We start from the raw sequence: 54914 nt of genomic DNA, 5'->3' as shown, positions 1-54914 counted from the left end.
GCCTTCACGCTCTTCCTCACTCCGGTGTTCCTGAGGCTGTTCCGCAAGTGGGGCTGGGGCCAGGTCATCCGAACCCCCGAGAACGTCCACAACCCCAGCCACCAGGCAAAGCGGGGCACGCCGACGATGGGCGGGACGATCTTCATCGCCGGCACGATCGTCGGCTATCTCGTCGGCGCGTACACCGGCAACAATCCGCCCACCATCTCGGGCTGGCTCGTGCTGTGGATGATGGTCGGACTGGGCGCGGTCGGCTTCATCGACGACTACATGAAGGTGCGCAGCCAGCGCAGCCTCGGCCTCAGCGGCTGGCGCAAGATCGTCGGGCAGATCCTCGTGCTGGTGCCGTTCGGCATCGTCTCGCTCAACTTCCCGAACCAGTGGGGGCAGACTCCGGCGTCACCCTTCATCTCGGTGTTCCGCGACGTTCCGGCGCTGTCGTTCATGGCGCTCGGACTGATCGCCGGCTGGATCCTCTACCTGATCTGGGTCTCGATCATCGGCGTCGCGACGTCGAACTCGGTCAATCTCGGCGACGGGCTCGACGGACTCGCCGCGGGCTCGGGCATCTTCGTCACCGGCGCCTACAGCCTGATCGCGTTCTGGCAGTTCAACCAGGCCTGTTGGGGCGGCGAGGCGCTGTCGGCGTCCGCCCAGGCCGCCTGCTATCCCACGCGCGATCCGTTCGACTTGGCGATCGTCTCGGCGTCGTTCGTGGGCGCGCTCATCGGGTTCCTATGGTGGAACGCGCCCAAGGCGAAGGTGTTCATGGGTGATGTCGGCTCGATGGCGATCGGCGGCGTCATCGCCGCGATGGCGATCCTGACACGCACCGAGCTGCTGCTGATCCTCGTGGCGGGCGTCTACGTCATCGCGTCGGGATCGGTGATCCTGCAGCGTCTGTACTTCAAGATCACGCGCGGCAAGCGGCTGTTCCTCATGAGCCCGCTTCACCACCACCTCGAGATGCGCGGCTGGTCCGAGATCACCATCGTCGTGCGCATGTGGATCATCGCGGGCCTGCTCGCCGTATCGGGCATCGGATTCTTCTACGTCGAATGGCTCTCGCAGACATGACCTCAGACCGACTCGCCGGGCTCACGAGCTGGAACGCCGACTGGAGGGGCCTGCGCGTCGCGGTGCTGGGGCTGTCGGTCACCGGGTTCTCGGTCGCCGACACGCTCGCCGAACTGGGCGCGGATGTCTTCGTCTTCACCGAGCGGGCGGACGAGGAGTACGCGCGGCTGCTGCCCGTCATCGGCGCCCGGCTGTCGACCGGCCCGCTCGACGCGGTTCCCGCCGAGCTCGCCGAGTTCGCCCCCGAGGTCGTCGTGGCATCACCCGGGTTCGCGCCGCGGCATCCCGTCATCGCGTGGGCCCGTGAGTCGGGCATCGCGCTGTGGGGCGACATCGAGCTGGCGTGGCGCGTCCGCGACAAGGTCCTGCGCGCCGACGGGACTCCCGCCGACTGGATCCTGATCACCGGCACCAACGGCAAGACCACCACGACGCGGCTGACCGCGACGATGCTCGTCGCAGGCGGGCTGCGTGCCGCGCCCGTCGGAAACATCGGCACTCCCGTGCTCGACGCCGTGCGGGACCCCGCGGGTTTCGATGCGCTCGTGGTCGAGCTGTCGAGCCACCAGCTGTGGTACCTGGGGCTGCAGGACAGCCCCGATCCGGTCTCGCCGCACGCCGCCGTCTGCCTCAACCTCGCCGACGACCACCTCGAGTGGCACGGCTCGTTCGAGGAGTATCGCGACGCCAAGGCGCACGTGTACGACAACACACGCGTGGCGTGCGTCTACAACAAGGCGGATGCCGCCACCCGGCGCATGGTCGAGGACGCCGACGTCGTCGAGGGCGCACGTGCGATCGGCTTCGACCTCGGCGTGCCCGGTCCGAGCGATCTCGGCGTCGTCGACGGCATCCTCGTGGACCGTGCGTTCCTCGAGGATCGCCGCACGAGTGCTCTCGAGCTGACGACGGTCGCCGACCTGGCCGAGCGTGGCCTGGGCGCGCCGCACATCGCCGCCAACATCCTCGCCGCCGCCGCCCTCGCGCGGTCGCTCGACGTCGCGCCGTCCGCGATCCGCGAGGCGTTGCGCAGCTTCCGCCTCGACCCGCATCGCATCGAGGTCATCGCACGGCACGCGGGCATCACGTGGGTGGACGACTCGAAGGCGACCAACCCGCACGCTGCGGCGTCGTCGCTCGCCGCCTACCCCGGCGCCGTGTGGGTCGTCGGCGGACTGCTCAAGGGCGTCGACATCTCGGGCCTCGTCGCCGAGCGCGGATCGTCGGTGAAGGCGGCGGTCGTCATCGGTGCGGAGCGCGGCGCGGTGCTGGCAGCGTTCTCACGACACGCGCCCGCGGTACCGGTGTTCGAGGTCGAGGCCGATGAGACTGAAGGGGTCATGACGCGGGTCGTCGAACTGGCGGCGGGGGTGGCGCGTGACGGGGACGTGGTTCTGCTCGCTCCCGCCGCGGCATCCTTCGATCAGTTCGCGTCGTATGCGGATCGCGGCAAGAAGTTCGCGGCAGCGGTGAGGGAACGGATCGGGACGGGGGCTGAGGATGACGACGACGCAGACCCGACCGGCCCCGGCGACCGCGGCTGAGCCGTCCGCCAAGCGGGGCCTCGCGGCCCGCGTCTCGCTGGGGCGGGTCTTCGCCCCGGTGCCGAGCGAGTTCCTGCTGATCGCATCGACCACCCTGCTGCTGACGGTCTTCGGGCTCGTCATGGTGCTGTCGGCGACCTCCGCGACGGCCACCGCCCGCGGCGAGGCGCCGTGGGAGATCGTGCTCAAGCAGGGCCTCTTCGCGATCATCGGCATCCCGCTCATGCTGATCGCCAGCCGCTTTCCGCTGTCGTTCTGGAAGAAGATGGCGTGGCCGGCGCTCATCGGGGCTGTGGCCTTCCAGATGCTGGTGTTCACTCCGCTCGGGCACTCGAACGACGGAAACCGCAACTGGATCACCATCGCGGGATTCCAGGCGCAGCCGTCGGAGTTCCTCAAGATCGCACTCGCCCTGTGGGTGGCGTACGTGCTGTTCCGTAAGCAGACGCTGCTGCGCAAGTGGCAGCACGTGTTCATCCCGCTCGTGCCGGTCTCGATCCTCGCGATCGCGACGGTCCTCGCCGGTGACGACCTGGGCACGGCCATGATCCTCGGGCTGATCGTGCTCGGCGCGCTGTTCTTCTCGGGCGTGCGATTGCGGATCTTCATCCTCCCGGCGCTCGCTGCCGCCGCCGCGGTGGCATACCTGGCCGTCGCGAGCCCCGACCGCATGCGCCGGTTCATGAGCTTTCTGAACCCCAACTGCCTCGACGACTACTTCAACGACTGCTACCAGCCGCTGCACGGTATCTGGGGACTCGCGAGCGGCGGCATCTTCGGGCTGGGGCTGGGTAACTCGCGTGAGAAGTACGACTGGCTCCCGGCCGCCGCGAACGACTACATCTTCGCGATCGTGGGCGAGGAGCTCGGACTGATCGGCTGCGCCGTGGTGCTCGCCCTGTTCGCCCTGTTCGCGGTCGGCGCGTTCCACGTGATCCGCAAGACCGACGACCCGTTCGTGCGGATCGCCGCCGGCGGCATCACGGTATGGATCGTGGGCCAGGCTCTGATCAACATCGGCGTCGTCCTGCGCGTGTTCCCCGTGCTCGGTGTGCCCTTGCCGTTCATGTCGCAGGGCGGAACGTCGCTGCTGTCGGTGCTGCTCGCGTGCGGTGTGCTGCTCTCATTCGCCCGCACGCTGCCCGCATCTGTCGCGCGCCGCGAGGCCGCGATCGCGCAGGCCCGCGCCCGCCGCACACGCGCAGCCGGTTCGCGCGGCTGAGTCCCGGGATCCGGCTGAGTCCCGGCATCCGGCAGGGGCCGCGGCATCCGTCCCCTCCGGCACGGCGAGTGGACGTGCCCGTGGGAGAATCGTGCGGATGACGACCTACCTTCTGGCCGGCGGCGGCACCGCCGGGCACGTCAACCCGCTGCTGGCCGTCGCCGACGCCCTCCGCGCGCGGGAGCCCGACGCCGAAGTGCTCGTGCTCGGCACCCGGGAGGGACTCGAGTCGCGGCTCGTGCCCGAGCGCGGCTACGAACTGCTCTTCGTCGACAAGCTTCCGTTTCCGAGACGGCCGAACCGCGCGGCAGTCGCGTTCCCGGCGCGGTTCCGGCGGGCCGTCGCGCAGGTGCGCGAGTACATCGCCACCCGGCGGGTCGACGTCGTCGTCGGCTTCGGCGGCTATGCCTCCGCCCCCGCCTACGTCGCGGCGCGGCGCGCCCGCGTGCCGTTCGTCGTGCACGAGGCCAACGCCCGTCCAGGTCTTGCCAACGTGCTCGGTGCGCGCTGGGCGGCCGGTGCCGGCGTCGCGTTCGAGGGGACGCCGCTCAAGGGGTCCCGCGTCGTCGGCATGCCGCTCCGGCGCGAGATCGTCGACCTCGACCGTGGTGCTCTACGCCGCCAGGCCGCCGCCCATTTCGGCCTCGACGCGGCACGACCCGTGCTGCTCGTCTTCGGCGGATCGCTTGGTGCCCAGCGCCTGAATGAGGCGTTCGGCGACGGGTACGGCGGAGGGTGGCGGGACGTCATCGACGCCGGCTGGCAGCTGCTCCACGTCACGGGGGAGCGGTCCGATCTCGCCGACCCCGGCCACGACGGATACGCGGTGGTCCGGTACGTCGACCGGATGGATCTCGCGTTCGCCCTCGCGGACTTCATCGTCTCGCGTGCGGGCTCGGCGACCGTCAGCGAGATCAGCGCCCTCGGCATCCCCGCGATCTATGTCCCATACGCCGTCGGCAACGGCGAGCAGGCCCTCAACGCCGCGTCCGCCGTGCGTGCCGGGGCGGCGGTGCTGATCCCGGATGCCGGGTTCACAGGCGACCGCGTGCGGTCCGAAGTGGTGCCGCTGCTGGCCGATGAGACCCGGCGTGCCGCGATGGCCGCAGCCGCGGCATCCGTCGGCACCCGCAACGGCACCGAGAACGTCGTCGCGATGATCGACGAGGCGCTGGCGCCGTAGCGTCAGGCCGGCGCCGTGCCGCTGGTGCGCAGCGCCGCCGCCACGAGGGCGAGGGCTTCGTCGGTGTCGAGCCGCAGTGCGCGCACCTGCTCGGCGAACGCCGCCGCCGCGCGCTGGGCCTGCTGGTGGGCGGGGTCGCCGTGGAACGATACGAAGGTGCCGTTGCGTCCGCGGGTCTCGATGATCCCGGATGCCTCGAGCTCGCGATACGCACGGGCGACCGTGCCGGGCGCGACGCCGAGGTCTTCGGCCAGCCGCCGCACCGTGGGCAGCCGCTCGCCCGCGGCCAGTGCGCCCGAGGCGACCTCGTCCACCACCTGGGCACGCAGCTGCTCGAACGGGGGAACGTGGGACGAGGGATCGATGACCATCACACCTCATCCTCTCGACCCGACCTCAATGTGTCAATACAAACTGTCGCGCATCGTGCACCCAGCGCGCCGGGGGCCGAGGGGCCGGAGGCCAACTTAGGATTGGACGGTCATGATCAGACCCGACCTGAGCCTTCCCATCCCCGAGAACATCGAGGCCGCCCACTTCATCGGAATCGGCGGCTCCGGCATGTCGGGGCTGGCTCGCATGTTCCTCGAGCGCGGCATCCGCGTCTCGGGCTCCGACCGAGCCGACAGTCCCGGCCTGCGCGAGCTCGAGGCACTCGGCGCGACCGTGTACGTCGGCCATGACGCCGCGAATCTCGCCGACGACGTCGACACCGTCGTGCACACCGGCGCCATCTGGCCCGAGAATCCGGAGTTCCTGCTCGCGAAGGAGCGCGGGCTCCACGTGATCCACCGGTCGCAGGCCCTGTATTGGCTGATCGGCGGGCGGCGGCTCGTCTCGGTCGCGGGCGCCCACGGCAAGACCACGTCCACCGGCATGATCGTCACGGCCCTGCGCGACCTGGGCGCGGACCCGACCTTCGTCAACGGCGGTGTCATCTCCCAGCTCGGCGTCTCGAGTGCGAGCGGATCGGACGACCTGGTCGTCATCGAGGCCGACGAGTCCGACGGCACCTTCCTGCTCTACGACACGTCGATCGCTCTCGTCACGAACGTCGACCCCGACCATCTCGACCACTGGGGCTCCGCCGACGCGTTCTACGCGGCGTTCGCCCGCTTCGCGAACGAGGGGCGCGAGGCTGTCGTGATCTCGTCCGACGACCCGGGCGCGAAGATCGTCGCCTCGCAGCTGACCCACCCGCGCGTCATCACCTTCGGCGAGTCCGAGGACGCGACCGTGCGCGTGACCGACATCGTCACCGACGGTCCGGTCTCGTTCCGCCTCAGCTATGACGGCGCCACCGTCGAGGCTCGGCTGCCGGTTCCGGGAGCGCACAACGCGATCAACGCCGCCGGTGCCGTCGCCGTCCTGCTGACGCTCGGGCACGGGCTCGAACCTGCCGTGCGCGCCGTCGAGGGCTTCGCCGGCACGGTCCGCCGCTTCGAACTGCACGGGGTCGAGCGCGGCGTCGCCGTCTACGACGACTACGCGCATCACCCCACTGAGGTCGCCGCCGCCCTCGCCGCGGCGCGGACGGTGGTCGGCGACGGACGCATCATCGCCATCCAGCAGCCGCACACCTACTCGCGCACGCAGGAGATGTACCGCGAGTTCGCCCACGTGCTGGAGCAGTACGCGGATCACACGGTCATGCTCGACGTGTACGGGGCCCGTGAGGATCCAGTGCCTGGTGTCACCGGCGAGCTCGTCAGCGCCGCCTTCGCGGATCCGTCACACGTCCGCTTCGTCCCGGACTGGCAGCAGGCCGCCGACTACACCGCGACCGTCGCCCGCGAGGGGGACTACGTCATCACGCTCGGCTGCGGCAACGTCAACCTGATCATCCCGCAGGTGCTTCAGGCCCTCGGCCGCACGGCGCCGCCCACGAGCTCGGCAACGGGGGAGTAGCGCCGCATGCGCCGTCCGTCACCGCTGCCGCAACCGCCCGCGCGTGAGGAAGAGCAGACGGATGCCCCGACTCGCGGCCGTCGGGACGCCCGGCCTTCGCGCGACGAGTCGACGGCGGATGCTGCCGCCCCTGCGCATGCCTCCGACCCGGTCGCCGACCCTGCACGCCGCCCGGGCTCGGCTCCGCTCGGCGACGCCGGCGACGGCGAGACCGCACCCGTCATCCCGCTCGGGGGGCCTCTGCCGCTGCCCGGCGCCGAGCGCGAGCCCGTGGACGGCACCGCGGACGCACCCGCGAGCTACGTCGGATTCCGTGACGTCTGGCGCGCTTCGCGCGCACGACGGAAGGCGCTGCGCGCAGAGGTCCGTCGCTTCACCGTGCGCCAGCGGCGTCGCCGTGCGCTGTGGCTCGGCGCCGCGGCATCCGTCGTGATCCTTGCTTTGGCGACGATCGGCGCGGCCTACAGCCCGCTGTTCGCGGTGGAGCGCGTGGTCGTGGTCGGTGCCGAGCAGCTCGATGCTGCCGAGATCTCCGAGGCGCTCGTGGGTCAGGTCGGCACGCCGCTGCCCCTCGTGGACGAGAGCGCCGTGAAGGCGGAGCTCGTCGCGTTCCCTCTCGTGGAGTCGTACACGCTCGAGGCGCGCCCCCCGCATGACCTCGTGGTGCGAATCGTCGAGCGTACGCCGATCGGCCTGGTCGAGACGCGCGCCGGATACACCCTCGTCGACGCGGCCGGTGTCGCGCTCTCCACCTTGGCCCAGCCCAGTCCCGGCACGCCCGTGCTGTCGATCACCGGCGGCGTGGACTCCGACGCGTTCGCGGCCGCGGGCCAGGTGATGAGGTCGCTGCCAGAGGAGCTGCGTGTGCAGGTGACCGCGGTGTCGGCGACGACGCCCGACGACGTCACGCTCTCGCTCGGCGAGTCCAACGCACAGGTGGTGTGGGGGAGCGCCGAGGAATCGGCGACGAAGGCGCTCGTCCTGGCTCGGGCGATGATCTCGCGCCCGCCGGCGGGCGTCATCAGCTACGACGTCTCGTCACCTGACGCCATCGTCATCCGATGACCTCCGACGGTCCGGCAAGGTGCTGTTGACACCGGGTTGGCGCGACACGCCGTCCGGGTCCGGCCGCATGCGCGGCATCCGCATACTTTCGTCACAACAGGAATTGCATACCGGGCAATTCTTTCTACCTCTACTAGAGGTTGAAGGTTAGACAGGTCCAGGGCTACGGAGGCCGGCATGAGCCAGAACCAGAACTACCTCGCCGTCATCAAGGTGGTCGGTGTCGGCGGGGGCGGCGTGAACGCCGTCAACCGCATGATCGAGCTCGGCCTGCGCGGTGTCGAGTTCATCGCGATCAACACCGACGCCCAGGCGCTGCTGATGAGCGACGCCGACGTCAAGCTCGACGTCGGCCGCGAGCTGACGCGCGGACTTGGCGCAGGAGCCGATCCCGAAGTCGGCCGCCGCGCGGCCGAAGACCACGCGGAAGAGATCGAAGAGGCGCTGCGAGGTGCCGACATGGTCTTCGTCACCGCGGGCGAGGGCGGTGGAACCGGCACGGGCGGCGCGCCCGTCGTCGCGAAGATCGCGAAGTCGATCGGAGCACTCACGATCGGTGTCGTGACCAAGCCCTTCTCGTTCGAGGGCCGTCGGCGGCAGCAGCAGGCCGAGACCGGTGTGGGTCGACTGAAGGAAGAAGTCGACACCCTCATCGTCGTCCCGAACGACCGTCTGCTCGAGATCAGCGACCGTGGCATCTCGATGATCGAGGCGTTCGCCACGGCCGACCAGGTGCTCCTCGCCGGTGTGCAGGGCATCACCGACCTCATCACGACCCCGGGTCTGATCAACCTCGACTTCGCCGACGTCAAGTCGGTCATGCAAGGTGCGGGATCCGCGCTCATGGGGATCGGATCCGCGCGCGGCGCGGATCGTGCGATCAAAGCCGCCGAGCTCGCCGTGGAATCGCCCCTGCTGGAGGCGTCCATCGAAGGTGCGCACGGCGTGCTGCTGTCCATCCAGGGCGGGTCGAACCTCGGCATCTTCGAGATCAACGATGCCGCGCAGCTGGTCAAGGAAGCGGCGCACCCCGAGGCGAACATCATCTTCGGAACGGTCATCGACGACACCCTCGGCGATGAGGTGCGGGTGACGGTGATCGCCGCCGGCTTCGACGGCGGAGAGCCCCAGCAGCGCATCGAGCCGATCACGGCCTCGCGCGTGCAGACCGCGCCCGCTCTGCCGTCGACGACGGCCGACGACGCCGCGAAAGACCGCGAGGTCGAGCCGGTCGCTCCGGCCGTGCCGGTGTCGGTGGGCGCCATGTCCGAGACGTCGTACGACTCGGCGTTCGGTGACGACGACCTCGACATCCCCGACTTCCTGAAGTAAGCACGTCAGCCACATGGCCGATCTCGCCGCCCGCCTCGCCGAGGTCGACGAACGGATCGCGGATGCCGCACACGCGGCCGGTCGCGACCCGTCCGAGCTGACGCGCATCGTGGTGACGAAGTTCCACCCCGTCGCGCTCGTCGAGCAGCTGTACCGGCTCGGCGTGCGCGACATGGGGGAGAACCGCCAGCAGGAGCTCAGTCGCAAGTCGGCGGAGGCCGCGGCGCTGGACGGCCTGCGCTGGCACTTCATCGGGCAGGCGCAGACCAACAAGGCTCGCGCCATCCGGGCCGCGGCATCCGTCGTCCATTCCGTCGACCGGTCGCGGCTCGCCGACGCCCTGCACGCCGCCGCCGAGCCGGGCGAACCGGTGTTGGACGTGCTGCTGCAGGTGAATCTCACCGACGACGTGGGACGAGGCGGAGTGGCGCCGGGTGACCTCGAGCCACTCGCCGCGCACGTGGCCGCGCTCCCATCGTTGCGCGTGCGCGGAGTCATGGCGGTGGCGCCGCTCGACGAGCCGCCTGCGCCGGCGTTCGAGCGGCTGCGGGGCTGTGCTGAAACGGTGCGCCGGGTCGTTCCGGACGCCGACTGGATCTCAGCCGGAATGACCGCCGACTTCGCCGAGGCGATCGCGGCAGGCGCGACACACCTGCGGATCGGGTCGGCAATCACGGGCCCGCGGCCGGATCACGGTTAACCTCGGAACAGATGAGCACTACGGAGGATGCGATGTCGAACCCGCTCAAGAAGACCATGGTGTACCTGGGCCTCGCCGACGAGGAAGAGGTCTACGAGGAGCCCGCTCCCCAACCGCGCGGCCGCAAGCCGGAGCAGGTCGTCGACAAGCCCGCTGCCCCGGTGACGCCCATCCACCGGCCCACCGTGGTGCGTCAGCCCGCACCGCAGACGGTGAGTGAGATCCTCACGGTGCACCCGAAGCAGTATCGCGACGCACAGGTGATCGCCGAGAACTTCCGCGAGGGCATCCCCGTCATCATCAACCTCTCGCAGATGAGCGACGCAGATGCGCGCCGCCTGATCGACTTCGCCAGCGGGCTGTCGCTCGGACTCTACGGCCGCATCGAGCGCGTCACGAGCAAGGTGTTCCTGCTCTCGCCCGAGAACGTCGCAGTTTCGGGCGACGGAGGCGTCGCGCACGCCGATCCGGAATCCGTGCCCTTCGCGCAGCCGTAACCTGGCTACGTGGCTGTCGTCCAACTCATCGCATCGATTCTCAACCTCGCGCTGCTCCTGTATGTCTTCGTACTGCTCGCGCGGCTGATCCTCGACTGGATCCCGTTCTTCAACCGCGAGTGGCGCCCACGTGGCGCGGGGCTCGTCGCTGCCGAGATCATCTACACGCTCACCGACCCGCCGATCAAGCTCTTCCGGCGCTTCATACCGCCGCTGCGGGTCGGCGCCATCGCGATCGACTTCGGTTTCGCGCTGACGATGCTGCTGTGCTTCATCCTGCTCAGCGTCACGCGGGCCATCGCGGCCTGATCGGTCCGTCGTCGAGCTCTGCTCCTTCGACACTCTCTAACGCCACGACTATGCTTGCCTGATACCGCCGGCCGCCAGCCGGCGGCCCCGACATCGGCCAGCGACCAGACGCTCGAAAGAGGAATCACCATGGCATTGACCCCCGATGACGTCGTCACCAAGCAATTTCAGCACGTGCGTTTCAAGGAGGGCTTCGACCCGGACGAGGTCGACGACTTCCTCGACGAGATCGTGGTCGAATGGCGCAAGACGATCGCCGAGAACGAGGAGCTGAAGGCCAAGCTGGCGGCGTATGAGTCGGGTGCGACTCCCGCGCCGGCCGCCGAGCCTGCTCCGGCTCCGGTCATCGCCGAGGCGCCGGCGCCGGCGCCGGCTGCCACGACGGGTGCCACCGCTCCCGCCGCGAGCGCGGGCATCATCGAGCTGGCCCAGCGCCTGCACGACGAGCACGTGGCCGAGGGCATCGCCCAGCGCGACCAGCTGATCGCCGATGCCAAGGCCCAGGCCGCCTCGATCGTGTCCGAGGCCGAGACCCGTGGCCGCGAAGAGCTCTCGAAGCTCGAGCGTGAGCGCACGTCGCTCGAAGGCCGCATCTCCGAGCTGCGCAACTTCGAGCGTGACTACCGCGCACAGCTGCGCAGCTACATCGAGGGCAAGCTGCGCGACCTCGAGACGACCGCGACGACGTCCGGCCAGCAGCCGGTGTCGGCCATCGGCCTCTAGGCCTTGACAGGCCGACCTCCCCTTCGTCAGGCGGCGGCCGGCACCATCATCGCGATCCTCGCGGTGCTGGTGCTGGCCGCCGACCAGTTCGCGAAGCATCTCGCACTCCAGAACCTGCCCTATCAGGAACCGGTCCCGGTCCTGGGCGACTTCTTGAGCTTCTACCTCACCCGCAATCCCGGCGCCGCCTTCTCGCTCGGCGAGGGTGTCACGTGGATCTTCACGATCGCCTTGGCCGCCGTCGCCGGAGTGATCGTCTGGCTCGCCGCCACCCGGGTGAAGTCCCGTCTGTGGGCCGTGGCCCTCGGTCTGCTGCTGGGCGGCGTGCTGGGCAATCTCACCGATCGCCTGCTGCGCGAGCCCGGCTTCGCGGTCGGCCATGTCATCGACTTCATCAACACGCCGTGGATGTGGTTCTTCCCGGGCATGTCGCCGGCGATCTACAACATCGCCGACATCTTCATCGTCTCGATGATGATCGGGGTGGCGCTCCTGGTGCTCGTGGGTCTTCATCTCGACGGCACGCGGGAACGCCGCGCCGGCGCCGGCGACGGACCGACGCAGGCCACGGCCGACGACGCGACCGGGGCCGAGGCATCCGGTGCCGTCGCCGCGGAGCCTGCCTCACCGCCGTCCGATGCGGACGGCGGGACGACCGACGCGCCGAAGGCCTGACATGGAGTCGCGCAGCCTGCCCGTCCCCGACGGCCTCGACGGCGCGCGGGTCGACGCCGCGCTGGCGAAGATGCTGGGATTCTCACGCACCTTCGCGGCCGACGTCGCCGAGGCGGGCGGCGTGGTGATGGACGGGCGCACGCTGGCCAAGTCCGACAAGCTGCGCGGCGGCGCGTGGCTCGACGTCTCTTGGGCTCCGAAGGAGGAGCCGCGGATCGTGCCGGTCGCGGTACCGGATCTGGGCATCGTGTACGACGACGACGACATCGTCGTGGTCGACAAGCCCTCAGGGGTCGCGTCGCACCCGTCGCTCGGCTGGGAGGGCCCCACGGTGCTCGGAGCCCTCGCCGCCGCCGGCTATCGCATCGCGACGACGGGCGCTGCCGAGCGACAGGGCGTGGTGCACCGCCTCGACGTCGGAACGAGCGGGCTCATGGTGGTCGCCAAGTCGGAGCGCGCGTACACCGCACTCAAGCGGGCCTTCAAGGAGCGCGAAGTCGACAAGGTCTACCACACGGTCGTGCAGGGGCATCCGGATCCGCTGGCCGGCACCATCGACGCCCCCATCGGCCGCCATCCGAACCATTCCTGGAAGTTCGCCGTCGTCCCCGACGGCAAGGACTCGATCACGCACTACGAGACGCTCGAGGCGTTTCCCGGGGCATCGCTGCTCGAGATCCATCTCGAGACGGGCCGCACGCACCAGATCCGGGTGCACATGGCCGCGCACCGGCATCCGTGCGTCGGCGATCCGCTTTACGGGGCCGATCCGACCCTTTCGGCCAAGCTCGGGCTCACGCGTCAGTGGCTCCACGCGCACGAGCTGTCGTTCTCGCACCCGGCGACGGGGGAGTGGGTGACGTTCATCTCGCCCTACCCGGCCGACCTGGCGCACGCTCTCGAGGTGCTGCGGGGCGAGTGACCCACAGCGTCCGCGGGCGGCGCTCAGCGGCCGCCTTCGAACCGCGCGACGCCCTCCGGCGCCAGCGCGAACTCGATGCGACGGCGCATGTCTGGCAGTTCGAGATGCGGCAGAGCGCCGACGTCGTACCAGCCCACCTCGGTCATCTCACCGTCCGCGGGATGCGGCTCGCCCGACACCCACCCGCAGCGGAACACCAGGTCGAGGTAGTCGACCTGGTCGCCGTGCGGATAGACGACCCGGGGGAGCTGGTGCACCCATGCCAGCCGCTCCACGCGGCACACGACCCCCGCCTCCTCGAGCGTCTCTCGCGCCGCGGCGTCGGCCGGCTCCTCACCGGGGTCGACGATGCCCGTGATGGGAGTGACTGCGCCGTTGTCGCTGCGCCGCCCCAGGAGCACGCGATTCTCGTGCAAGACGATGGCCGTGACCCCGACCAGGGGGAGCGGGGCGGTGCCGATCTCACGGCGCAACTCGAGCACGAAATCCGGGGTCGGCATGCCCTCACCCTACGATGCTGGACGATGTCGGATGCCGCGGCCACACTGGGCGCATGGCGATCGAAGTGAGGCCGGCGACCGTGTTCGACGATGTCGCCACCGTGATCGGCCCCAAGAATCCCGAGTCGAGCGTCTGCTTCTGCCTGAGTTACCGCATCCCGTCGAAAGAGGCCAATGCGCTGCGGGGGCCTGAACGCGCTGACCGGGTGCGCCGGCTCATGGCGGAGGAGGAGCACCCGATCGGCGTGCTCGCCTACGACGGCGACGAGGTCGTCGGGTGGGCGGCTGTGGCGCCGCGCGCGCGAACGCACTTCGCGACGTTCCGCAAGATCCCATACATCGACGGTGCCGACGTGTGGTCGCTGTGGTGCTTCCGGGTACGGCCCGGGCATCGCAAGAAGGGGGTGATGCACTCGCTCATCGACGGCGCGGTCGCGTTCGCGCGCGACAACGGCGCCCCTGCGATCGAGGGCTACCCGGTCGACAACGGCGGTGCGAAGGTCGATCTCACGATGGCTTACGTCGGCACGCGCCGGCTGTTCGAGACGGCGGGTTTCGAAAAGGCGGCCGACACCACGTCGGTGCTGTCGGGCTTCCCGCGCGTGCTCATGCGGCGCAAGCTGCGGTGAGCGCCCTACCCTGAGACCGTGAACCAGCTGCTGCGCCGCCGCCTCGAGCTCGCCAACACGCTCTACCTCGACTTCGTCGGCACGGTGACGTCCGGGAACTTGGGATCTCACCTCGGCGATCTGCCCTCCGACACCGTGGGACATCAGCTGTGGTGCGTGCTGGGTGCTCGCGAGAGCTTTCCCCGCGCCGCACGTGCCGGCGACTGGCAGGGTTTCACCAGTCCCGTGACGAAAGAGCAGACGACGGATGCTGCAGCCCTGCGCGCCGCTTTCGTCCAGACCGCGGCCGATGTCGACGAATGGGTGACGGGCATCGCCGCGGACGACGACGACTCCTTGCGCTACGTCCTGGCACTCCTCGAGCACGAAACACAGCACCACGGGCAGCTCATCCGATACCTGTACGGCCTCGGCATCGAGCGCCCGCAGTCATGGCAGCGGCAGTACGCGCTCGACGAGGACTTCTGATCCGCGTGAACCGGCTGCGCGGCATCCGGCAATACTCGTTGTGAGTACAGACAGCGAGATCATCCGCCGGTCCGTCGATGTCCCCGCTGTCTTCGCGGAGCTCTTCGAACGGCACGCACGAGTGATCGGGGCGTTCGCTGCGCGGCGCGTGGGATCGGATGCGGCCGAGGATGTGCTGAGGGAGACGATGCTCGTCGCGTTTCGGCGTCGTCGCGACTTCGACGAGACGTGGGACTCGGCCAAGCCGTGGCTGCTCGGCATCGCGTCTCGCGTGATCAAGAAGCACCGCGCGGACGAGGCTCGACAGTGGCGTTCGTTCGAGGAATCCGCTTCTCGCGGCGACCATGTGCATGACGGTGAGATCGACGCGGCGGGCGATCGGGCGGATGCTTCGGCCGCCGTCCGCGGGCTGGCTCCGCGGATAGCCGCCCTGTCGACGCGCGACCGCGAGACTCTGCTGCTCTACGCGTGGGGCGACCTGACGTACGAGCAGATCGCAGTGGCGCTCGGTGTGCCCGTCGGCACGGTGCGGTCCCGGCTGAACCGCGTGCGGCGAAAGCTCGCACCACCGGGTTCGCACGCGTCTGTCCGGCTCACGTGGATCGCGAAGGAGGAGACCGATGGAGCTTATGGAACGAGTGCGTGAGATCGGGACGGGGGCGGCCCTCGACGAGGGCCGGCTCGACGCCGCACGCCACGCGCTGCTGCGTGAGATCGCGCGGGAGGAACGTCGGGATGTCGCTCCCGCGCGTCGACGGACCGCCCACTGGATCGGAGGATCGGCACTGGCCGGCGGACTCGCGGCCGGCGCGATGGTGATCGGCCTCGTCGCCGTGCCGGCCACCGCGCCGACCGCCGCCGCGGAGGTGCTGGAGAGGGCGGCCCTCGCCAGCATCCGGGCTGCCGAGACCGACGTGCCCGCCGGAAGCTACGTCCGGATCGGCACGGCCTTCACATGGGCGACCACCTATGACGAGCAGATGCCGGAGGGCGCCAGGTTCAACAACGCGTTCCGCGCGGACGCCGAGGCCGTCCTGCTGATCGAAGACGAGTCGACCATCTACGTGCCGGCCGATCCCGAGGGCGAGTGGATCCGCGAGCGGGTCCCGTATCGGATCGCGGAGGCGGTCGGGCCGGAAGCGGTTCAGGCGTCGGAGGTCTGGGTCCGCGAAATGGGACCGGCGACGGCCGGGCTGGCGGGTATCTCGCGCTACCCCGCAGGCATCGTCGAAGGCGGCCGTGACGGCGATGTCGTGACGTATCATCTGGACGGCCGCGAGACGTTCGCCGATATGCCGATCGAGGCTGAAGCGGTCGTGGCGTGGTTCGAGGAGCGCTACGGCGCCGAAGGCGAGGCCGACGGGATGGCGCACTTCTTCATCGAGACCATGGGCGACTTGATGTCGTTCAATCTCGCGCCGGCGCACGCTCGCGCCGGCATGCTGCGGGCATTCGCGTCCCTCCCCGGCGTCGAGGTCGTGGCGCGGGAGGGGGAGCAGACGACCTTGGCGTACGAGCAGGACTTCGACGCCGGCCCCGCCCGGGTCGAGTTCGTCCTCGATACCGACCGCGGCTACATCCTCCAGTCGACGCACTGGGGGATGGGCGAGTACGACGTGCCCGTCGCGTTCGCCGGCGTTCCGGACTGGCAGAGCCGCACCGTCTCCACCGTCTCGATCGTCGACGCGGCTCCCTGATCGCCGACGAGATCCGGATGCGACGGCGCTCGGTGGAGGCATCCGCTCGGCGCTGTCTGCACTCGCCGACACGGAATCGGATCCGCTGGGGCGGAGGCGGGAGGCCACCCGCCGTGAGCATCGAGCCGTGAGCGTCGATCTGTGCGGGCGTGTTGCGCTCGCCGTCCCCTCCTGCGGATCCGAGCGTGAGATTCGGATTGCACCATCACCTTCGACTGGAGAGTGAACCTCGACACTCACCTTCCACTCGAGGGTGAGGCGAGCTTCGCAGGCGGTCGCGGCGACACCCGTCCAGCCCGGCTGCGATGTCCTGGGCCTTACCTAGACTCGATCCGTGGCATCCGACTCCTTCGTTCACCTGCACGTGCACAGCGAGTACTCGATGCTCGACGGGGCGGCCCGCATCGGCCCGATGGTGCAAGAGGCGGTGCGCCTCGGGATGCCGGCGATCGCGGTCACCGACCACGGCAATACGTTCGCGGCCTACGAGTTCTACCGGACTGCGAAGGATGCCGGCATCAAGCCGATCATCGGCATCGAGGCCTACGTCACGCCCGGCACGCATCGATCCGACAAGGCGCGTGTTCGCTGGGGAACACCCGAGCAATCCGACGACGACGTGTCGGGTTCGGGCGCGTACACCCACATGACGCTCCTCTCCGAGACGACGGAGGGCATGCACAACCTCTTCCGGCTGTCGTCCAAGGCGAGCATCGAGGGGTACTACTTCAAGCCCCGTATGGACCGCGAGCTGCTGCAGAAGTACAGCAAGGGACTGATCGCCACGACGGGATGCCCCTCCGGTGAAGTGCAGACGCGGCTGCGACTCGGTCAGTACGACGCGGCGCGTGCCGCAGCGGCGGAGTTCCAGGACATCTTCGGCAAAGAGAACTACTTCGCCGAGATCATGGATCACGGCCTCTCGATCGAGCGCCGGGTCATGAGCGACCTGCTGCGGATCGCGAAGGACCTCGACATCCCCCTGGTCGGCACGAACGACCTCCACTACACGCACCAACACGACGCGAACAGCCATGCGGCGCTGCTCTGCGTTCAGTCGGGATCGACGCTGGACGATCCCAAGCGCTTCAAGTTCGACGGCGACGGCTACTACGTGAAGTCGCCGGCCGAGATGCGGCAGGTCTTCCGCGACCACCCCGAGGCGTGCGACAGCACCCTGCTGATCGCCGAGCGCTGCGAGGTCGAGTTCGACACGAGCGCCAACTACATGCCGCGCTTCCCGGTACCCGAGGGCGAGACCGAAGAGTCCTGGTTCATCAAGGAGGTCGAGAACGGGCTCAACGAGCGCTACCCGAACGGCATCTCCGACGAGGTGCGCAAGCAGGCGGAGTACGAGACCGGCGTCATCACGCAGATGGGGTTCCCCGGTTACTTCCTCGTGGTCGCCGACTTCATCAACTGGGCCAAGCGCAACGGCATCCGCGTCGGACCGGGCCGTGGTTCGGGCGCCGGCTCGATGGCCGCGTACGCGATGAAGATCACCGACCTCGACCCGCTGCAGCACGGTCTCATCTTCGAGCGATTCCTCAACCCCGATCGCGTCTCGATGCCCGACTTCGACGTCGACTTCGACGACCGCCGCCGCGGCGAGGTGATCCAGTACGTCACCGAGAAGTACGGCGACGAGCGCGTCGCGCAGATCGTGACCTACGGCACGATCAAGGCCAAGCAGGCACTCAAGGACGCCGGCCGCGTCCTCGGCTTCCCGTTCAGCATGGGGGAGCGGCTCACCAAGGCGATGCCGCCGGCCGTGATGGGCAAGGACATGCCGCTGGAGGGCATGTTCGACCCCCAGCATCCGCGCTTCAAAGAGGCATCCGAGTTCCGCACGCTGATCGAGACGGATGCCGAGGCCAAGACCGTCTTCGACACCGCGGTCGGCCTGGAGAACCTCAAGCGCCAGTGGGGCGTCCACGCCGCCGGCGTGATCATGTCCAGCGAACCGCTGATCGACATCATCCCGATCATGAAGCGGGAGCAGGACGGCCAGATCGTCACGCAGTTCGACTATCCGGCCTGCGAGTCCCTGGGCCTGATCAAGATGGACTTCCTGGGGCTTCGCAACCTCACGATCATCAACGACGCCCTCGACAACATCGAGGCAAACCGCGGCCACCCCCTCGTGCTCGAGGACCTCGCCCTCGACGACCAGGCCTCGTACGACCTGCTGACGCGCGGTGACACGCTCGGTGTGTTCCAGCTGGACGGCGGGCCGATGCGTTCGTTGCTGCGTCTGATGAAGCCCGACAACTTCGAAGACATCTCGGCCGTCATCGCGCTGTACCGCCCGGGCCCGATGGGTGCGAACTCGCACATCAACTACGCGCTGCGCAAGAACGGCCAACAGGAGATCACGCCCATCCACCCCGAGCTCGAGGAGCCGCTGAAGGACATCCTCGACACCAGCTACGGCCTGATCATCTATCAGGAGCAGGTCATGGCGATCGCCCAGCGAGTCGCCGGATTCAGCCTCGGCCAAGCAGACATCCTGCGTCGTGCGATGGGCAAGAAGAAGAAGTCCGAGCTCGACAAGCAGTACGAGGGCTTCCACCAGGGCATGGTCGACCGAGGCTTCGGCGAGGGCGCGATCACGGCGCTGTGGGACATCCTGCTCCCCTTCTCGGATTACGCCTTCAACAAGGCGCACTCGGCGGCGTACGGACTGGTCTCGTACTGGACGGCGTACCTGAAGGCCCACTACCCGGCCGAGTACATGGCCGCCCTGCTCACGAGCGTGGGCGACTCCAAAGACAAGATGGCGGTCTACCTCAACGAGTGCCGCCGCATGGGCATCAAGGTGCTGCCGCCCGACGTCGGCCAGTCGATCCGCTACTTCGCCGCCGTCGGCGAAGACATCCGCTTCGGCCTGGGCGCGGTGCGCAACGTCGGCACGAACGTCGTCGACGGGATCGTGGCCGCGCGCTCCGACGACGGGTTCACGAGCTTCCACGACTTCCTAGCAAAGGTGCCCGTCCATGTGGCCAACAAACGCACCGTCGAGTCGCTGATCAAGGCCGGCGCGTTCGACTCGCTCGGGTCGACGCGGCGCGCATTGATGGAGATACACGAGGACGCCACCGAGGCAGCGGTCCTCGACAAGCGGCGCGAGGCCAACGGCGAGGTCGGCTTCGACTTCGACTCGCTGTGGGCCGACGACGAGCCGCAGCAGGCGGCCAAGGTCCCCGAACGGCCCGAGTGGAACAAGAAGGACAAGCTCGCGTTCGAGCGCGAGATGCTGGGGCTGTACGTCTCCGACCACCCGCTCGCGGGCCTCGAGATCCCGCTGGCCAAGCATGCCTCGACGAGCATCCACGACCTGCTCGCGTCGGACGACGTCGGCGACGGTGACCAGGTCACGATCGCAGGCCTCGTCACGAGCGTCCAGCATCGCGTCGCCAAGCAGAGCGGCAACCCCTACGGAATGATCACGGTCGAGGACTTCGACGGCGAGATCACCGTCATGTTCATGGGCAAGACCTACACCGAGTTCGCCCCCATGCTCGTCGCCGATTCGATCCTCGTGGTGCGGGGGCGCGTGTCACGTCGCGACGACGGCATGAACCTCCACGCGCAGTCCGCCTTCAGCCCGGATCTCGGCACGATGGACGAGTCCGGCAGTCTGGTGCTCGTGATGCCGGAGCGTCGTGCCAGCGAGGCCGTGATCGGCGAGCTGCTGCAGATGCTGGAGCGGCATAAAGGTCAGACCGAGGTGACGATGAAGCTCCACAGCGGCTCCGTCGCCAAGGTGTTCGAAGTGCCGCATCCGGTGCGCATCACGCCCGATCTGTATGGCGAGCTGAAGGGCCTGCTCGGGCCGCAGTGTCTCGGCTGAGTCGACTTCGTGGAGCGATCCGGATACGCCGGAACGCACGTGGCGTCTCATCGCCGTCTCATACGGCGTGGGTAGGATCAGGACGACGCGGGCCTCGGAAGCCCGCCGGAAGGGATGATCGTGACTGAGGACCAGAGGGAACCGAACATCGAGACCGCGGATGCCGAGGAGGCGCCGCAGTACGGACTGGGGCCGTTCTCGATCCGCGAGGTCGCCCTGATGGGCACGTGGCTCGTCGCCTTCGTCGTCTCGTTCTTCCCGATCTACGGCGAGATCGGCCGCGGACCGTCGGTGTGGAGCAACGGCATCGACTGGGTGCTCACGATCGGCGTTCCCACAGCCGCCGTCTTCCTCATCGTGCTTCGGCGCCTCTCACCGCAGGGAATTCGGCGGGTGGGTTCGCTGGGCATCGACCAGTTCGCCTCCGTCGCGTTCTCGGTGTCGACGGTGCTGTGGCTCACGATGATCTGGAACTCGTTCATCACACTTGCCAACCAGCGCTTCTTCGCCGCGACGTGGGTCGTGTGGGTGGAGTTCTTCCTCATGCTCGCCGGCGTTCTGCTGACCGTCTTCGCACCCTTCATCGCGCCGTTCGCGCAGGACTTCAGCGGACGCCCCGAGGTCATCGCGCACCGCAGCGCGCGCCCCGTCCGCCCGGTGACGCCTCGCCCGGTTGCGCAGCCTCGTGCGGAAGCGGCGTCCGAGGGTGCGGCATACGGCGCCTACCCCGACTACGCACCGCCCGCGGCGCCCGCCGCTCCGGCTCCGTACGAAGCCGCCGCCGGTGACATCGACGCCGCGGCTCCCGCGGCGAGCGAGCCGCTGCGCGAAGAGTCCGTCGGGGCGGAGGCGACGCATGCGGACGCCACCGACTCAGCGCCCGCGGCAAGGTCGGCGACGGCCGAGACGACCGCCATCGATACCGAGGCCTGGGAGTCGGCGCAGGCGCCGACGTCAGCGACCGACGCGGACGCCGCTCCGGCCGCGCAGCCGCGTCACCAGGCCTTCTGGGCTCTCGTTCCCGAGGAGCGAGACGTCGTCGACGAGATCGGCATCCCGGTGTTCCGCATCGGACCGACCGCGTGGGCACTGGTCATCGAGGATCGCGGCGACGCCTTCGTCGTTCGTCACGAAGACGGCCGTATCGGCTATCTTCACGACGTCTCCGGGGTCACCCGCGGCTGAACGGCTGTCTTCCCGATCCGATGGCATCGCCGGCCGCGATACCGTAGACGGATGCTCCGGACGATCGATCTGCGTGGGCGCGAGCTGACGCACGCCGAACTGCTCGCGACTCTGCCGCGCGCCACCGCCGCGCGCGAAGAGGCCCTCGCCACTGCGGCGCGCATCGTCGATGACGTCGCCGCACGCGGGACCGAGGCACTGCGTGAGCAGGCCGAGCGCTTCGACGGCGTCACGGGTCACGATGTCCGGGTCCCCGCGGCCCACCTCGACGAGGCCCTCGATTCGCTGGATCCGGCCGTGAGGTCGGCGCTCGAGCAGGCGATCGAGCGGGTGCGCGAGGCCTCCGCGGCGCAGGTGCCCGCCCCTGCCGTGACCGAGCTCGGTCCCGGCGCCCGCGTGAGCCAGCGCTGGCAGCCGGTCCGTCGTGTTGGGCTCTACGTGCCTGGAGGCAAGGCTGTCTACCCATCGAGCGTCGTGATGAACGTGGTGCCCGCGCAGGTCGCGGGCGTCTCGGAGATCGCCCTCGCCTCGCCGCCGCAGCGCGAGTTCGGCGGACGCGTGCACCCGGTCATCCTCGGTGCCGCCCGCCTCCTCGGGGTCACTGAGGTGTACGCGATGGGAGGAGCGGGCGCCATCGGTGCCCTCGCCCACGGCGTCGCAGACCTGGACCTGGATCCCGTCGATGTCGTGACCGGTCCCGGCAACAACTTCGTCGCCGCCGCGAAGCGGGCGGTGGCAGGGCTGGTGGGGACGGACGCCGAAGCCGGCGCCACCGAGATCCTCATCGTCGCCGACGACAGCGCCGACGCCCGCCTCGTCGCGGCCGACCTGATCAGTCAGGCCGAGCATGACGAGCAGGCCTCGGCGGTGCTCGTCACCACTTCGGAGCGGCTCGCGGCAGCCGTGCTCGCCGAGATCGCTCCCCGGGCCGCAGCGACCCGCCACGCCGCGCGTGTGTCGGCGGCGCTCACGGGTCCGCAGTCCGCGATCGTGCTCGTCGACGATCTCGCAGCGGCCACGGACTTCAGCAACGCGTACGCTCCCGAGCACCTCGAGCTGCACCTCGAGAACCCGCGCCCGGACGACTTCGTGCACGCCGGCGCGATCTTCGTCGGCGACGCGACACCCGTGAGCCTCGGCGACTACCTCGCCGGCAGCAACCATGTCCTTCCGACCGGCGGGCAGGCGCGGTATTCGGCCGGCCTGTCGGCAGCGACGTTCCTGCGGCCGCAGCAGGTCATCGAGTACGACCGCGCCGCCCTCGCCGTCGTGCGCGATGCGATCGTGACCCTCGCCGAAGCCGAGGCGCTTCCCGCCCACGGCGAGGCCATCACGGCGCGGTTCGACGCGCCCGCCTCCGCCGCGGGCCAGACCGGGGGTCAGGCCGGCGCCACGGCGTAGGCTGTCTCTGCCATGCACTGTCCGTTCTGCCGCCACGCCGATTCGCGCGTGATCGATTCCCGCACCAGTGACGACGGCCTCAGCATCCGTCGCCGAAGGCAGTGCCCGCAGTGCGGCGGTCGCTTCACCACCGTCGAGACCGCGAGCCTGAACGTCATCAAGCGCTCCGGCGTGATCGAGCCGTTCAGCCGTGAGAAGGTCATGTCGGGCGTGCGCAAGGCCTGTCAGGGCCGTCCGGTCACCGAGGCCGATCTCGCCGTGCTCGCGCAGACCGTCGAGGAGAGCATCCGGCAGACGGGCGCGTCCCAGCTGGACGCGAACGAGATCGGACTGGCGATCCTCGGCCCGCTGCGCGACCTCGATGAAGTGGCGTACCTGCGGTTCGCCAGTGTCTACCAGGCATTCGACTCTCTCGAGGACTTCGAGGCGGCGATCGAGCAGCTGCGGGTCGACCACAGCCGGGCCCGAGTCGCCGATACCGCAGACGACACGGCCACGGTGGACTGACACACAGCAGGCGCACACGACCCAGCCGCCGCCGCATCCTGACGGTGCTGTGCGACCGGATAGCCTGGACGGGATGTATCCGCTCCTCTTCCGCACCGTGCTCTCGCGCATGGATCCCGAGTCGGCTCACCACGCGGCGATGGCGGTGATCCGGGTGCTGGGCGTCCCACCGTTCTCGTGGGCGGCGCGCGTACTCACCCGGCCGGCGCCCGAACTGGCGACATCGGTGCTGGGGCTTCGCTTCGAGTCGCCCTTCGGTGTGGCAGCCGGCTTCGACAAGGACGTGAAGGGCGCGGCCGGTCTCTTCGCGCTCGGCTTCGGCCACGTCGAGGTGGGCACCCTCACGGCGATCCCGCAGCCGGGCAACCCGCGGCCGCGCCTCTTCCGGCTGATCCCCGACCGCGCGGTGATCAATCGCATGGGCTTCAACAATCACGGAGCCGAGGCAGCTGCCGCGCGGCTGCGCCGGCTCCGGCGTCGTTCGCGTCGCGCGGTGCTCGGCGTCAACATCGGCAAGAGCCGCGTCGTCGACGTCGCAGAGGCGACCGCCGACTACGTGCGCAGCGCCTCGCTGCTCGCGCCGCTGGCCGACTACCTCGTGGTCAACGTCTCGTCGCCCAACACGCCGGGACTGCGAGGCTTGCAGGCAGTCGAGACTCTTCGCCCGCTGCTGCAAGCGGTGCGCGACGCCGCAGGCGCAACCCCGCTCCTGGTGAAGATCGCGCCCGACCTGGCGGACGACGAGGTCGAGGCGGTCGCACAGCTCGCCGTCGAACTCGGCCTCGCCGGCCTCATCGCGACCAACACGACGATCTCGCGCGAAGGTCTCGCGACCGATCCGGCGACCGTCGTGGCCGCCGGCGTGGGCGGACTGTCAGGAGCGCCGCTCAGGGCGCGCTCACTCGAGGTGCTCCGTCTCGTGCGTGCGGCGGTGCCCGCGGACTTCTGCGTCGTCTCGGTGGGCGGCGTCGAGACCGCCGCCGACGTGCAGGAGCGATTGGATGCGGGCGCCACCCTGGTGCAGGGGTACACCGCGTTCCTCTACCGCGGGCCGCTCTGGGCGCGTCAGATAAACCGAGGGCTCGCGAAGCGGAGCTGAGGCGCGGCCTCTGGCCGGCGGAGACCGGTCAGGCGGGCTTCTGGCCCCGCTTGACCTGCGGCTTCGGCAGGCGCAGGAACCGCATCTGCACCGTACGCATCGCCGCGTACCAGCCGAGGCCCTTCTCCAGCTTGCCCTCGCCGAACTTGCGCTTGACGGCGCGCTTGACGGCGATCGAGGTGATCACCATGTCGCCGATCACGAACAGGATGAAGATCCACAGCCCGATGAAGGCGTAGTACTGCACGGCGGGTGCCGGGATGAACGTCGCGAGGATGACCAGCACCATCGCGGGCATCACGGCCTCGCCGAGGTGCCAGCCGGCGTCGACCCAGTCGCGCACGAACTTGCGCTGTGCACCCTGGTCGCGCGCTGGGAGGTAACGCGGGTCGCCGGCGGCCATGCCGAGGCGGGCCTTCTCGCGCTGCGCGGCCAGATCGGCGCGGGCGCGGGCCTTGGCCTCCTTGGTGTCGGCGACGAGAGGGCGCTTGCGGGCGGCCTCCTGCTCCGAGCGCTTGGGGGTGGGTCGACCCTTCGTCGTGGCGCCGCCGACGGGTGCGCCGTTGAGAACGGTTCCCTCGGAGGGGGCCTCGTTCGGGGCGGATGCTGCGGGTGTCTTGGCCACGGGTGTTCCTTGGAGTCAGGAAATGGGGTGGCCTTAAGATTACCCGCATGACCTCTGAGCTCTCCCGACAGGATGCTGTGCGCGAAGCCGCGGCATCCGGCATCCCCTCCGCCATCGCCGATCTGGGCCGACTGGTGCGGATTCCGTCCGTCGCCTTCCCGGGCTTCGACCCGGCCGAGGTGCAGCGCAGCGCGGAGGCGGTCGCGGCTCTCGTGCGTGAGACCGGGCTCTTCGAGAGCGTCGAGATCCGCACGGCGGGGATCCCGGGCACGGGGGAGCAGGGCAACCCGGCAGTGCTGGCCACGCGGGCGGCGCGCAACGGGCGCCCGACGATCCTGCTCTACGCGCACCACGACGTGCAGCCCGTCGGCGACGAGGCGGTGTGGGAGTCGCCTCCCTTCGAGCCCACGGTGCGCGGCGGTCGCCTCTACGGGCGGGGCGCCGCAGATGACAAGGCCGGCATCATGGCGCACGTCGCCGCCCTGCGCGCCCTCAAGGAGGCCGTGGGCGACGACTTCGATCTGGGCGTCGCACTGTACTTCGAGGGTGAGGAGGAAGCGGGATCGCGCTCGTTCGCGCAGTTCCTCACCGACAACGCCGACGCGCTGCGCGCCGACGTGATCGTCGTGGCGGACTCGGGTAACTGGGACGACAAGACGCCGGCCCTCACCGTCTCGCTGCGCGGCAACACGCGGTTCACGATGCGCGTGAAGACGCTGGAGCACGCGTCGCACTCCGGCATGTTCGGGGGAGCGGTGCCTGACGCGATGATGGCGACGGTGAAGCTTCTGTCGACCCTGTGGGACGAAGACGGCGCGGTCGCCGTCGCGGGACTGACGGAGCGGGATGCCGAGACCCCGCCGTACAGCGAAGAGACCCTGCGTGATGAGGCCGGTCTTCCCGATGGCGTGTCGCCGGTCGGCCGAGGCACGATCCTCAGCCGCATCTGGAACAAGCCGTCGATCACGGTCACCGGGATCGACGCGCCGAGCGTCGTCAACGCCTCCAACACCCTCAGCCCCGAGATCTCCGTCGTGATCAGCGCGCGGATCGCGCCCGGCCAGACGGCCCGCGATGCGTACGCCGCCATCGAGGAGCATCTGCGCGCCCACGCGCCGTTCGGTGCTCAGCTGGAGTTCTCGGATCACGACTTCGGCGACGCGTTCCTGGTCGACACGTCCGGCTGGGCGGTCGAAGCAGCACGCGAGGCACTGCACGAGGGGTACGGCGTCGAGTCGGTCGACATCGGCGTCGGAGGTTCCATCCCGTTCATCGCGGATCTCGTGCGGGAATTCCCGGGTGCGCAGATCCTCGTGACAGGTGTCGAGGATCCCCACGCCAAGGCGCACAGCCCCAACGAGTCGCTGCATCTGGAGACGTTCCGAAACGCCGTGCTCTCGGAGGCGCTGCTGCTGGAGAAGCTCGACGCGCGCACGGCGGATGCATGAACACGCCGGGTTCGGAGCCGCCTCACGGTGGGCGCGCGTAGAATCGACGCATCCCGCTGCCCACACGGACCCATCATCCCGGGCGGCCCGTCCGGAGGAGTGCCATGACCGACACCGCACTGACGACTGACCAGACTCAGGCGCCCAGCCGTGAGCATGGTGTGCAGCTGACCGACGCCGCCGCGCTGAAGGTCAAGAACCTGCTCTCGCAGGAAGGACGCGACGACCTGCGACTGCGGGTGGCCGTCCAGCCCGGCGGGTGCAGCGGCCTGATCTACCAGCTGTACTTCGACGAGCGCCACCTCGACGGCGACAAGACCGTCGACTTCGACGGCGTCGAGGTGATCGTCGACGACATGAGCGTTCCGTACCTGGACGGGGCGATGATCGACTTCAAGGACACGATCTCGGAGCAGGGCTTCACGATCGACAACCCGAACGCCGCGGGCAGCTGCGCGTGCGGCGACAGCTTCCACTGACCGGCTGACGACGCGGGTACTTTTCCGGCGGGCCCGGGCGCTTCAAAAGGCGCCCGGGCCCGCCTTTTTCCATGCTGCGAGCAGGATTCAACCTGAGCGGTTGGCCTGAATCCACTGGGCGCTTGCCCTAGACTGGCCAGAGTCCTGTTCGCGATCCGGAAAGGTGCACCGTGCCTTCGAAACGCCGTATCCGCTGGGCCGTTCTCCCACTCGGGATCGCAACGGCTGCAGTCCTCGCCGGATGCACCCCGACGGAGTTGCACGGCTACCTTCCCGGCTTCATCGAGAGCGGCCAGCCCACCACCGACCGCACCGACATGGTCGCGGGCCTGTGGGTCAACTCGTGGATCGTGCTGCTCGTCGTCGGCGTCATCACGTGGGGCCTCATGGGCTGGGCGGCGATCGCGTACCGCCGCCGCAAGGGACAGCGCGGACTGCCGGTGCAGCTGCGGTACAACATGCCGATCGAGATCTTCTACACGATCGTGCCGCTGATCCTCGTTATCGGCTTCTTCGCCTTCACCGCGCGCGACCAGACGATCCTCGAGACGCAGTTCGAGGATCCTGATGTCGAGATCACCGCGATCGGCAAGCAGTGGTCGTGGGACTTCCAGTACGACGGCGAGACCGACGAGGACACCGTCTGGACGATGGGCGTCCAAGCTCAGACGGACGCGCAGGGCAACGTGATCAGCGAGCTGCCCACGCTCGTCCTCCCGGTCGACCAGAGCGTGAAGATCAAGCTGCAGTCGCGCGATGTCATCCACTCGTTCTGGATCATCGACTTCCTGTACAAGAAGGACATGTACATCGGGAAGGACAACTACTGGTCCTTCACGCCGACCCGGGAGGGCACGTACGCCGGCAAGTGCGCCGAGCTGTGCGGCGAGTACCACTCGATGATGCTGTTCAACGTCGAGGTCGTGAGCGCCGAAGAATACGAGGACTACCTCGAGACGCTCCGCGACGCCGACCAGACGGGCGACATCAACGACGCCTACGACCGTCTGCAGAACCAGCCGGGCACGGGTGGGACGCCTGAGGACGAAGAGGGAGACAACTGATCATGGCGACGACGCTTCCGCTCGAGGAGACGACGCAGGGTCGCCCGACCACCCTGCCGCCGCGTCAGGCCGCACTGCTCAGCGCCACGCGCGTGGAGCAGAAGGGCAACATCATCGTCAAGTGGATCACCTCCACGGACCACAAGACGATCGGCTACCTCTACCTCATCGCATCGGTGATCTTCTTCCTGCTGGGCGGAGTGATGGCGCTCATCATCCGCGCTGAGCTCTTCGAGCCCGGCATGCAGATCGTGCCGACGAAGGAGCAGTACAACCAGCTCTTCACGATGCACGGCACGATCATGCTGCTCATGTTCGCGACCCCGCTGTTCGCGGGTTTCGCGAACGCGATCCTGCCGCTGCAGATCGGCGCGCCCGACGTCGCCTTCCCGCGTCTGAACGCCTTCGCCTTCTGGCTGTTCCTGTTCGGCTCGACGATCGCCGTCGCCGGCTTCCTGACGCCCCAGGGTGCGGCCTCGTTCGGATGGTTCGCCTATCAGCCGCTGGCCGGAGCGACCTTCTCACCCGGTGCCGGAGGCAACCTCTGGATGCTCGGTCTCGGTATGAGCGGCTTCGGCACCATCCTCGGTGCCGTGAACTTCATCACGACCATCATCACGATGCGCGCACCCGGCATGACCATGTGGCGCATGCCGATCTTCTCGTGGAACACGCTGGTCACCAGCATCCTGATCTTGATGGCGTTCCCCGTGCTCGCCGCGGCGATCCTGGCGGCCGCCGCCGACCGCGTTCTCGGCGCCCACATCTACGACCCCGCCAACGGCGGTGTGCTGCTGTGGCAGCACCTGTTCTGGTTCTTCGGGCACCCTGAGGTGTACATCATCGCGCTGCCGTTCTTCGGCATCGTGTCGGAGATCTTCCCGGTGTTCAGCCGTAAGCCGATCTTCGGATACAAGACGCTCGTCTACGCGACCATCGCGATCGCGGCTCTGTCGGTCGCCGTGTGGGCTCACCACATGTACGTCACAGGCGCCGTGCTGCTGCCGTTCTTCGCGCTCATGACGATGCTGATCGCGGTGCCGACGGGTGTGAAGATCTTCAACTGGATCGGCACCATGTGGCGCGGTTCGGTGACGTTCGAAACGCCCATGGTGTTCGCCCTCGGCTTCCTGGTGTCGTTCGTCTTCGGTGGGCTCACCGGCGTGATCCTGGCTTCGCCGCCGCTGGACTTCCACCTGTCGGACTCCTACTTCGTCGTGGCGCACTTCCACTACGTGGTGTTCGGAACGGTCGTCTTCGCGATGTTCGCCGGCTTCTACTTCTGGTGGCCGAAGTGGACCGGCAAGATGCTCAACGAGCGGCTCGGGTACGTCCACTTCTGGATGCTGTTCATCGGCTTCCACATGACCTTCCTCATCCAGCACTGGCTCGGCGTGGACGGCATGGTCCGCCGCTACGCGGATTACTCGGCCGCCGACGGCTGGACCTGGCAGAACCAGGTGTCGACGATCGGCGCGATGCTGCTCGGCGCCTCGATGATCCCGTTCCTGTTCAATGTGTGGATCACCGCGCGCAAGGCACCAAGGGTGACCGTGAACGACCCGTGGGGCTACGGTGCGTCGCTGGAATGGGCGACCTCCTGCCCGCCGCCGCGCCACAACTTCACGTCGATCCCGCGCATCCGCAGTGAGCGCCCCGCGTTCGACCTGAACCACCCCGAAGCCGGCATTCCCGTCGGCGTCGGACCGGCGAAGGACGCGCCCGAAGCCCCGGTTGCCGACCTCGCCGAGGGAGAGGTGAAGTAAGTGCGCACCAACGCCGGACTGTGGTGGCTCCTCGCCGCCTTCTTCTTCGTGGTCTTCGTCTTGTACACCGGATGGAACCTCATCTCGCACTGGGACACCAACGCCACCGGCGGTCAGTCCTACTGGGAGACCGTGACGCTCTCGATCGAATGGGTCGGCAGTGTCGCACTGCTGTTCACCGCCTTCATGGGCGCCCTGATCGCGTTCTACATCGGCAAGGTGCACAAAGCGCAGGGCGGCGAGCTTCCCGAAGACGTCCTCACGGCCGACATCGACGACGGCGACCCCGAGCTCGGTGAGTTCAGCCCGTGGTCGTGGTGGCCCATCGTCCTCGCGTTCTCGGCGGCCCTCGCGATGATCGGGCTCGCGGTCGGGACGTGGCTCATGCCGATCGGCCTGGCGGTGTTCGTCGTCGCGATCGTCGGCTGGGTGTACGAGTACTACCGCGGCTACTTCGCACGCTGACCTGGCTCGAATCTGATCTCTCGGTCGTGCCGATTCACCGACGTGAGGCTCCATCCATGATGGAGCCTCACGTCGTCCTGCTGTCGGCTGCCGTCTCGGACGTCGGCGCGCACCGCCTGGTCAACCAGGACGCGGCCTTCACCGCGTCGTGGGGCGTCGCCGTCGCGGACGGCGTCGGCGGGGGACCGGCAGGTGACCTCGCGTCGGCGGCCTTCGTGCACAGGCTGGCTGCCGGACGCCCGACGGGCCTCGAGACGGAGCAGTTGGCGGCGAGCGTGCGTGCCGCGAACTGGGATCTGCGTGCGCACGTCGAGCGGGATCCGTCACTGTCGGGGATGGCCACGACTTTCACCGGACTGTTCGTCTCAGGAGCAGGAGCGCTGTTGCTCGCGCACACCGGCGACTCGCGCGCCTACCGGCTGCGGGATGGCGTGCTGACTCGGCAGACCCGAGACGACTCCCTGGTTCAGGCTCTGGTCGACCGGGGGATCGTGGCAGAGGAGGATGCGGCATCCCATCCTCGCCGGAACGTGATCACCGCATCGCTGAGCGGTGCCGAGCGCGATGAGCCCGCGATCGTGGAGCTCGAGCCGCGATCGGGCGACCGCTGGCTGCTGTGCAGCGACGGACTGTCTGACTACGTGCCGGATGCCGAGATCCTGACGCTTGTGGCGGCTCACGCTCGCCCGGAGGATGCCGCGCGTGCCTGCGTCGATCGCGCGCTGGAAGCCGGCACGTTCGACAACGTCACCGTGGTCATCGCCGACGTCATTCCGGGGCAGCTCGCCGAGGGCATCTCGGCTGAGCCCGCCTTCTACGGGGCGGCGACGGATCGATTCATGGAGGGGCTCGAATCCGCCTGAGCGGCGCTCAGACGGCTGCTGGCGCGCGTACGACCATCACCTGGGAGTCGAACACCCGGGGGAGGGCGCCGCCGTCGTTCTCGGTCGGCTGGCCTTCGCGGACCCAGTACTCGTAGCCGCCGATCATCTCCCTGACGGCATACCCCAGCTTTGCGAACTCCAGAGCGCCCTTGGCGCCGGCGTTGCAGCCCGGACTCCAGCAGTACACCACGACGGGCGTGGCGCGATCGATCTCAGAAGCAGCGCGATCCACGATCTCGCGGTACGGCATATGGACAGCGCCCGGGATGCGCCCCTGTGCCCACGCCTCGTCGCTGCGCACGTCGACGATCACGAACTCCTCCCCGGCCTTCTGCGCCGCATACACGTCCGAGGCATCCGTCTCGAGGGCGAGTTTCGTGGAGAAGTACGTCAGCGCATCAGTCATGTCTTCACCCTATGGAGGACCATCGCCGTGCTCGGCGGCCGTCGCCGACATCGGTCGGCGGAATCCTGCCGTTTGTGGACGGCTCCGCGCTCCGGGAACAAGCGATGCCCGGCACGACCGATGAGGGTCGTGCCGGGCATCCGGCTCGTTCGCGGTGCGTCCTATTCTCCGGACTCCTTGTCGCGGTTGCGCGGCGACGTGGTGCCGGGCCCCGCTTCGGGGACGATCACGTTCGAGGGGCGCACGGCCGTCTCGGAGTTGCGGCCGTCGTCGATCGGGGTGTGAGGAGCATCCGGGACACCGGCGCGCTCGTGTGCGCCCTGCAGCTCGGCGTCCTCCTCCGCGGCGATGTGATCGAGCGAGTGGTGCTGGTGTGCCAGCGCCGCGTCGAGTTCGCCCTGGGTGACAGGGGAGAGGCGGTCTTCGAAGAACCACCGCGAGATCGACGCGCGCAGGTTCTCATGCCACGGGATGCGTCCCTTGGCGTTGGGCCGTACGACGAGGGGCTCGTAGATCTCGTGGTCGACCAGCTTGTAACGGTCGTATTCGTCGACGGGCTGGTGGACCTCGATGTACTCGCCGCCGGGGAGTCGGACGATACGGCCCGACTCGTAGCCGTGCAGAGCGATCTCGCGGTCCTTCTTCTGCAGTGCGAGACAGATCCGCTTGGTGACGAAGTACGCGATGATCGGTCCGACGATCAGCAGCGCCTGGAGGGTGTGGATGACGCCCTCCATCGTGAGCCAGAAGTGGGTCGCGATGATGTCGGACGATGCCGCAGCCCACATGACCGCATACAGGGTGACGCCGGCGGCACCGATCGCGGTGCGGGTCGCGGCGTTGCGCGGGCGCTGGGCGATGTGGTGCTCGCGCTTGTCGCCGGTGACCCACGCCTCGATGAAGGGGTAGATCAGCACGAGGACGAGGAAGACGCCGATCACGCCGAGCGGCACGAGGATGTTGAACGACCACGTGCGGTCCAGGAACACGAACTCCCAGCCCGGCGGGATGAGGCGGAGCATGCCGTCGGCGAAGCCGATGTACCAATCCGGCTGCGTACCGGCCGACACCGGCGACGGGTCGTAGGGGCCGTAGTTCCAGATCGGGTTGATCGTGAACAGCGACGCGATCAGCACGATCACACCGAACGTGATGAAGAGGAAGCCGCCCATCTTGGACATGTAGACCGGCATCATCGGGTAGCCCACGACGTTGCTGTTCGAGCGTGCCGGGCCCGCGAACTGCGTGTGCTTGTTGATGACCATGAGCATCAGGTGCAGCACGAGCAGGGCGACGAGGATGGCGGGCAGCAGCAGGATGTGCAGCGTGTAGAGGCGTCCCACGATCGCCGTGCCCGGGAACTCGCCGCCGAACAGCAGGAACGAGGTCCAGGTGCCGATCAGCGGGATGCCCTTGACCATGCCGTCGATGATGCGCAGGCCGTTGCCCGAGAGGACGTCGTCCGGCAGCGAGTAGCCGGTGAATCCTTCCGCCATCGCCAGGACGAACAGGATGAAGCCGATCACCCAGTTGAGTTCGCGAGGCTTGCGGAACGCGCCGGTGAAGAAGATGCGGAGCATGTGCACGCCGATGCCGGCGACGAACACGAGTGCAGCCCAGTGGTGGATCTGACGGACCAGAAGGCCACCGCGGATGTCGAACGAGATCTCGAGGGTCGAGGCCATCGCGGCGGACATCTCGATGCCGCGCATCGGCAGGAAGGCGCCGGTGTAGTGGGTCTCGACCATCGACGCCTGGAAGAAGAACGTCAGGAACGTGCCCGACAGGAGCACGACGACGAAGCTCCACAGGGCGATCTCACCCAGCATGAACGACCAGTGGTCGGGGAAGATCTTGCGGCCGAGCTCCTTGACGAAGCCGGAGAGACTGGTGCGCTCGTCGATGTAGTTGGCGGTGGCGCCGATGAAGCGGCCGCCCAGCGGCTTGTCACGTGCCGGGAGCGGCCCGTCGGAGACGGCCGGCTCCCGAGTGACGTTCTCGGTGGGGTGAGTGGCGGTACTCAATGACGCTCCCAGAAGCTCGGGCCGACGGGTTCGGTGAAGTCGCTGCGCGCGACGAGGTAGCCCTCGTCATCGACGGTGATGGGCAGCTGCGGCAGCGGGCGGGCGGCCGGTCCGAAGATGACCTTCGCGTGGTCGGTCACATCGAACTGCGACTGGTGGCAGGGACACAGCAGGTGATGGGTCTGCTGCTCGTACAGCGCGACCGGGCAGCCGACGTGCGTGCACACCTTGGAGTACGCGACGATGCCGTTGTACGACCACTCCTTCCGCTGCTCCGACTCGGTGAGCTGCTCCGGGAGCAGGCGCACCAGCAGGACGATGGCCTTGGCCTTCTCTTCGAGGTAGCCGTCGTGGTGCGAGAGTGCCGCAAGCTCCTCAGGGATCACGTGCACGGCCGAGCCGAGAGTGAGGTCGGCGGCGCGGATGGGCTCGCCGCTCGGGTCGTGCGCCAGACGCATGCCCTCCTTCCACATCGTGTGCTCGAGGAGTGCGACCGGATCGCCGGCGTTCGGGTGCTCGGGGGAGCTGAACGGCGCCAGGCCTCGGAACAGCACGATGCCGGGCGCGATCGAGGCCACCAGAGCCGCGATCATCGAGTTGCGGATCAGCACGCGGCGACCGAAGCCGGACTCGGCGTCGGCGTCGGCGAACGCCTTGATGGCGGCCTCGCGGGTCGAGTCGCGCCCGCGCGTCGCGTGGCGGGGCTCGATGAACTCCTTGTCGGAGACGATCGCCTTGGACCAGTGGATCGCGGCGATGCCGATCGCGAGCAGCGCGAGTGCGATGCCCAGGCCGATGAAGAGGTTGTTGTGGCGGATGTCGATGATCCGGCCGCTCTCGATCGGGAACAGCATGTACGCCGCGATGGCCCAGATGCTGCCGGCGATCGACAGGTAGAAGAGGGTGTAGACGGTGCGGACCGCGCGCTTCATGGCGGCGGGGTCCTTGTCGGTCATCCGCTCGCGGTGCGGCGGGAGCTCCGGATTGCGCACCGGGTCGTTCACCGCGACGGCGAGCCCGGGGGAGGGCTTCCAGGAAGCCCTCTCGTGCTCGAGCGGGTCGTCCTCGTGTGCCATGCTGCTCCTCGTCAGTGTTGCGTGTTCGTTCGTGATCAGTTGGACTTCGCCGTGATCCACACGGTCAGTGCGATCAGCGAACCGATCCCGAAGATCCAGATGAAGAGGCCCTCGGACACGGGGCCCAGCGAGCCGAGCGAGAACCCACCCGCCGATTGGTTGTCCTGCAGGTAGAGCAGGTAGGTGATGACGTCGCGCTTCTCTTCGGTCGTCAGCGTCATGTCGTTGAAGACCGGCATGTTCTGGGGACCCGTGACCATCGCCGCGTACATGTTGAGCGGAGTCGTCTCGTGAAGCGCCGGGGCGTACTTGCCTTCGGTCAGCGCACCGCCGGCGCCGGCCACGTTATGGCACATGGCGCAGTTGATGCGGAACAGCTCGCCGCCCTCGGCAGCGCTGCCCTCGCCGTCCAGGACTTCCTCGTCGGGGAACGTGGGACCGGGAGCGATCGACTGGATGTACTCGCCGATCGCGGCGATCTGCTCGTCCGTGAACTGGGCGGGCTTCTGCGGCGCCTGCGGACCCTGCATCTGCAGCGGCATGCGGCCGGTGCTCATCTGGAAGTGGACGGCGAGCTCGCCGACGCCGTAGAGGGACGGGCCGTCCTCCGTGCCCTGGACGTCGAGTCCGTGGCAGGTCGCGCAGTTCGCCTGGAACAGGCGCTCACCGTCCTCGACGGTGAGCGCCGAGTCGACGCTGGTCTCCGGCGTGGTGGCCGCCATCGCGGCGGAGGCACCGGCGTAGACGCCGCCGGTGATCAGCAGCCCGAGGCCGATGAGCGCGGCGGTGGCCCAGGGCCCCCGGCGTCCTTTCGAGCGGCGCGTGGTCTCTCGTGCCATGTCGGTGAATCAGCTCCGCTCTTACTTCAGGAAATAGATGACGGCGAACAGGGCGATCCAGACGACGTCGACGAAGTGCCAGTAGTACGACACGACGATCGAGGACGTCATCTCCTTGCGCCCGAAGTTCTTGACGGCGTAGGCGCGTCCGATCACCAGCAGGAAGGCGATGAGACCACCGGTGACGTGCAGGGCGTGGAAGCCCGTCGTCAGGTAGAAGGCCGAGGCGTACGCGTTCGCGCTGATGGGCAGGCCCTCGGCGACCAGCTGCGCATACTCCCACACCTGGCCCGAGACGAAGATCGCGCCCAGCGCGAAGGTCAGCCAGAACCACTCGACCATGCCCCAGCGCTGCCAGAACGAGTTCGACTTCACCGTGTAGGGCTGGAACCGCTCGGCTGCGAACACGCCCATCTGGCACGTGACCGACGAGAGCACCAGGACGATGGTGTTCACGAGGGCGTACGGGACGTTCAGCAGCTGCGTGCTCTCGGCCCACAGATCGGGGGAGGTGCTGCGAAGAGTGAAGTAGATCGCGAAGAGGCCTGCGAAGAACATCACCTCGCTGCCGAGCCACACGATGGTGCCGACAGCGACCGGATCCGGCCGCTTGACGGACCGCATGGCCTGGGAGTAGGTCGCTGTGGAGGTCGTCACACACCCCATTATGGCCGATGCGACGCCGCGATTTTCGCATCGGAGGGCAGTATTTGCCCCCTCCGGAACTTAGGGCGCCCTAAGAGAACACCGCGAGTCGGCCGTGAACGTGCGGTGAACACGCCGGATCGGACCGAGTGCGACGCAGTGTCACGGACGCATTGCGATCTCGCGGCCCCGCTAGGCTTCTCGGTTATGGCGGAGCTCTACACCTGGCCCGGGATCCTGACGGCGCTGCTCGAGAGGCGCGACCTGAGCGTTTCGGAGTCGACGTGGGCGATGCGCCAGATCATGTCAGGCGCTGCGACACCGTCGCAGCTGTCGGGGTTCCTGCTCGCGCTGCGGGCGAAGGGCGAGACCGTCGACGAGATCGTCGGCTTCCGCGACGCGATCCTCGAGGCCGCGCTGCCCCTGCCGGTGGATGCCGCTGTGCTCGACATCGTCGGCACCGGCGGCGACCGCTTCGGCACCGTGAACGTCTCGACGATGGCGGCGCTGGTGGCGGCGGCATCCGGTGTCCCCGTCGTCAAGCACGGCAACAAGGCCGCGAGCTCCGCGTCCGGCTCGTCGGACGTGCTCGGCGCACTCGGAGTCGACCTCACGCTCTCGCCCGAGGCCGTCGCCGAGACCCTGTCGCGAGCGGGGATCACGTTCGCCTTCGCCACGGCGTTCCACCCCGGATTCCGGCACGCGGGCCCCTCGCGCAGCGAACTGGGCGTGCCGACGGTGTTCAACTTCCTCGGTCCGCTGTGCAACCCCGCGCGCGCCGAGGCGAACGCGGTGGGCGTCGCCCACCTGGATCGCGTGCCACTGATCACCGGCGTCTTCCGCACGCGGGGCGCGACCGCCCTGGTCTTCCGCGGCGACGACGGGCTGGACGAACTCACCACGACCGGGCACAGCCGTCTGTGGGAGGTCAGCCGGGGAGACGTGCACGAGCACGACCTCGATCCGCGCGACCTCGGGATCCCGCTCGCCGAGATCGACGATCTGCTGGGCGGCGACCCCGCGCACAATGCCGCCGTCGTCCGGCGCGTGCTGCAGGGCGAGCAGGGTGCCGTCCGCGACATCGTGCTGCTCAATGCCGCCGCCGGCATCGTCGCCTATCGCTTGTTCCGTGACGCGACCGAGGTGCAGAGGCCCATCCTCGAGCGGCTCGCCGAGGCGCGCGACGAGGCTGCCGCCGCCATCGACGACGGCGCGGCGGCGGCGACACTCGACCGCTGGGTCGCGACCACGCGCGAACTCGCCGGCTGAACGTCGGGCTCCGCCCACGGCGGTCTTCCACGCCGTCCCCTGCTCCCGCTAGCGTGAGGCGGGGGACAGCCACCGTCAGGAGGACGCGATGACCGATCAGACCGCCGCCGTCGTGGAAGGATCCGTCGAGCCACCCGCACGTTCGCTCGGCGGAGTCAAAGTCGTCGGGATCCTCGGGATCCTCGCGGGCATCGTGCTGATCGTCGTCGGCATCGTGGTCTGGATCATGGTGTCCTCGCAGCTTCAGGCCGAGCGCATCACGATCCCGGACGACGCGATGGCGTTCCAGGGGCAGACCGTCGCGGGGCCGTTCACCGCGTTCGTGCAGGCCGACATCATCCAGCACCACGCCCTGGAGGCGTCCGAAGGCAAGACGTACGCCGAGCTGCCCCAGGACGACCCGCTGCGCGCCACCATGATGAACGCTTCGTTCCTGCGCGCATCGCTGTTCACCTCGGTGGTGTCGTTCGGAGTCGCCGCCTTCGCCATCGGAATCGGCATCCTGTCCATCATGTTCGGCTGGGCGCTGCACCGGCTGGCCGGTGCGCCGGTCGTCGTGAAGCCGGCGCGAGTCGTCTGACGTGGCACGCATCCCCGAGCCGGAGGGCGAGTGAATCCCCACGACGCGCTCACCGAGATCGCGACGCTCCTCGAGCGAGAGCGGTCGTCCCGGTACAAGTCCAAGGCTTTCCGTGCGGCGGCCGACGCCATCGCGGGACTGACCGATTCCGAGTTGCGCGATTCCGCGTCGCTGCGCCGGCGCAAAGGCGTGGGCGACTCGACCTTCGCCGTGATCCAGGAGGCGCTGGCCGGAGGCGTGCCGGCGTACCTGGCCGACCTGCGCGAGCGCGCGGGCGTCCAGCGGGCGTCCACGCTGCGGGGGCTGCTGCGCGGCGACCTGCACTCGCACAGCGACTGGTCGGACGGCCTCACGTCGATCGACCTGATGGTCGAGGCCGCACGCGCCCTCGGGCACGAGTATCTGGCGCTCACCGACCACTCGCCTCGACTGCGGGTCGCGAACGGGCTCTCTCCGGAACGGCTGCGCGCGCAGCTCGAGGTGGTCCGCGGCATGAGCGGCGACGGGTTCACCCTGCTCTCGGGCATCGAGGTCGACATCCTCGACGACGGCACGGTCGACCAGGAGCCGGAACTGCTGGACGAGCTCGACGTGGTCGTCGCCTCCGCACACTCGAAGCTGCGCATGGAGCGCGGGCCGATGACGCGCCGGCTCGTAGCCGCGGCCTCCAACCCGCGCGTGGATGTGCTCGGTCATGTGACCGGGCGCCTCGTCGAAGGATCCCGCGGCACCAGGCCACCCTCGACGTTCGACGCGCGGCCGGTGTTCGAGGCATGCGCCGAGAACGGCGTCGCGGTCGAGATCAACTCTCGACCCGAGCGCCAGGATCCCCCCGACGAGCTCATGGCACTGGCTCTCGAGATCGGATGCCTCTTCTCCATCGATTCCGACGCCCATGCTCCGGGGCAGCTCTCGCTGCTGGATTACGGCGCCGAGCGGGCGGAGCGGATCGGCGTTCCGCCCGAACGCATCGTCACGACGTGGGAGCTGGACCGGCTCCGCGCGTGGACCGGGCGCTCACGCGACGCCTAGCAGCCGCGTCACGCCAGAGATCGCCGCCGCGACCCGCGGCGGGCGAAGCCCCCGGCGCGGGCCGCGGCATCCGTCATCCCGTGGCGTTGGTGCGGATGACCTCGAGCCGCGCGCGATACTCGGTCTCGTCGATGTCGCCGCGCGCGAAGCGCTCGGCGAGCGTCGCCTCGGCCTGGCGGGCGGGGCTCAGCCGGCCGTGCGGACCGTACCCGTTGTCGGCCGCGCGACGCCAGCGCCGCCCGAAGATCGCGAAGAGCACGGCGAACACGGCGATCCAGAACAGCGGGATCAACAGGAACCACCAGCCGGGCCCCCACGGGCCGGCGTAGTGGGCGGCGACCGGGGCCGCCAGCATCCCGGTGGCGAGCGTTGCAGTCATGCGGGTGTCCTCTCTCGAGCCGGCCGGACCAGGACGGAACGACCGGATGCCGCCAGTCAAAGCGAGTCGCGCCGCGAGCGAATCCGCCGCTCGGTGTGACTTGCGCTGCTCCGTGCGGAGTAACGGAGACCGCGCAGCGGTCAGGGCGACGTACGCCAGCCGGGAGTTGCCAGCCCGGCCTCGTAGGCGAGGATCACCAGCCGCACCCGGTCGCGGGCGTGCAGCTTCTGCATGATGCGCGAGACGTGCGTCTTCGCCGTCAGCGGCGACAGGTGCAGGCGCGCACCGATCTCTTCGTTCGTCAGACCCTCGGCGACGAGTCTCAGGACGTCCGTCTCGCGCTCGGTGAGCGCGTCCAGCGCGCGGGCATCTGGCGTCGGGCGCATTCCCGCCGCGGCGCGCTCGATGAGTCGCCTGGTGATGCCGGGCGAGAGGAGAGCGTCGCCGCCGGCGACGACCCGCACGGCGCGGATGAGGTCGGCGGGTTCGGTGTCTTTCACGAGGAACCCGCTCGCTCCGGCCAGGATGGCACGGGTGACGTATTCGTCGAGCTCGAATGTCGTCACGATCACGACCCGCACGGCGGCGAGCTCCGGATCGGCGGTGATCTGCTCGGTCGCCCACAGTCCGTCACCGTCGGGCATGCGGATGTCCACCAGCGCGACGTCTGCGGCCGTGCGTCGCAGCGAGGCGACCAGTTCGCGGCCGCCGGACGCTTCGGCGACGACCTCGATGTCGGGCTCCGAGTCCAGCAGTGCCCGGAATCCGGCGCGGACGAGCTGGTGGTCGTCGGCCAGTGCGACCCGGATCATGACGCTCCCTCCCACGGCAGGCGGGCGACCACGCTCGTACCCCGCGGTCCGCTCCGGACCTCGAGACCGCCGCCGGCCAGTTCGGCACGCTCGCGCATTCCCCGCATGCCGCCCCGCTCGACGGCGTTGGCGGGTAAGCCTGCGCCGTCGTCGGTGACGGTCAGCACGAGGCTGCCGCCGTCGCGAGCGACCGTCACGGTCGCGTGCGACGCGGCCGAATGACGGACCACGTTCGTGAGGGCCTCCTGGACGATGCGGTACGCGACGGTCTGCACGGCGCTGGCCGGCACATCGTCGTCCAGGCGGTCCTCGAGCGCGACCGTGAGCCCCAGCCCGGAGCGGCCCGCGACCAGCGACGGCAGCTGCGCCAGCTGCGGCTGAGGTGTGAGCGGAGCCGTGTCGGGCGCGCCCACCTCGTCACCACGCAGGAATGCGAGCACACCGCGCACCTCGTCGAGTCCGGTTGCACTGAGCGAGCGGATGTTCGACAGGGCCTCGCGGGCGCGCTCGGGCTCGCGGTCGAACAGGTGCAGCCCCACGCCCGACTGCACGGCGATCTGGCTGAGCGAGTGCGCGAGCACGTCGTGCAGCTCGCGCGCGATGCGCGCGCGTTCCTCTTGTTCTGCGGCGCGCCGGCGGGCCGCCAGCTGCGCCCGCCGCTCCTCCGTGCCGCGGGTGCGCGCTCGGATCCCCTCGCCGATGGCGAAGCAGACCGCCAGCGCGAGCGTCGCGACAGCGATCCGCACCGGGTGCCATTGGGAGGCGGTCAGCTCGGCGCCGATGATCGCCGCGAGCCAGGCGAGGCCGACAGCCGAGAGCGCCCAGATGCGGGCCCCGCGCACCACCGCCCCGATGATCGCGAAGGCGAGCGCGACCGGCGGTGGCCCGAACACGGGCGGGACGAAGAGGTCGACCGTGACGAGCGCCGCCACGACCGCGATCGTGGGGCCGGGCCAGCGGCGGGCGGCCAGCAGCGCGAGAGCGGATGCCGCGGCCAGGGCGATGCTCGTCAGGGCGGCCGGCAGCGGCACGTGCTGCCACCACGAGGCGCCGATCGTGCCAGGCACCTGGACCAGCAGCGAGACGACGACCGGGACCAGCAGCCCGACCGCCGTCGATCGCCGGAAGCGCGGACCGGACTCGTCCCACGTGCGGCCTGGCATGGGCACGATCGTACGCCGGGCTCGTCTGCGTGGAATCTGACGGCAGGACGCTCCGCGGTACTCCCGCGGGAGTACGGCGTGGTCAGAAAGTGTCGAGCGCGGCGACGATGCGAGTCATAGCGGTGCCCAGTGCCCACCGCTCGGCCAGAGACGTGGCATCCGCCTTGCCATCGTCGTCGAGTGGCCGCAGCCGTGTATCGGGCACGGTGAGCGGCAGGTCCCGCACGACGGCCACCACCTGCGGTGCGACCGCGAGGTAGGGCAGACCCGCGAGCAGCTTCGCGCGCACTCCGGCCGACATCCCCTCGCCCGCCTCGGCAGCTGCCAGGATGCCGGCGAGGTCGCCGTGGGCTGCCAGCAGGCCCGCGGCCGTCTTGTCTCCGATGCCCGCGACACCCGGCAGACCGTCGGACGAGTCGCCGCGGAGGGTCGCGAAGTCGGCGTACTGCCCGGGCAACACGCCGTACTTCGCGACGACGGTCGCGTCGGTGACGACCTCGAGGTTGCTCATGCCGCGTGCGGTGTAGATGACGCGCACGTCGCGCGCGTCTTCGACGAGCTGGAACAGGTCGCGGTCGCCCGTCACGATGTCGACGGGCATGGTCGCCGTCGTCGCGAGTGTGCCGATGACGTCGTCGGCCTCGTGCGCGGGCGCGCCGATGATCCGCAGGCCCAGCGCGTCGAGCGTGTCGCGGATGACGGGCACCTGCACCTCGAGCGGGTCGGGCACGACCTCGATGTCGGGACCGACGGCGACGACCTCGGCCACCCGGTGGGTCTTGTAGGTCGGGATCAGGTCGACGCGCCACTGCGGCCGCCAGTCGTCGTCCCAGCACGCGACGAGATGTGTGGGCCGGTACGTCGTGATGAGCCGCGTGATGATGTCGAGGAATCCTCGCACCGCGTTCACCGGCGTGCCGTCGGGTGCCCGCACCGTGTCGGGCACGCCGTAGAAGGCGCGGAAGTACAGCGAGGCGCTGTCAAGAAGCATCAGCCGATCAGGCATTTCGGTCCCTGTCGTCGAGGTCGGACGTTTGAGAAGCGGTCGAGAGGATCGCCGTCAGCACTTCCCGCAGATGGGCAATGCCCTCGTTGAGCGGCTCGGCGTCGAGACGTCCGATGTGCTCGCGTAGGTCGTCCCGCCCGACGTCGTGGGCGAGTTCATCGAGGCGATGCCCGTCGAGGTGAATCTCCCGAAGGTGGGCGGGGCTGTTCAGAGCGACATAGACGTTGAGGTCCGTGCATGCGCCGTCATCCGAGTACTCGATGCTCGGCGCGAGAGTCGGAAATCGGCGGCGGAAGTCGCGGTGCTCCGAGCAGTAGACAACCCCGACTTCGGACGCGGACGAGCCCGCCTGCCCAGCGGCGAAGCCGTGCGACGTCATGAGCGGGTCGAGTGCGACGCGCAGACGCCCAGCGACTGCGTGGGGATCGTCTGGCAGGGAGCTCATATCGGACATTCTCGCGCGCGCCCAGTGGTGCTCGTGCGCCGTGTGCACGCCGAGAACGTGTCATTGCTCGAGTACAGGGACGCGGAGTCGAGCAGCATGAGGCGGTCGGTCACCGCTTCATCCTGGCACGCGGCTCGGACGCATGCGCGTCGGAGAGTCGGCTGCAGCGGGGCACCTCCCGTTCACCTGCCGGCCGACATCCGGTCGCCTGTCGGCACCCGTCTTGTTCACATCTCCCGCGCACCGTGGTGAGACGGCGCGCGAGAGCGTGCACCCCGCACTCAGCCGTGAAGGAGGCGACATGGGCACCGACGACGTTCTGGCGTGGGTCGAATCACCGCTCCAGCTGCTCGGCGCCGCCGAGTGGGCCGCCTCGAATGGCACCTCGGTTCCCGTCGCCGGCCGGCTCACGCCGCAGATCTCCGAGACCGCCGACGAGCTCGTCGCGCGAGGGGCCCGTTTCGGCGCGCTCGAGCCCTATCTCGGCATTCCTTGGAGCCTCCTGGCGCGGCACGGCCATTGGCTGGTCGGTGATGGGTTCTCGGGCCAGTTCCGCCTCGCCGCGAGCGTGTTGCGCCCGCGCCGGATCACCTTCCTCGACGACGGCGCCCTCGCGCTCGCATACGCCGACACGCTGCTGGGACGTCGGCCGTATGCCCGCCCGTCCGTCGTCGAGCGCGGTCTCACCACGATCGCGGCGCCGTTCGCCGCGGAGGTGGTGCGCCGGCGTGCGGCGGCCCGCCGTGCCGGTATGTTCACCGCGTTCGACCTCGGAGCGGACCGCCTCGACGCGCTGTCGGACCGCGGTTTCAGCATCCGCCGTCACGACTTCGCGTGGACGCGTGCCACCGCGCCGGCGGCACCCGAGCTCGGGCGGCGCATCGTCCTGGGCAGCGCGCGACCCGTCGACGGACGGATGCCGCTCGCCGACTACCTGGCATGGGTGGCGGATGCCGCGGCCGAAGGTGCGGTCTACCTGCCGCATCGTCGTGAGACGCCTGAGCAGCTGGACGCGGTCGCCGTCCTGGCCGGGATCCGCATCCTCGAGACGCGGCTTCCTGTCGAGCTGGTGCTCGCGGGCGCGCGCGTGCCTCTCGAGATCCACACTCTGCCCTCCAGCACGACCACCACGATTCCGCTCGTCCTGGCCGGTACGGGTTCCCGGCTTCACGCCTCCGCACGACGCGGGGCGACGCGGACGGTGACGGCATGAGCGAAGTCGTCGCGATCATCCCCGCGCGGGGGGGATCAAAGGGGATCGCACGCAAGAACCTGCGGCGTGTGGGCGGAGTTCCCCTCGTCGCGCGGGCGGTGGACGCCGCGCAGCGCTGCGCGGCGATCGACCGCGTGGTGGTCACCACCGATGACTCCGACATTGCCGCGGTCGCCGCCGAATGGGGCGCCGAGATCGTGGAGCGGCCGGTTCGCCTGGCCGACGACGGCGCGTCGTCCGAGAGCGCACTGCTGCACGCGATGGGCGAGCTGGAGACGCGGGGTGTCGAGGCGGGCGTGATCGCCTTCCTACAGCCGACGTCGCCCTTCATCGACGTCGACGCGCTGGCCGATGCGGTGCAGCTGGTCCGCTCGCGGCGGCGCGACAGCGTCTTCTCCGCGATCGAGACGTACGGCTTCCTGTGGGAGAAGGGCGTGGGCGGCGCCGCCGAGGCGGTCAACCACGACATGGATGTGCGGCCGAGGCGTCAGGACCGCGATCCCCACTACCTCGAGACCGGCGCCTTCTACGTGATGCGCGCCGCCGGATTCCGCGCGAGCGGCCATCGCTTCTTCGGCAGCGTCGGCATCGCCGAGGTCGAGCCGCGCACCGCGATAGAGATCGACACGACCGACGAGCTCGAAGTGGCACGCGCCCTCGCACCGCTCGTGGACCGGTCCGCGCCGGTGCTGGCGGACGCGATCGTGACCGACTTCGACGGCGTGCACACCGACGACACGGTGCGCGTCGACCAGGCAGGGGTCGAGGCCGTCACCGTCAGCCGAGCAGACGGCATGGGGGTGTCGCTGCTGCGGGCGGCCGGCATCCCGCTGCTGATCCTGTCGACCGAGGCCAATCCGGTCGTCGCCGCCCGGGGACGCAAGCTCGGCGTCGAGGTGGTCCAGAACGCCGCCGACAAGGCGACCGCGCTGCGCGCGTGGGCCACGACGCGCGGCATCCCGCTGTCTCGCATCGCCTACCTCGGCAACGACGTCAACGACCTGCCGTGCCTGGAGATCGTCGGATGGCCGGTGGCCGTGCCCGACGCCCATCCGCTCGTCCTCGCCGCCGCTCGTGTGGTGCTGGACCGTCCCGGTGGCGACGGCGCCGTGCGGGATCTGGCCGAACGCGTGCTCGCCGCACGCCCGGCCGTACGCACCCTGACCGACCCCTTCACCGCATCACAGGAGACATCATGACCGTCACGATCGGTTCCCGCGTCATCGGCGGCGGACGCCCCGCCTACGTCATCGCCGAGATCGGGCTCAACCACAACGGCGATGTGGAGCTGGCCAAGCGCCTCATCGACGTCGCGGCCGACGCCGGCGCGGACGCGGTGAAGTTCCAGAAGCGCACGCCCGAGATCGCGACCCCCGAGCACATGCGCGACATCCCGCGCGAGACGCCGTGGGGGACGATGACCTACCTCGAGTACCGGTACCGCGTCGAGTTCGACCGCGACCAGTACATCGAGATCTCCGATCACGCGATGCTGCGGGGCCTGGAGTGGTTCGCCTCGCCGTGGGACGAGCCGAGCGTCGCGTTCCTGGAGGACCTGGGCGTGCACGCCCACAAAGTGGCCTCCGCGTCGCTGACCGATCACGACCTGCTGCGGGCGCTGCGCGACACCGGCAAGACCGTCATCCTCTCGACCGGCATGTCGACGATGGACGAGATCGACGCCGCGATCGATGTGCTCGGCACCGAGCGGCTCCTGCTGATGCACGCCACGTCCACGTACCCGATGGAGCCCGGCGAGGCGAACCTGCGGATGATCCCGGCGCTGCGCGAGCGCTTCCCCGGCGTGCCCGTCGGATACTCGGGTCACGAGCGCGGCCTGCAGATCTCGCTCGCGGCGATCGCGCTGGGAGCGGTCGCGGTCGAGCGTCACATCACCCTGGACAGGACGATGTGGGGCTCCGACCACGCCGCATCGCTCGAGCCCACCGGCCTGCAGCACCTCGTCCGCGACATCCGCGTGATCGAGTCGGCGCTCGGCGACGGGGTCAAGCGCGTCTATCAGAGCGAGCTCGCACCGATGGCGAAGCTGCGCCGCGTCCCCGCGTGACGGCCGCTCTTCCCGGCGGCGGGCGGTTGCGGATCGTCGCCATCGCCGACACCGACTCGTACGTGAAATGGTCGGCCGCCCTGATCGGCGGCGCCGCGGACCGCTGGGATGCCACGCTGCTCGTGCTCGAGACGCCGCTCGTCGTGAGCGAGGCTCAGCGCGCGGCGGCGCTGAGCGGTTCCGGCCTCGCACCCGAGCGGGTCGAGCGCATCGAGTACTCACGCCTGTCGGAACGTCTGCGCCGACTGCGTCCCGATGCCGTGCTCGTGGCGGCGCGCGGGCCGCTCGTCCGCGTGCTGGCGCGCGACGTGGCCGCGCTGCGACCGCGGCCCGTCGTCGTGACGGGGCTTCCCGGCATCTCGATCCCGGCCACCCGCAAGGCGCTCGTCTACCGCACCCAGTGCGACCTGTTCGTCGTGCACTCGCGTCGCGAGCTGCGCGAGTTCACCGCCCTGTCGGAGCGGACCGGCTTCGGCGCGAGGTTCGCACTGGCCACGCTGCCGTTCGCCCGCACCTCCACGCAGAGCGGGGCGGGAGTGGCCGGAGAGCAATCAGGCTCCGACCTCGTGTTCGCCGCGCAGGCCCGTGTGCCGGCCACCCGGGCGGATCGCCTCCGCGTGGCACGCATGCTCGTCCGTGCGGCCGAGGCGGATCCGTCACGGCGGGTCGTGGTGAAGCTGCGGGCCGCCGCGGGGGAGCAGCAGACGCACGTCGAGCACGACGGGTACCCGGAGCTGCTCTCGACCCTCGGTCCGCTCCCGGCGAATCTGGTCACCTCGACGTCCCCGATGAACGTCGCGCTCGCGACGGCTGAGGGGCTCGTCACCGTCAGCTCGACCGCGGCGATCGAGGCGATCGCCCGCGGCCTCCCGGTGATCGCGCTCGACACGTTCGGCGTGTCGCGAGCGCTCATCAACGAGACGCTCGCCGATGCCGGTCTGCTCGGCAGTGAAGAGGACGTCGTGGCGCGTCGGCTGCGGCATCCGGCCCTCCGCTGGCTCGACGACAACTACTTCCATCCCTCCGACGCGGACGACTGGGAGCAGGCGACCTCGGACCTGATCGCGCGGCGACGCGCGGGCGCGCTCGCGCCGCGCCCGTCGCTCGCGCGACGTGGCGGAGCACTCCGCGACGCGTGGGAGCGGCGGGTCGCATTGGGACGCAGCGACACATCGGCGTCCGGCGCTTTCGCTTACGCCATCGGGCTGCCGGTGCGCGCGGTCGTGCGATCGGTGCAGCGTGCTCGACGGACGCTCGTGCCGCGCGTGCGCGCCGAGCACGCACGATGAGGTGGCAGCAGATCGCGGTCCGGGAGAAGCCGGCGACCGCGCGGGGGGGATCGCGGATCGCCGGCCCCGGGGCCGGCCGGTGAGACCACCTCGCGTGCCCCCGGGGGTCGGGCGCGAGAGAGGGGTCCGCGCGACGCAGCGCCGTGGACGCCGACGGCGGGACTCGGGTATCCCTTCCGCGACGCCGTCGTCAGGATTCCATCGGGACCTGTGAGATTCTTATGGCCCGCCCCGACGTTCGCCGCATGCTGGCCGTGCGGACGACCGCCTGCCATCATGACCGCATGACGATATGGAAGCACGGGGGCGTTCTCGCCCTGGCCCTGGCCGGTTCAGCGCTGATTCTCGCCGGGTGCGCCTCCTCGGCGCCCGTCGTCGCGCCGGTGACGCGTGACGCGGGGTCACTGCAGGGCGACACCGTGGACCTCGTGGTCGGGCAGGTGCTCAACATCAACACCGGCGATCTGGCCGTCGACAGCTACCGAGGCGAGGTCGAGGACTCCGAGGTCGCGGAATTCGTTCCCGGTCACGAAGATGGCGGCGCGACGTTCAACCCCGGTGTCCAAGCGCTCGCCCCCGGCAGCACGACTGTCGTCCTGTCGAACGAGAACGGCGGAATCCAGGACGTGACCTTCACGGTCGAGGTCTCGGAATGATGCGGCTCGTCGCCCACGGGACGATCGGCATCGGGCGTACCCTCGTGCGATGACGACCGCTGCCCATCGGAGCGAGCTCCGCGAACTCCTCGACGAGCTCCGCGAGGACGCGAACACGCGTCTTGTCGCGATGGACGCCACCATCGCCGAACTCCGGGAGGATCGCGGCTCGGCGGTGGCCGACGACGAGCACGACCCCGAGGGCGTGACGCTCTCGGGCGAATGGGCGCGCGCTGTCGGGCTCCAGGAGGCGGCGCGACGCGAGATCGCCGAGATCGACGATGCCGTGCAGCGGTGGGAAGCCGGCACGTACGGCGTCTGCGCCGACTGCGGTCGCGGCATCCCGATCGCGCGACTGCGTGCCCGCCCATTCGCGACCCGATGCGTCACGTGCGCCGAGAAGGCCGGTGCGTGAGTGTCGTTCGGTGCAGCGGCTTCGCGCGCGCCCGGTGAGGGCTTCATCCGCGTCGGGTCCGCGTCCGCCTGTCCCTGCGGGAGCGGCGTGAGTTTCGGCGGATGCTGCGGCCCCGTGCTCGGCGGAGAACCGGCCCCCACAGCAGAACGACTCATGCGCTCGCGGTACACCGCGTTCGTCGTGGGCGACGCGCGCCACCTCGCCGCGTCCTGGCATCCGGGCACACGGCCGGATGACCTCGCGCTGGACCCGGCGCTGCGCTGGACCGGACTGGAGATCGTCCAGGCTCACGACGGCGGCCCGGACGACGCGCGCGGCACGGTGGAATTCCGCGCGACGTGGCGCCGCGGCAGCGAGCGGGGAGAGTTGCACGAGCGCAGCCGGTTCGTGCGCCGGAGCGGTAGCTGGTGGTATGTCGACGGTCTTGAGATCACCTCCTGACGCCGATCGCCTCGGGCCCGCCGGTGACCGCTAGCGTTGATCCATGACCACTCAGGCCGACAAGGCACAGACCCTCGCTCGACTGCACTCCGCGCCCGAGATCCTCCGGGTGGTGAACGTGTGGGACGCCGTGTCGGCGAAGACGATCGCGGCGCTCCCCGAGACGCGTGCCATCGCCACCGCGGGCCACTCCATCGCCGCCACGTTCGGGTATGCCGACGGTGAGAACATCCCGCTCGATCTCATGCTCGACATGGTCGGCCGCATCGTCGAGGCTGTGGGCGACCTGCCCGTCAGCGCCGACCTCGACGCCGGCTTCGGCGACCCGGGCGAGACCGTGCGGCGGGCGATCGGCAAGGGAGTCGTCGGCGCCAACGTCGAGGACCGTCTGCGCCCGCTCGAGGAGGCCGTCGCTGCGGTCGAGGCGATCGTCGCGGCCGGTGAGGCGGAAGGCGTCCCGTTCGTGCTGAACGCCCGCACCGACGCCTTCGTGCGCGCGGGCGACCGCCCGGTCGAGGCATCCGTCGCCGACGCGATCGAGCGCGGAAGGGCCTACCTCGCCGCCGGGGCAGACCTCGTCTTCGTGCCCGGCATCCTGGATGCCGACGTGACCCGCCGGCTGGTGGAGGGGATCGGCGAGCGCAAGCTCAGCGTGATCGGACTGCCCGGCACGCTGCAGCCGTCGGAGTATGAGGCGCTCGGCGTCGCCCGCGTGTCGTACGGCCCGATGCCGCAGCGGGTCGCGCTCACGGCGCTGCAGGACGTCGCCGCAGACCTCTACCGCGACGGGATCATCCCGGCCTCGACGCGCAACCTCAACTGAGGACGCGCGCGACCCCGACCGCGCCCGCCCAGCAGGCGCCGATCAGGTGTCGTGCTCGATCGGGGCCGCGTCCTCGCGGTGATCGTCGACGGCTCCTGGCGGGTACTCCGCGACGTCGGGCCTGCGGCTGAGGAACACCGTGCTCGCCACGAGACCGCCCCACACGACGACGATGGCGAGCACCAGGAACGTGATCGCGAGCGGAGTCATGACGACACCTTCCTCTCTGTCTGCGAAGCGACGCGCTCAACCGGGGGATACTCGGGCCACGGCGTGAAGTCGTCGGGGGAGTCGCGCCATCTCAGTGCCGTCATCACGATCGCCGCCACGACGATGAACGCGATCGTCCCCCACCCGAAGAGCAGCAGATACCAGCCCGGCATGCCTTCGTAGCCGTCCACGATCAGCGCGATGATGCGGGAGACGAGCATGTAGCCCAGCACCACCGGCGCGAGGACCCCGACAAGGGCGACCCACAAGCGTCCCACCTTGAACGTCGAGACGGCGTTGAGGTGATAGCGCAGCTCAGGTCCGCGACGGAGCACCCAGATGACGAGGATCGTCATCATGACGGCGGATGCCACGATGCCGATGTTGTTCGCCCACTGATCCGTCACGTCCAGCGCGAGCAGGCCCGTCGTGGTCGAGAACAGGAGCACCGAGAGCACGGCTGACACGACGCCGACGCCGATGGCGGCGGCCCGCGGCGACAGCCGGAATTTCTCCTGGATCGCGGCCGAGACCACCTGCAGCACCGAGATGAGCGACGTGAAGCCGGCCAGCGCCAGCGAGCCGAAGAAGAGGCAGCCGAACAAGGGTCCGCCCGGCATCTGCGACACGATCGCCGGGAAGGTGATGAACGACAGTCCGACGCCGGTCAGACCCTCCAGGTCGGCGACCGCGATGCCCTGCTGGAAAGCGAAGAAGCCGAGCGTGGCGAAGACGCCGATGCCGGCGAGGATCTCGAACGACGAGTTCGCGAACGCGACGACGAGCCCGGGTGCGGTCAGATTGGCACGGCGGCGGCGGTACGAGGCGTACGTGATCATGATGCCGAACGCGATCGACAGCGAGAAGAAGATCTGGCTGTAGGCAGCGATCCACACGTTGGGGTCGCCGAGGGCGGCCCAATCAGGTGTGAACAGAGCGTTGAGTCCTTCGGCGGCGCCGTCGAGGAACAGGGCGCGGACCACGAGGATCAAGAACGCGACGACGAGCAGGGGAAGGAAGATGACGTTCACCCGCTGCAGGCCCTTCGCCACACCGGCGGCCAGCACCACGATCGCGGCGATCCATACGATCGCGAGAGGGATGAGCACGTTCGGCACGAACTCGAAGCTGATGCCGGGCTCGCCCACGCGCAGGTATTCGCCGGTGAGGAACCCCGCCGGATCATCGCCCCATCGCAGATCGAACGAGAAGACGAAGTAGCTGAGGGCCCACGCGATCACGGCGGTGTAATAGAGCCCGATGACGAAGGCGATCGCGACCTGGAACCACCCGAGCGACTCGGTCCAGCGGCCGACCGCGCGTCCGATCCGGCGGAACGCCGTCGGCGCGGCGCCGCGGAACCGGTGCCCGAGTGCGTAGTCGAGGAAGAGGATCGGGATGCCGGCGGTCAGCAGTGCGACGAGGTAGGGGATGAGGAACGCGCCCCCGCCGTTCTCGTACGCGACGCCGGGGAAGCGCCAGATGTTGCCCAGGCCCACCGCCGAGCCGATGGCGGCGAGGATGAATCCGACCTGGCCGGTCCATTCCTCGCGCGGGCGCTCATCGGTGGCTCCGGTGGGGGTGGAGCGTTCGGCATCGGTCACGTCATCGTTCCCTTCTGCGGTGCTGCCGGCAGGGCCGGCCGTTGCTCTTGCACGCTAGCAGCGCGGCCGAGCCGGAATCCAGAGCCCGGGCCGCCTCCGGGAATCCGCCACGCGGCGCCGTCGTTGGGGTCGGCATGGAGCCCGCTGCCGTCGACGTCGTCGTGATCGGCGCGGGGCAGGCGGGGCTCTCGGCCGGATACCACCTGCAGCGGCGCGGCTTCGTTCCCGTGGGCAGGGCGCTCCCGGACGATCGGACCTTCGTCGTCCTGGATGCCAACGACCGGCCCGGGGGAGCGTGGCAGCATCGCTGGCCCTCGTTGCGGATGGCGACGGTCAACGGCATCCACGAGCTTCCCGGATTCGCGGTGCCACCGGCGGACCCGGCCGCTGCCAGCCGCGACGCGCTGCCGGCCTACTTCGCCGAGTATGAGCAGCGGTTCGAGCTCGAGGTCAGAAGGCCCGTCAGCGTGCGCGCCGTGCGCCGGGCGGACGACGACCCACGGGGTCGCCTCCTGGTGGAGACCGACCTCGAGTCGTGGAGCGCTCGGCACGTGATCAACGCGACCGGCACCTGGACCCGCCCGTTCTGGCCGCGCTATCCGGGCAGAGAGCGCTTCGCGGGGCGTCAGCTGCATGCCGCGGATTACACCTCGGCGGACGAGTTCGCCGGGCAGCGCGTCGTCATCGTCGGGGCAGGCGTGTCCGCCGTGCAGCTGCTCGACGAGATCTCGCGGGTCGCCGACACGTTATGGGTCACCCGTCGCGAACCGCAGTGGATCGACCACGAGTTCGACGTCCCGGCGCGGGTGGCGGCGATCGCGGGCGTCGAGGATCGCGTGCGGCGCGGTCTGCCGCCCGGCAGTGTCATCTCGGTGACGGGCATGCACTGGTCGCCGTGGGCGCGCGCGGCTCAGGCTCGCGGCGTTCTGGTGCGGCATCCGATGTTCACCGCGATCGAGCCCGAGGGCGTGCGTATGCCCGACGGAAGCTTCGAGCCGGCCGACGCGATCCTGTGGGCGACCGGATTCCGCCCCGCATTGGGCCACCTGGCACCGCTGCACCTGCGGACGCCGGACGGCGGCATCCGGGTCGCCAACGGGCGCTCGATCGACGAGCCGCGCCTGTTCCTGATCGGCTACGGCCCTTCGCAGTCCACGGTCGGGGCCAACCGCGCAGGGCGGGATGCGGTGCGGGCGATCGCCGCTGCGGACGGTGCCGCCGCGCTGGAGCCTCCTGTGGAGGCCTCGGACGCCGCATAGGCTCGAGAGCGCACGACACGACGAAGGGCAACCCATGGCACGCATCCTGATCTTCGGCGGGCACGGCAAGGTCGCGCTCCTGCTCGAACCGCTGCTCGTCGCAGACGGTCACACCGTCACCGCGGTGGTGCGCAATCCCGACCATGAGGCGGACGTCGCCGCGACCGGCGCACAGCCGCTCGTAGCCGACATCGAGGCCTTCGATCTCGAGCAGCTCACCAACCTCGTCGGCGGCAACGACGTCGTCGTGTGGTCCGCCGGCGCCGGCGGCGGCGATCCGCGCCGGACCTACGCCGTCGATCGGGATGCTGCCATCCGCTCCATGCAGGCGGCGGAGTCTGCGGGCGTCGAGCGCTACGTCATGGTCTCGTGGATCGGCTCCCGCGCCGACCACGGGGTGGCCCCGGATTCGTCCTTCTACGCCTACGCGGATGCCAAGTGGGCCGCCGACAGCCACCTCTCCGGCTCCGACCTGGACTGGACGATCCTCGCTCCTGGATCGCTCACGCTCGAGCCGGCGACCGGCCGCATCGGCCTTGATCCGGAAGGCTCCGGCGCGGTGTCGCGCGCCGACGTGGCTGCCGTGATCGCGGCGGCGATCGCCGACGATTCCACGATCGGTCGCACCATCCGCTTCGGCGGCGGCGGCGAGCCGATCGGGCACGCGGTCGCCGGCTGAGGTTCAGTCCTCGCTGGAGTGCAATCCCCGCCGGGTCGAGAGCAAGGTGGTCTCGGGCCGCTCGGCGACCGCACGCTCGGCACGATCGAGGACGTCTCGCACGTGTGAGGAACCCGACGCCACGACGGCCAGCCCGACGACCGCGCGACGGTAGAGATCGTGATCGGCCACCTCGGCGACTGCCGCCTCCGTCCGCCGGCTCAGGTCCGCGATGAGGGGGCGAAGAACGCTGCGCTTCTCTTTGAGCGAATGCACATCGCCGAGCAAGAGGTCGAACTCGATCCACCCGATCCACATGGGCACCATCGTCGCAGAGGAGCCCGTGCGCATGCCGTTCCGTGCGGGTGTCGTGTCGGCGTGCGATGCGCGACGCGCCGCGCGCCTTCCCACACGCGCCCATGGTTGCGGTAGAACAGCAGAAGTCGCGTTCTGGGGGGATCGCCTGTTCCGCACCACCCGAAAGGACCCCTCACCGTGAAGCTGGTCAGACGCGTCGTCGTCGTCCTCATCATCGCTTTCGCCGTCTTCTACCTCGTGACGAGACCGCAGGATGCCGCGAACGCGGTGCAGGGCGCCCTGGGCGCCGTGTGGGGTGCGGGAGTCGCCGTCGTCGACTTCTTCGTCGCCCTCGCGGGCGGATGAGCGTCTTCGACCCACGGATCGAGAAGCACCTGATCGCCGATCAGGGCGAGGTGGTGATCGATGAAGTGCGAAAGCACTGGGCAGCGACCGTGGGCGCGGCGCTCGAGCTGCTCGGCGGCATCGTGGTGCTGCTCATCTCCCTGTTCGTGCCGCCGCAGGCCTGGTGGGTGCCGGCCGTTCTCGGCGGCGCAGTCGTCGGCCACGCCGGCTGGCGGATCCTCGAACAGCGCATGGACCGGTTCGTGATCACGAACATGCGCGTGTTCCGCGTGCACGGGATCCTGTCGCAGCGCATCGCGACCATGCCGCTCGCACGGATCCTCGACATCTCGGTGCACAAGCCCGTCGTCGGGCGGATGTTCAGCTACGGGCATTTCGTCTTCGAGTCGGCTGCGCAGGCGCAGGGGCTGCGTGAGATCCGCTTCGTGGGCGATCCCGACGACCGGGGGCTCACGATCCAGCGCGTCATCCAGCAGGCCGGTCTGCGCGGCTTCATCGCCCAGCAGCCGGGCGGTGCGCCGGAGCTGTCGCGCCGTCCGCCGGAGCGCGCGGCGGAGCCGGCTTCCGCCGTCCGGCCGACGACACCCCCGCTGCCGGCGCTTCCGGCGTCGGTCGCGGCATCGCGCGGACCCGGTGCGTCCGGCGGATGGGAGTGGCTCGCCGACGCCCAACGGCGGGAGGAGCAGCGTCTGGAAGAGCTGCGGGGCGGGTC

At 69.4% G+C, this 54914-nt stretch carries 59 protein-coding genes (2 of these 59 cut by a window edge); 43 read left to right on the top strand and 16 right to left on the bottom strand.

Annotation, left to right across the window (positions count from 1 at the left end):
• The 4 genes from mraY to ACLKM7_RS12615 all read left to right on the top strand — a co-directional run.
• On the top strand, window positions 1-1077 hold the 3' portion of the coding sequence (gene mraY, locus ACLKM7_RS12630) for a phospho-N-acetylmuramoyl-pentapeptide-transferase (RefSeq protein ID WP_436447513.1). Its footprint begins 36 nt before the window's first position; only the last 1077 of its 1113 coding nucleotides appear in the window; its start codon lies beyond the left edge, outside the window; it ends in the stop codon at window positions 1075-1077.
• Entirely contained in the window at window positions 1074-2621 is a 1548-nt protein-coding gene (murD, locus tag ACLKM7_RS12625) for a UDP-N-acetylmuramoyl-L-alanine--D-glutamate ligase (RefSeq protein WP_436447512.1), read from the top strand. The genes mraY and murD overlap by 4 nt, the downstream gene beginning before the upstream one ends.
• Window positions 2578-3843 carry a putative lipid II flippase FtsW gene (gene ftsW / locus ACLKM7_RS12620; protein ID WP_436447511.1) on the top strand — a complete coding sequence of 422 codons (1266 nt, stop codon included), beginning with the start codon at window positions 2578-2580 and terminating at the stop codon, window positions 3841-3843. Before murD ends, ftsW begins: the two co-directional genes overlap by 44 nt.
• A gap of 97 nt (window positions 3844-3940) precedes the next feature.
• Entirely contained in the window at window positions 3941-5026 is a 1086-nt protein-coding gene (locus ACLKM7_RS12615) for a UDP-N-acetylglucosamine--N-acetylmuramyl-(pentapeptide) pyrophosphoryl-undecaprenol N-acetylglucosamine transferase (protein ID WP_436447510.1), read from the top strand.
• A 2-nt stretch (window positions 5027-5028) separates the two neighbouring features.
• Here the strand turns inward: ACLKM7_RS12615 and ACLKM7_RS12610 are convergent, their stop codons facing one another.
• Window positions 5029-5400 (bottom strand): GntR family transcriptional regulator, encoded by a 372-nt coding sequence (locus ACLKM7_RS12610; protein WP_436447509.1) that lies wholly within the window; start codon window positions 5398-5400, stop codon window positions 5029-5031.
• Between the two features lie 109 nt (window positions 5401-5509).
• On the opposite strand from ACLKM7_RS12610, the gene murC reads away from it, so the two are divergent.
• The 9 genes from murC to ACLKM7_RS12565 all read left to right on the top strand — a co-directional run bounded on the left by murC (window position 5510) and on the right by ACLKM7_RS12565 (window position 13157).
• Complete coding sequence (gene murC / locus ACLKM7_RS12605) at window positions 5510-6934, top strand: UDP-N-acetylmuramate--L-alanine ligase (RefSeq protein WP_436447508.1); 1425 nt, start codon at window positions 5510-5512, stop codon at window positions 6932-6934.
• A gap of 6 nt (window positions 6935-6940) precedes the next feature.
• On the top strand, window positions 6941-7999 hold the full coding sequence (locus ACLKM7_RS12600; protein WP_436447507.1) for an FtsQ-type POTRA domain-containing protein: 1059 nt from the start codon (window positions 6941-6943) through the stop codon (window positions 7997-7999).
• Window positions 8000-8176: 177 nt separating this feature from the next.
• Window positions 8177-9331, top strand: coding sequence for a cell division protein FtsZ (gene ftsZ / locus ACLKM7_RS12595; RefSeq protein ID WP_168914445.1), 1155 nt, complete (start codon window positions 8177-8179; stop codon window positions 9329-9331).
• A gap of 13 nt (window positions 9332-9344) precedes the next feature.
• Window positions 9345-10031 carry a YggS family pyridoxal phosphate-dependent enzyme gene (locus ACLKM7_RS12590; protein ID WP_436447506.1) on the top strand — a complete coding sequence of 229 codons (687 nt, stop codon included), beginning with the start codon at window positions 9345-9347 and terminating at the stop codon, window positions 10029-10031.
• Window positions 10032-10063: 32 nt separating this feature from the next.
• Complete coding sequence (locus ACLKM7_RS12585) at window positions 10064-10528, top strand: cell division protein SepF (RefSeq protein ID WP_436447530.1); 465 nt, start codon at window positions 10064-10066, stop codon at window positions 10526-10528.
• 9 nt (window positions 10529-10537) lie between these two features.
• A complete protein-coding gene (locus tag ACLKM7_RS12580; RefSeq protein ID WP_168914447.1) occupies window positions 10538-10837 on the top strand; it encodes a YggT family protein in 300 nt (99 codons plus the stop codon).
• A 129-nt stretch (window positions 10838-10966) separates the two neighbouring features.
• Window positions 10967-11560 (top strand): DivIVA domain-containing protein, encoded by a 594-nt coding sequence (locus ACLKM7_RS12575; RefSeq protein WP_436447505.1) that lies wholly within the window; start codon window positions 10967-10969, stop codon window positions 11558-11560.
• A gap of 3 nt (window positions 11561-11563) precedes the next feature.
• Window positions 11564-12235, top strand: coding sequence for a signal peptidase II (gene lspA, locus ACLKM7_RS12570; RefSeq protein WP_436447504.1), 672 nt, complete (start codon window positions 11564-11566; stop codon window positions 12233-12235).
• A gap of 1 nt (window position 12236) precedes the next feature.
• On the top strand, window positions 12237-13157 hold the full coding sequence (locus tag ACLKM7_RS12565) for an RluA family pseudouridine synthase (RefSeq protein ID WP_436447503.1): 921 nt from the start codon (window positions 12237-12239) through the stop codon (window positions 13155-13157).
• A 23-nt stretch (window positions 13158-13180) separates the two neighbouring features.
• Here the strand turns inward: ACLKM7_RS12565 and ACLKM7_RS12560 are convergent, their stop codons facing one another.
• Entirely contained in the window at window positions 13181-13657 is a 477-nt protein-coding gene (locus ACLKM7_RS12560) for an NUDIX hydrolase (protein ID WP_436447502.1), read from the bottom strand.
• Between the two features lie 53 nt (window positions 13658-13710).
• Between ACLKM7_RS12560 and ACLKM7_RS12555 the strand changes: the two genes are divergently transcribed.
• From ACLKM7_RS12555 to ACLKM7_RS12515, 9 genes are all read left to right on the top strand, one after another.
• On the top strand, window positions 13711-14286 hold the full coding sequence (locus ACLKM7_RS12555; protein ID WP_436447501.1) for a GNAT family N-acetyltransferase: 576 nt from the start codon (window positions 13711-13713) through the stop codon (window positions 14284-14286).
• A gap of 18 nt (window positions 14287-14304) precedes the next feature.
• Window positions 14305-14754 carry a hypothetical protein gene (locus ACLKM7_RS12550; RefSeq protein WP_436447500.1) on the top strand — a complete coding sequence of 150 codons (450 nt, stop codon included), beginning with the start codon at window positions 14305-14307 and terminating at the stop codon, window positions 14752-14754.
• Window positions 14755-14794: 40 nt separating this feature from the next.
• Window positions 14795-15400: an RNA polymerase sigma factor gene (locus ACLKM7_RS12545; RefSeq protein WP_436447499.1), complete on the top strand. Its 606-nt coding sequence runs from the start codon at window positions 14795-14797 to the stop codon at window positions 15398-15400.
• Window positions 15375-16451, top strand: coding sequence for a hypothetical protein (locus ACLKM7_RS12540; RefSeq protein ID WP_436447498.1), 1077 nt, complete (start codon window positions 15375-15377; stop codon window positions 16449-16451). The genes ACLKM7_RS12545 and ACLKM7_RS12540 overlap by 26 nt, the downstream gene beginning before the upstream one ends.
• 382 nt (window positions 16452-16833) lie before the next feature.
• Window positions 16834-20304: a DNA polymerase III subunit alpha gene (gene dnaE, locus ACLKM7_RS12535; protein ID WP_436447529.1), complete on the top strand. Its 3471-nt coding sequence runs from the start codon at window positions 16834-16836 to the stop codon at window positions 20302-20304.
• Window positions 20305-20418: 114 nt separating this feature from the next.
• A complete protein-coding gene (locus ACLKM7_RS12530; RefSeq protein WP_436447497.1) occupies window positions 20419-21489 on the top strand; it encodes a hypothetical protein in 1071 nt (356 codons plus the stop codon).
• A 51-nt stretch (window positions 21490-21540) separates the two neighbouring features.
• The gene (gene hisD / locus ACLKM7_RS12525) at window positions 21541-22890 is read left to right on the top strand and encodes a histidinol dehydrogenase (RefSeq protein ID WP_436447496.1); all 1350 of its coding nucleotides are present in this window, start codon (window positions 21541-21543) and stop codon (window positions 22888-22890) included.
• A 12-nt stretch (window positions 22891-22902) separates the two neighbouring features.
• Entirely contained in the window at window positions 22903-23397 is a 495-nt protein-coding gene (gene nrdR / locus ACLKM7_RS12520) for a transcriptional regulator NrdR (protein ID WP_436447495.1), read from the top strand.
• A 73-nt stretch (window positions 23398-23470) separates the two neighbouring features.
• Complete coding sequence (locus ACLKM7_RS12515) at window positions 23471-24496, top strand: quinone-dependent dihydroorotate dehydrogenase (protein WP_436447494.1); 1026 nt, start codon at window positions 23471-23473, stop codon at window positions 24494-24496.
• Between the two features lie 28 nt (window positions 24497-24524).
• Here the strand turns inward: ACLKM7_RS12515 and ACLKM7_RS12510 are convergent, their stop codons facing one another.
• Window positions 24525-25121 carry a DUF3043 domain-containing protein gene (locus tag ACLKM7_RS12510; protein ID WP_436447493.1) on the bottom strand — a complete coding sequence of 199 codons (597 nt, stop codon included), beginning with the start codon at window positions 25119-25121 and terminating at the stop codon, window positions 24525-24527.
• A gap of 47 nt (window positions 25122-25168) precedes the next feature.
• Here ACLKM7_RS12510 and ACLKM7_RS12505 point away from each other — a divergent pair, with 47 nt between their 5' ends.
• The 6 genes from ACLKM7_RS12505 to ACLKM7_RS12480 all read left to right on the top strand — a co-directional run bounded on the left by ACLKM7_RS12505 (window position 25169) and on the right by ACLKM7_RS12480 (window position 31206).
• Window positions 25169-26569 (top strand): dipeptidase, encoded by a 1401-nt coding sequence (locus tag ACLKM7_RS12505; protein ID WP_436447492.1) that lies wholly within the window; start codon window positions 25169-25171, stop codon window positions 26567-26569.
• Between the two features lie 104 nt (window positions 26570-26673).
• The gene (gene erpA / locus ACLKM7_RS12500) at window positions 26674-27048 is read left to right on the top strand and encodes an iron-sulfur cluster insertion protein ErpA (RefSeq protein WP_436447491.1); all 375 of its coding nucleotides are present in this window, start codon (window positions 26674-26676) and stop codon (window positions 27046-27048) included.
• Window positions 27049-27218: 170 nt separating this feature from the next.
• Window positions 27219-28112, top strand: a complete 894-nt coding sequence (ctaC, locus tag ACLKM7_RS12495) for an aa3-type cytochrome oxidase subunit II (RefSeq protein ID WP_436447490.1) — start codon at window positions 27219-27221, stop codon at window positions 28110-28112.
• 2 nt (window positions 28113-28114) lie between these two features.
• Entirely contained in the window at window positions 28115-29878 is a 1764-nt protein-coding gene (gene ctaD / locus ACLKM7_RS12490) for an aa3-type cytochrome oxidase subunit I (protein WP_436447489.1), read from the top strand.
• On the top strand, window positions 29879-30343 hold the full coding sequence (locus ACLKM7_RS12485; protein WP_436447488.1) for a cytochrome c oxidase subunit 4: 465 nt from the start codon (window positions 29879-29881) through the stop codon (window positions 30341-30343). It begins immediately after the preceding gene.
• Between the two features lie 56 nt (window positions 30344-30399).
• Entirely contained in the window at window positions 30400-31206 is an 807-nt protein-coding gene (locus ACLKM7_RS12480) for a PP2C family protein-serine/threonine phosphatase (RefSeq protein WP_436447487.1), read from the top strand.
• Window positions 31207-31213: 7 nt separating this feature from the next.
• On the opposite strand, the gene ACLKM7_RS12475 is transcribed toward ACLKM7_RS12480, so the two are convergent.
• The 5 genes from ACLKM7_RS12475 to ctaE all read right to left on the bottom strand — a co-directional run bounded on the left by ACLKM7_RS12475 (window position 31214) and on the right by ctaE (window position 36238).
• A complete protein-coding gene (locus ACLKM7_RS12475; protein WP_436447486.1) occupies window positions 31214-31633 on the bottom strand; it encodes a rhodanese-like domain-containing protein in 420 nt (139 codons plus the stop codon).
• Window positions 31634-31794: 161 nt separating this feature from the next.
• Window positions 31795-33657 carry a cytochrome bc1 complex cytochrome b subunit gene (gene qcrB, locus ACLKM7_RS12470; protein WP_436447485.1) on the bottom strand — a complete coding sequence of 621 codons (1863 nt, stop codon included), beginning with the start codon at window positions 33655-33657 and terminating at the stop codon, window positions 31795-31797.
• On the bottom strand, window positions 33654-34733 hold the full coding sequence (qcrA, locus tag ACLKM7_RS12465; protein ID WP_436447484.1) for a cytochrome bc1 complex Rieske iron-sulfur subunit: 1080 nt from the start codon (window positions 34731-34733) through the stop codon (window positions 33654-33656). Before qcrA ends, qcrB begins: the two co-directional genes overlap by 4 nt.
• A 35-nt stretch (window positions 34734-34768) precedes the next feature.
• Window positions 34769-35572 carry a cytochrome bc1 complex diheme cytochrome c subunit gene (qcrC, locus tag ACLKM7_RS12460; protein WP_436447483.1) on the bottom strand — a complete coding sequence of 268 codons (804 nt, stop codon included), beginning with the start codon at window positions 35570-35572 and terminating at the stop codon, window positions 34769-34771.
• A gap of 21 nt (window positions 35573-35593) precedes the next feature.
• Window positions 35594-36238, bottom strand: a complete 645-nt coding sequence (ctaE, locus tag ACLKM7_RS12455) for an aa3-type cytochrome oxidase subunit III (protein WP_436447482.1) — start codon at window positions 36236-36238, stop codon at window positions 35594-35596.
• Window positions 36239-36424: 186 nt separating this feature from the next.
• Here ctaE and trpD point away from each other — a divergent pair, with 186 nt between their 5' ends.
• From trpD to ACLKM7_RS12440, 3 genes are all read left to right on the top strand, one after another.
• A complete protein-coding gene (gene trpD / locus ACLKM7_RS12450; RefSeq protein WP_436447481.1) occupies window positions 36425-37486 on the top strand; it encodes an anthranilate phosphoribosyltransferase in 1062 nt (353 codons plus the stop codon).
• Between the two features lie 88 nt (window positions 37487-37574).
• Entirely contained in the window at window positions 37575-38066 is a 492-nt protein-coding gene (locus tag ACLKM7_RS12445; RefSeq protein ID WP_436447480.1) for an aromatic ring-opening dioxygenase LigA, read from the top strand.
• A gap of 30 nt (window positions 38067-38096) precedes the next feature.
• Window positions 38097-39098, top strand: a complete 1002-nt coding sequence (locus ACLKM7_RS12440) for a PHP domain-containing protein (RefSeq protein WP_436447479.1) — start codon at window positions 38097-38099, stop codon at window positions 39096-39098.
• 73 nt (window positions 39099-39171) lie between these two features.
• On the opposite strand, the gene ACLKM7_RS12435 is transcribed toward ACLKM7_RS12440, so the two are convergent.
• From ACLKM7_RS12435 to ACLKM7_RS12415, 5 genes are all read right to left on the bottom strand, one after another.
• Window positions 39172-39477, bottom strand: a complete 306-nt coding sequence (locus tag ACLKM7_RS12435) for an SHOCT domain-containing protein (protein ID WP_436447478.1) — start codon at window positions 39475-39477, stop codon at window positions 39172-39174.
• Between the two features lie 140 nt (window positions 39478-39617).
• The gene (locus ACLKM7_RS12430; protein WP_436447477.1) at window positions 39618-40289 is read right to left on the bottom strand and encodes a response regulator transcription factor; all 672 of its coding nucleotides are present in this window, start codon (window positions 40287-40289) and stop codon (window positions 39618-39620) included.
• Window positions 40286-41452, bottom strand: coding sequence for a sensor histidine kinase (locus ACLKM7_RS12425; protein ID WP_436447476.1), 1167 nt, complete (start codon window positions 41450-41452; stop codon window positions 40286-40288). The genes ACLKM7_RS12430 and ACLKM7_RS12425 overlap by 4 nt, the downstream gene beginning before the upstream one ends.
• 82 nt (window positions 41453-41534) lie before the next feature.
• The gene (locus tag ACLKM7_RS12420; RefSeq protein ID WP_436447475.1) at window positions 41535-42458 is read right to left on the bottom strand and encodes a 5'-3' exonuclease; all 924 of its coding nucleotides are present in this window, start codon (window positions 42456-42458) and stop codon (window positions 41535-41537) included.
• Window positions 42451-42903 carry a hypothetical protein gene (locus tag ACLKM7_RS12415; protein WP_436447474.1) on the bottom strand — a complete coding sequence of 151 codons (453 nt, stop codon included), beginning with the start codon at window positions 42901-42903 and terminating at the stop codon, window positions 42451-42453. The genes ACLKM7_RS12420 and ACLKM7_RS12415 overlap by 8 nt, the downstream gene beginning before the upstream one ends.
• A 301-nt stretch (window positions 42904-43204) precedes the next feature.
• Between ACLKM7_RS12415 and ACLKM7_RS12410 the strand changes: the two genes are divergently transcribed.
• The 8 genes from ACLKM7_RS12410 (at window position 43205) to ACLKM7_RS12375 (ending at window position 49808) form a co-directional block, all read left to right on the top strand.
• Window positions 43205-44116, top strand: coding sequence for a hypothetical protein (locus ACLKM7_RS12410; RefSeq protein WP_436447473.1), 912 nt, complete (start codon window positions 43205-43207; stop codon window positions 44114-44116).
• A complete protein-coding gene (locus tag ACLKM7_RS12405) occupies window positions 44113-45315 on the top strand; it encodes a cytidylyltransferase domain-containing protein (RefSeq protein ID WP_436447472.1) in 1203 nt (400 codons plus the stop codon). Before ACLKM7_RS12410 ends, ACLKM7_RS12405 begins: the two co-directional genes overlap by 4 nt.
• Window positions 45312-46184, top strand: coding sequence for an N-acetylneuraminate synthase family protein (locus ACLKM7_RS12400; RefSeq protein ID WP_436447471.1), 873 nt, complete (start codon window positions 45312-45314; stop codon window positions 46182-46184). The genes ACLKM7_RS12405 and ACLKM7_RS12400 overlap by 4 nt, the downstream gene beginning before the upstream one ends.
• Window positions 46181-47473 carry a DUF6716 putative glycosyltransferase gene (locus ACLKM7_RS12395; protein WP_436447470.1) on the top strand — a complete coding sequence of 431 codons (1293 nt, stop codon included), beginning with the start codon at window positions 46181-46183 and terminating at the stop codon, window positions 47471-47473. Before ACLKM7_RS12400 ends, ACLKM7_RS12395 begins: the two co-directional genes overlap by 4 nt.
• Window positions 47474-47757: 284 nt before the next feature.
• Complete coding sequence (locus tag ACLKM7_RS12390; protein ID WP_436447469.1) at window positions 47758-48129, top strand: hypothetical protein; 372 nt, start codon at window positions 47758-47760, stop codon at window positions 48127-48129.
• Window positions 48130-48178: 49 nt separating this feature from the next.
• Window positions 48179-48544 (top strand): TraR/DksA family transcriptional regulator, encoded by a 366-nt coding sequence (locus ACLKM7_RS12385; protein ID WP_436447468.1) that lies wholly within the window; start codon window positions 48179-48181, stop codon window positions 48542-48544.
• A 45-nt stretch (window positions 48545-48589) separates the two neighbouring features.
• Complete coding sequence (locus ACLKM7_RS12380) at window positions 48590-48985, top strand: YchJ family protein (protein WP_436447528.1); 396 nt, start codon at window positions 48590-48592, stop codon at window positions 48983-48985.
• Between the two features lie 43 nt (window positions 48986-49028).
• Complete coding sequence (locus tag ACLKM7_RS12375; RefSeq protein ID WP_436447467.1) at window positions 49029-49808, top strand: isocitrate lyase/PEP mutase family protein; 780 nt, start codon at window positions 49029-49031, stop codon at window positions 49806-49808.
• 42 nt (window positions 49809-49850) lie between these two features.
• On the opposite strand, the gene ACLKM7_RS12370 is transcribed toward ACLKM7_RS12375, so the two are convergent.
• Together ACLKM7_RS12370 and ACLKM7_RS12365 are read right to left on the bottom strand one after the other, a co-directional pair.
• Entirely contained in the window at window positions 49851-50018 is a 168-nt protein-coding gene (locus ACLKM7_RS12370) for a methionine/alanine import family NSS transporter small subunit (RefSeq protein ID WP_436447466.1), read from the bottom strand.
• Window positions 50015-51622, bottom strand: coding sequence for a sodium-dependent transporter (locus tag ACLKM7_RS12365; protein ID WP_436447465.1), 1608 nt, complete (start codon window positions 51620-51622; stop codon window positions 50015-50017). Before ACLKM7_RS12365 ends, ACLKM7_RS12370 begins: the two co-directional genes overlap by 4 nt.
• A gap of 134 nt (window positions 51623-51756) precedes the next feature.
• On the opposite strand from ACLKM7_RS12365, the gene ACLKM7_RS12360 reads away from it, so the two are divergent.
• Both ACLKM7_RS12360 and ACLKM7_RS12355 read left to right on the top strand, forming a co-directional pair.
• On the top strand, window positions 51757-52881 hold the full coding sequence (locus ACLKM7_RS12360) for an NAD(P)-binding domain-containing protein (RefSeq protein WP_436447464.1): 1125 nt from the start codon (window positions 51757-51759) through the stop codon (window positions 52879-52881).
• A 34-nt stretch (window positions 52882-52915) separates the two neighbouring features.
• Window positions 52916-53560 (top strand): SDR family oxidoreductase, encoded by a 645-nt coding sequence (locus tag ACLKM7_RS12355; protein WP_436447463.1) that lies wholly within the window; start codon window positions 52916-52918, stop codon window positions 53558-53560.
• Between the two features lie 3 nt (window positions 53561-53563).
• Here the strand turns inward: ACLKM7_RS12355 and ACLKM7_RS12350 are convergent, their stop codons facing one another.
• Window positions 53564-53857, bottom strand: a complete 294-nt coding sequence (locus tag ACLKM7_RS12350) for a DUF503 domain-containing protein (RefSeq protein ID WP_436447527.1) — start codon at window positions 53855-53857, stop codon at window positions 53564-53566.
• Between the two features lie 177 nt (window positions 53858-54034).
• On the opposite strand from ACLKM7_RS12350, the gene ACLKM7_RS12345 reads away from it, so the two are divergent.
• Together ACLKM7_RS12345 and ACLKM7_RS12340 are read left to right on the top strand one after the other, a co-directional pair.
• The gene (locus ACLKM7_RS12345; RefSeq protein ID WP_436447462.1) at window positions 54035-54202 is read left to right on the top strand and encodes a hypothetical protein; all 168 of its coding nucleotides are present in this window, start codon (window positions 54035-54037) and stop codon (window positions 54200-54202) included.
• Window positions 54199-54914: the 5' portion of a PH domain-containing protein gene (locus ACLKM7_RS12340; protein WP_436447461.1), read on the top strand. It continues 67 nt past the right edge of the window; 716 of the gene's 783 nt are visible here — the first part of the coding sequence; its start codon is at window positions 54199-54201; the stop codon falls past the right edge of the window. The genes ACLKM7_RS12345 and ACLKM7_RS12340 overlap by 4 nt, the downstream gene beginning before the upstream one ends.

Source organism: Microbacterium sp. I2 (assembly GCF_051364985.1).
In the GTDB taxonomy this organism is placed as follows: domain Bacteria; phylum Actinomycetota; class Actinomycetes; order Actinomycetales; family Microbacteriaceae; genus Microbacterium.
The sequence above is the reverse complement of the archived record's forward strand: the minus strand, read 5'-3'. Positions and strand labels throughout refer to the sequence as shown.

What these genes read in the sequence shown, in the direction of transcription:
- ACLKM7_RS12540 (WP_436447498.1), top strand. Translation starts at nt 15,375, where the DNA reads ATGGAGCTTATGGAACGAGTGCGTGAGATCGGGACGGGGGCGGCCCTC.
- qcrA (WP_436447484.1), bottom strand. Translation starts at nt 34,733, where the DNA reads ATGGCACACGAGGACGACCCGCTCGAGCACGAGAGGGCTTCCTGGAAG.
- dnaE (WP_436447529.1), top strand. Translation starts at nt 16,834, where the DNA reads ATGCTCGACGGGGCGGCCCGCATCGGCCCGATGGTGCAAGAGGCGGTG.
- ACLKM7_RS12355 (WP_436447463.1), top strand. Translation starts at nt 52,916, where the DNA reads ATGGCACGCATCCTGATCTTCGGCGGGCACGGCAAGGTCGCGCTCCTG.
- ftsZ (WP_168914445.1), top strand. Translation starts at nt 8,177, where the DNA reads ATGAGCCAGAACCAGAACTACCTCGCCGTCATCAAGGTGGTCGGTGTC.
- ACLKM7_RS12370 (WP_436447466.1), bottom strand. Translation starts at nt 50,018, where the DNA reads ATGACTCCGCTCGCGATCACGTTCCTGGTGCTCGCCATCGTCGTCGTG.
- ACLKM7_RS12350 (WP_436447527.1), bottom strand. Translation starts at nt 53,857, where the DNA reads ATGTGGATCGGGTGGATCGAGTTCGACCTCTTGCTCGGCGATGTGCAT.
- qcrC (WP_436447483.1), bottom strand. Translation starts at nt 35,572, where the DNA reads ATGGCACGAGAGACCACGCGCCGCTCGAAAGGACGCCGGGGGCCCTGG.
- ACLKM7_RS12585 (WP_436447530.1), top strand. Translation starts at nt 10,064, where the DNA reads ATGTCGAACCCGCTCAAGAAGACCATGGTGTACCTGGGCCTCGCCGAC.
- ACLKM7_RS12555 (WP_436447501.1), top strand. Translation starts at nt 13,711, where the DNA reads ATGGCGATCGAAGTGAGGCCGGCGACCGTGTTCGACGATGTCGCCACC.
- ACLKM7_RS12615 (WP_436447510.1), top strand. Translation starts at nt 3,941, where the DNA reads ATGACGACCTACCTTCTGGCCGGCGGCGGCACCGCCGGGCACGTCAAC.
- ACLKM7_RS12575 (WP_436447505.1), top strand. Translation starts at nt 10,967, where the DNA reads ATGGCATTGACCCCCGATGACGTCGTCACCAAGCAATTTCAGCACGTG.
- ACLKM7_RS12480 (WP_436447487.1), top strand. Translation starts at nt 30,400, where the DNA reads ATGATGGAGCCTCACGTCGTCCTGCTGTCGGCTGCCGTCTCGGACGTC.
- ctaD (WP_436447489.1), top strand. Translation starts at nt 28,115, where the DNA reads ATGGCGACGACGCTTCCGCTCGAGGAGACGACGCAGGGTCGCCCGACC.
- ACLKM7_RS12375 (WP_436447467.1), top strand. Translation starts at nt 49,029, where the DNA reads ATGACCACTCAGGCCGACAAGGCACAGACCCTCGCTCGACTGCACTCC.
- ACLKM7_RS12565 (WP_436447503.1), top strand. Translation starts at nt 12,237, where the DNA reads ATGGAGTCGCGCAGCCTGCCCGTCCCCGACGGCCTCGACGGCGCGCGG.
- ACLKM7_RS12505 (WP_436447492.1), top strand. Translation starts at nt 25,169, where the DNA reads ATGACCTCTGAGCTCTCCCGACAGGATGCTGTGCGCGAAGCCGCGGCA.
- ACLKM7_RS12590 (WP_436447506.1), top strand. Translation starts at nt 9,345, where the DNA reads ATGGCCGATCTCGCCGCCCGCCTCGCCGAGGTCGACGAACGGATCGCG.
- ACLKM7_RS12515 (WP_436447494.1), top strand. Translation starts at nt 23,471, where the DNA reads ATGTATCCGCTCCTCTTCCGCACCGTGCTCTCGCGCATGGATCCCGAG.
- ACLKM7_RS12435 (WP_436447478.1), bottom strand. Translation starts at nt 39,477, where the DNA reads ATGACTGCAACGCTCGCCACCGGGATGCTGGCGGCCCCGGTCGCCGCC.
- nrdR (WP_436447495.1), top strand. Translation starts at nt 22,903, where the DNA reads ATGCACTGTCCGTTCTGCCGCCACGCCGATTCGCGCGTGATCGATTCC.
- ACLKM7_RS12360 (WP_436447464.1), top strand. Translation starts at nt 51,757, where the DNA reads ATGGAGCCCGCTGCCGTCGACGTCGTCGTGATCGGCGCGGGGCAGGCG.
- ACLKM7_RS12390 (WP_436447469.1), top strand. Translation starts at nt 47,758, where the DNA reads ATGACGATATGGAAGCACGGGGGCGTTCTCGCCCTGGCCCTGGCCGGT.
- murD (WP_436447512.1), top strand. Translation starts at nt 1,074, where the DNA reads ATGACCTCAGACCGACTCGCCGGGCTCACGAGCTGGAACGCCGACTGG.
- ftsW (WP_436447511.1), top strand. Translation starts at nt 2,578, where the DNA reads ATGACGACGACGCAGACCCGACCGGCCCCGGCGACCGCGGCTGAGCCG.
- ACLKM7_RS12445 (WP_436447480.1), top strand. Translation starts at nt 37,575, where the DNA reads ATGACCGATCAGACCGCCGCCGTCGTGGAAGGATCCGTCGAGCCACCC.
- hisD (WP_436447496.1), top strand. Translation starts at nt 21,541, where the DNA reads ATGCTCCGGACGATCGATCTGCGTGGGCGCGAGCTGACGCACGCCGAA.
- ACLKM7_RS12425 (WP_436447476.1), bottom strand. Translation starts at nt 41,452, where the DNA reads ATGCCAGGCCGCACGTGGGACGAGTCCGGTCCGCGCTTCCGGCGATCG.
- ACLKM7_RS12560 (WP_436447502.1), bottom strand. Translation starts at nt 13,657, where the DNA reads ATGCCGACCCCGGATTTCGTGCTCGAGTTGCGCCGTGAGATCGGCACC.
- ctaE (WP_436447482.1), bottom strand. Translation starts at nt 36,238, where the DNA reads ATGGGGTGTGTGACGACCTCCACAGCGACCTACTCCCAGGCCATGCGG.
- trpD (WP_436447481.1), top strand. Translation starts at nt 36,425, where the DNA reads ATGGCGGAGCTCTACACCTGGCCCGGGATCCTGACGGCGCTGCTCGAG.
- ACLKM7_RS12400 (WP_436447471.1), top strand. Translation starts at nt 45,312, where the DNA reads ATGACCGTCACGATCGGTTCCCGCGTCATCGGCGGCGGACGCCCCGCC.
- murC (WP_436447508.1), top strand. Translation starts at nt 5,510, where the DNA reads ATGATCAGACCCGACCTGAGCCTTCCCATCCCCGAGAACATCGAGGCC.
- ACLKM7_RS12410 (WP_436447473.1), top strand. Translation starts at nt 43,205, where the DNA reads ATGGGCACCGACGACGTTCTGGCGTGGGTCGAATCACCGCTCCAGCTG.
- ACLKM7_RS12475 (WP_436447486.1), bottom strand. Translation starts at nt 31,633, where the DNA reads ATGACTGATGCGCTGACGTACTTCTCCACGAAACTCGCCCTCGAGACG.
- ACLKM7_RS12385 (WP_436447468.1), top strand. Translation starts at nt 48,179, where the DNA reads ATGACGACCGCTGCCCATCGGAGCGAGCTCCGCGAACTCCTCGACGAG.
- ACLKM7_RS12415 (WP_436447474.1), bottom strand. Translation starts at nt 42,903, where the DNA reads ATGAGCTCCCTGCCAGACGATCCCCACGCAGTCGCTGGGCGTCTGCGC.
- ACLKM7_RS12405 (WP_436447472.1), top strand. Translation starts at nt 44,113, where the DNA reads ATGAGCGAAGTCGTCGCGATCATCCCCGCGCGGGGGGGATCAAAGGGG.
- ACLKM7_RS12600 (WP_436447507.1), top strand. Translation starts at nt 6,941, where the DNA reads ATGCGCCGTCCGTCACCGCTGCCGCAACCGCCCGCGCGTGAGGAAGAG.
- ACLKM7_RS12530 (WP_436447497.1), top strand. Translation starts at nt 20,419, where the DNA reads ATGATCGTGACTGAGGACCAGAGGGAACCGAACATCGAGACCGCGGAT.
- ACLKM7_RS12430 (WP_436447477.1), bottom strand. Translation starts at nt 40,289, where the DNA reads ATGATCCGGGTCGCACTGGCCGACGACCACCAGCTCGTCCGCGCCGGA.
- erpA (WP_436447491.1), top strand. Translation starts at nt 26,674, where the DNA reads ATGACCGACACCGCACTGACGACTGACCAGACTCAGGCGCCCAGCCGT.
- ACLKM7_RS12420 (WP_436447475.1), bottom strand. Translation starts at nt 42,458, where the DNA reads ATGCCTGATCGGCTGATGCTTCTTGACAGCGCCTCGCTGTACTTCCGC.